The following is a 57671-nucleotide window of genomic DNA, read 5'->3' as shown; positions in this document are numbered from 1 at the left end:
ATTTGATAAAAATAATTCCGTCGCATATTTTTTACTTTTAGATTCCAGTAACACAATGATCAATCAGGTAGTAATTTTAACTGAAACGATTCAATTTTGATGTTATAAATAACAGATAAATCTTAATGTTATTTATGACCGTTTATTTAGGAGACATCGGGCAAGATGAGCCGTCGAGTTGCAACAATTACCTTAAATCCAGCTTATGATTTAGTGGGTTTATGCCCAGATATTGTTAAGGGAAATGTTAACCATGTACAGACGGCAGGGTTTCACGCTGCTGGTAAAGGAAACAATGTTGCGAAGGTACTGCGTGATTTAGGCATTGATGTTACTGTCAGTGGTTTTCTAGGGCGAGAGAATCAAGAAGGGTTTCAGCAGTTTTTTAACGAAAACAGTATAGTAAATCGTTTCCATTTGGTGTCAGGGCGAACGCGCATTAATGTCAAATTGACCGAAAAACAGGGTGAAGTAACGGATTTTAATTTTTCGGGTTTCCATGTAACGGAAGAAGAATGGAATCGATTTGTTAATGATTCTCTCACATGGCTGGGGCAGTTCGATATGGTTGTAGTCAGCGGTAGTTTACCCGAAGGGATTACCGCAGAATCGTTTGCGGATTGGATGATGCAATTACGGCAGTTTTGTCCCTGCGTTATCTTCGACAGTAGTCGTGAAGCTCTTGTAGCGGGCCTTAAGGCATCACCTTGGCTGGTAAAACCCAATCGACATGAGTTGGAAATTTGGGTAGGTAAGCCATTGCCGGATTTGAACAGTGTTATTGATGCAGCCCATGAATTGCGTAATAGAGGGATCGCCCATGTTGTCATTTCTTTGGGAGAGCAGGGAGCATTATGGGTGAATGTCTCTGGCGCATGGTTGGCAAAACCGCCACATTGTGAGGTAGTCAGTACGGTCGGGGCGGGAGACTCTATGGTTGGTGGATTGGTCTATGGTTTGCTGATGAGAGAATCCAGTGAACATACATTGCGTCTGGCAACCGCAGTTTCTGCACTCACGGTTAGCCAGCCTAATGTTGGGATTAAAAGCCGCACGGAACTTGCATTAATGATGTCAAAAATCGAGTTAATATCGGTCAGGTAATTAATTTTGCTGGGATTTTAGCCAGGAAATTTCTTGTTCCCAGATATCTGGATTGATCGTTTCAAGAATTAAGGGAATGCCATTGAAACGGTCATCTTTCATGATATACCTGAAAGGCGTTTTACCGATATTACCTTCACCAAGGCTGTGATGTCGGTCAACACGACTGGAAAATTCGCTCTTAGCATCATTCAGATGCATAGCTTTAAGATACCTGAACCCAACGATTTCATCGAATGCCTTGAAAGTTTCATCGCAATCTTTTTCAGTACGTAAATCATAACCAGCAGCGAAAGCATGGCAAGTATCAATACAAACTCCAACACGGGTTTTGTCTTCGACGCCGTCAATAATTGCCGCTAGTTGTTCGAATTTAAAACCAAGATTGGTGCCTTGTCCGGCAGTGTTTTCGATGACAGCGGTGACACCTTGTGTTTTGTCCAACGTAATATTAATGGATTCCGCAATACGAGCGAGGCATTTATCAATGTCAATTTTGTTGAGATGGCTGCCTGGATGGAAATTCAACAAGTCGATGCCTAACTGTTCACAGCGTTGCATTTCATCAAGGAACGCAGCACGGGATTTTTCCAGATTGTCTGCTTCTGGATGACCAAGATTGATTAGATAACTGTCATGAGGAAGGATTTGTCGGCTGCCATAGCCATAACGTTCACAATTCGCTTTAAATTTATCAATGATATCTGTCGATAACGGCGGAGCATGCCACTGACGCTGATTTTTCGTGAATAAGGCAAATGCTGTTGCGTTTAATTCATGGGCGCGGATCACCGCCTGATAAACACCGCCAGAGGCGCTAACATGGGCTCCAACAAATTTCATATCATTTTCTCCTGTGTTTTCGTCATTATGGCATTGTTCGCCCTGTTGATAAAATTTTGGCAGAAAAAATCAATTTAATTTGGCGTCAGATATATCATCATTCTAAATTAGCGCAATAAATGCTGGACACCTTGATTGACAATTAATCCTCCGGCTACTAGCCAGACAAATAAAATAAGTGCCAATAGAATAGGTTTAATTCCAGCTTGACGAATGGCACTGATATGAGTGGTTAACCCTAAAGAAACCATCGCCATTGCCAGCATGATGGTATCAGTAGCAATAATGTGGTTAACAAGGGACTCAGGTAATAAATGAAAAGAATTAAAACCCGCTGTGGTAATAAAAAATACAGCAAACCATGGAACAGTAATCGGCGATTTTTCTTGGTGGCTATTGCTATTTTTAGCTTCCATGCGGCTGAGATAGCCGGAAAGCAGTAATAGAAAAGGTGCCAATAGCATAATACGGATCATCTTACTGATAACGGCTGCATTTTCTGTATCGCTTCCTATTGTATGTCCAATGGCAACGACTTGAGCTACTTCATGCACAGTTGAGCCAGTAAAGATACCAAATGTCTCTTGAGAGAAATTAAACCATTGGTAATGGGCATTGAGTTGGTAGAACCATGGATAAATAAAGATTGTGAGAGTGCCAAAAATGACTACTGTAGAGACAGCTACGGCAACTTTACTGGCCGGAGCTTTAACAACAGGCTCTGTTGCCATAACCGCAGCGGCTCCGCAAATACTGCTTCCTGCACCAATCAGGATCACAGTTTGGCTATCCAGTCGCAAAAAAGTACGTCCAATCCACAATGCCATAAAAAATGTTGAAGAAAGCATAATGGCATCAATTAATATTCCAGTTGCACCAACATCTGTGATTTGTTGGAAAGTCAGGCGAAATCCATAAAGAATGATACCTGCTCGCAGTAGGTAGTGTTTGGAAAAATGGATGCCACTATCACAGGTGGATTTTAAGAAAGGATACACTGTATTGCCAATAATAATCCCTAACAGAATGGCAAGTGTCAGAACACCCAATCCCATATTTACAAACCAAGGAATATTACCGACATAGATAGCGAGTGCCGTCAGGACTGTGGCTAATATGACACCGGGAATTAATTTTAATGCAGTATGTTGGTAGGTTTTGATAAATTCCTCAACTTGATTTTTAGACCCAGCTTGATTTCCAGACTTACTTTGATTTTCAGGCATAGTGGCAGCTCTATTAACTTATTCATTTTAGGAATAAGAATATAGAAGATTATTAAATCAATAAAATTGATAATTTTTATATGTATGACCATAAAAACAGGTTAATTAAGGGCGACTTTTGTTAAGTTTCATAATACTGTCTAAAATCAAGACTACCTTTCTATTTTTTATTTTGCGTCCTGTGAGGCCATATGCGTATCACTCTGAGACAACTGGAGATTTTTGCAGAAGTTCTGAAAAGTGGTTCAACGACACGGGCTTCTCAGCAGTTGGCGTTATCACAATCTGCGGTCAGTGCTTCACTCACAGATCTTGAAGGACAGTTGGGAGTACAACTGTTTGATAGGGTCGGGAAACGTCTGGTTACCAATGAACATGGGCGTTTACTCTATCCTAAGGCATTAGCGTTACTTGAACAGGCTGGTGAAGTGGAACAGCTTTTCAAACTTGAATTGGGAGCATTACGATTAGCGGCTAGTAGTACGATTGGCAATTATATGCTGCCTGAAATGCTGGCGAGATACCGTCAGGATTACCCTGAGACACCATTGGAACTAAATATCAGTAATACTGAAGATGTAATAAAGGCGGTTGTTGAATTTCGTGTTGATTTGGGATTGATTGAGGGATTGTGTCATGATCCTGAATTGATCACACAATCATGGATGGAAGATGAATTGATTATTTTTTCCTCGCCAGAAAGCCCGTTGCTGCAACGTGAACTGAGCGTGGAGGACTTGATTAAGGCACCTTGGATATTGAGAGAAAAAGGCTCAGGAACAAGGGAGGTTTTGGATCATCTCTTGTTCTCACAAATGCCCAGATTTAATATTGCGATGGAATTGGGTAATTCAGAGGCTATCAAACATGCTGTGCAGTATGGGATGGGGATTAGTTGTCTTTCACGGCGGGTCGTTCAAGAACAACTGAAAAATGGAACATTATCTGAGCTTGTCATCCCTAGGCTTAGTCTTAATCGTACTTTGTACCTGATTTACCATCGTCAGAAACATATGTCCAATGCGTTACAGAAGTTACTGAGTTACTGCAATTAATATTGAGGGCATAATCGTGTAGCTAATAATTGGCTATGCATTATGAAGGTATCTTATAACCACGAATCACCGCTATTCTGGAAACGAAGATTTGTTACAATTCTACATTAAATTTTTTAAATGATATAGGAATAGAATGTCTCGAGAAGAATGTATGCCACCGGATCAGGCCCCAAAAAACCTGCGCCGTGAATTAAAAGCACGGCATATGGCAATGATTGCCATCGGTGGATCAATTGGCACGGGATTATTTGTTGCTTCTGGTGCAACAATTTCTCAGGCTGGTCCTGCGGGTGCCTTACTTTCCTATGCATTAATTGGCTTAATGGTCTACTTCTTGATGACCAGCTTGGGCGAATTAGCAGCATACATGCCAGTTTCGGGATCGTTTTCAACTTATGGTTCCAAATATGTTGATGAAGGTTTTGGCTTCGCATTGGGATGGAACTACTGGTACAACTGGGCGGTGACAATTGCGGTTGACCTTGTAGCCGCGCAATTGGTTATGGGATATTGGTTTAATGATGTTCCTGGCTGGGTATGGAGTGCATTGTTCCTTGGCCTGGTTTTCCTGTTGAACTTTATTTCCGTCAAAGGATTTGGCGAAGCTGAATATTGGTTCTCCTTGATTAAAGTCTCCACGATTGTTGTGTTCATCGTTGTTGGCATTTTAATGATCGTTGGCATCATGAAAGGTGCCGAAGACGCAGGTTGGCATAATTGGGTCATTGCTGACGCGCCGTTTGCGGGTGGTTTTTCAGCTATGATCGGGGTAGCTATGATTGTCGGCTTCTCCTTCCAAGGGACAGAACTAATAGGCATTACCGCGGGAGAATCGAAAGATCCAGCGAAAAATATCCCTCGTGCCGTACGTAAGGTATTCTGGCGTATCTTATTATTTTATGTGCTTGCTATTTTAATCATCAGCCTGATCATTCCTTATACTGATTCTAGTTTGTTACGCAATGACGTGAAAGATATCAGTGTCAGCCCATTCACTCTGGTATTTGAAAATGCCGGTTTATTGTCAGCAGCTGCGATAATGAATGCAGTAATATTGACCGCCGTATTATCTGCGGGAAATTCGGGAATGTATGCTTCTACCCGTATGCTATTCACGTTGGCAAAAGAAGGTAAGGCACCGAAAATTTTTAGCCACCTCTCTAAAGGTGGTGTTCCACGTAATGCACTGTATGCCACGACAGTGGTGGCTGGTTTATGTTTTCTTAGCTCCATGTTTGGCAATCAAACAGTTTATTTGTGGTTATTGAATACTTCAGGCATGACTGGATTTATTGCGTGGCTCGGAATTGCAATCAGTCATTATCGCTTTCGCAAGGGCTATGTTGCCCAAGGTCTTGATGTGAATGCGCTGCCATATCGTTCAGGTTTCTTCCCTATCGGGCCGATTTTTGCCTTTATTTTATGTTTGGTTATCACTTTGGGCCAAAATTATCAGGCGTTTTTGCAAGATAAGATCGATTGGTACGGAGTGACGGCAACTTACATTGGCCTCCCATTATTCCTGCTCATTTGGTTTAGTTTCAAGTTGAAAAAGAAAACTCGTTTTGTTAAGTACCATGAGATGAAATTTCCGGTATTCAAGTATACTGAAAAGGAATAATTTGTTAAAAAATATCAAAAAATTGATACTTTTTGATTAAAATGTTGTTTATTTTTTTACAAAAAGCTGCCTGTTCTGTGATGGAATTGGCAGTTTTTATTTTTCATGGGATTAGGGAAAGAATATGGATGGTAAATTTCGGATATACGACCCAATCGCATTGATAAGTATTCTTATTTGCTTTATTGTTAGCGTCACAATTGTTGTATGAAGAGGCTAACTAAAGTGAAGTTTGTATTTCGAGCAGTCGTGAAAAGTATGAGTATCAGTCTAATGGCAGGTTCTGCCATGATGGCAAGTTTTGCATCTTGGGCTGAAACAGTCACTGATGTTGCTGGGCGTACTGTTGAGGTGCCTGAGAAAGTCAATCGAATCTTATTGGGTGAAGGTCGTCTGTTCCATTCTGTTGCAATATTGGAAGGGGATAAACCTCTGGCTCGTATCGCTGGCTGGCAAGGTGATTTCCGCAAACTAGACCCACAAACTTACGCTATTTATAAAGCTAAATTTCCTGAAATCGATAATATCCCCCTGATTGGTAATACTAGCGCTGATAGTGTCAGCTCTGAAAAAGTGCTTACGCTCAACCCTGATGTTGCTATCTTTGGCTTGTCTGGACATGGCCCCGGAAAAAATAGCGAGTTGGTGAAACAGTTGGAAAAAGCAGGTGTACCTGTTGTTTTTGTCGATTTCCGCAATGATCCTTTGAAAAATACATTACCTAGCATTCGTATGTTGGGCAAAATTCTGCATCGTGAAGAGCAGGCTAATGCTTACGCTGATTTTTACGAGAAAAATCAAAAAATAGTAACCGATATTACGACTCGCATAGCGGATACTGAGAAACCTTCTGTATTTATTGAATTGAAAGCAGGTTCTAGTGAAGATTGCTGTGGTACGGCAGGTAACGGCAATATGGGGAACTTCATTGATTTGGCTGGTGGCAAGAATATTGCCAAAGAAGTGCTGCCTTCCCCATTAGGTACAATGAACCTAGAAAAAGTCATTGCTGAAGATCCTTATATTTACATCGCAAGTGGTGCACAAGATCCAAGTGATAAAAGTGAAGGGATTCAAATGGGAGCACGGACTTCTGCCGATATTGCCCGTGCTGGCCTGAAAACTATTACTGAACGTAAAGGCGTCAATAACCTGACTGCCGTGAAGGAAGGGCGTAGCCATGCTATCTGGCATCACTACTACAACTCTCCTTATAACGTTGTTGTTACTCAGGTTTTTGCTAAATGGTTCTACCCTGAAAAATTTGCCGATTTAGATCCGCAACAAACGTTGAAAGAGCTTCATAATAAATTCTTAGCTATTGAACCGGTAGGAACATATTGGGTCAGTGAGAAATAAGCAGTAATAGGTAATAAAAAATGAGTGTCACTACCGAGCCTATGCCAATGGTGAAACAGCAATTAAGTGATTGCGATATAAAAGCACATTATCGTCATATCCTGCGCCGACGTATTGCATGGATATTATTCATCGTTTTGGTGATTGGCACCTCTGTTGTATTGGATTTTACAATGGGACCATCAGGGTTATCACTACAAACCCTCTGGCAAACACTGGTTTCACCAGAAAGTGTTAACGTAGCAACACGGGTGATTGTTTGGGATATTCGATTACCTTATACCCTGATGGCGGTAGTGATCGGCCTATCGCTTGGATTGGCTGGCGCTGAAATGCAGACAATCCTGAATAACCCACTAGCTAGCCCATTTACGTTAGGGGTTTCCAATGCCGCTTCTTTTGGTGCGGCATTGGCTATTGTGCTTGGAATTGGTATTCCGGGAATACCAGATCAGTGGTTTATTTCTGCAAATGCTTTTCTCTTTGCGTTATTAGCTGCCCTGATGCTTGATGGTGTTACCCGTTGGACAAGAGTTGCAACCTCAGGCGTTGTATTGTTCGGAATTGCGATGGTATTTACATTCAATGCGTTAGTTTCGATGATGCAATTTATCGCTACGGAAGATACCTTACAAGGGTTTGTTTTTTGGACAATGGGTAGCTTAGGTAGAGCGACATGGGAAAAACTGGGCGTTATGATGTTAGTGTTCTCAGTCATTATGCCTATCTCAATGAGTAATTCTTGGAAGTTGACTGCTTTGCGTCTAGGAGAAGATCGCGCGATCAGCTTTGGTATTAATATCAGCCGCCTTCGTTTGGGAACATTGTTGCGTATCAGTATCCTGACGGCATTAGCGGTTGCATTTGTTGGTCCAATTGCTTTTATTGGATTGGTGGCTCCTCATATCGCCAGAATGATGTTTGGTGAAGATCATCGTTTCTTCCTGCCTGCGAGTGCGTTGATTGGTGCATTGGTTTTATCAATGGCTTCCATCGCTTCTAAGAACCTGATCCCGGGCGTTATCATCCCGGTTGGGATCGTAACATCGTTGGTCGGTGTGCCTTTCTTCCTGAGCATCGTTTTACGCCATAGGGGGAATGTATGAGTCAGGGACTAAAAATTAATCGATTGACGACAGGATATCCGAAGTATCCTGTGATTGAACATCTGGATATCAGTTCATTGCCACGTGGTCAAATCACCGTATTGTTGGGGCCGAATGGTTGCGGTAAATCAACACTCCTGCGTTCGCTGGCGGGATTGAATAAAGCCAGTGGTGAACTGCTGTTGGATGGGCAGGATTTGATAAAGATGAATTTTGCCCAACGTGCTCAAAACGTGGTTTATTTGCCTCAATCATTACCGGCAGGTGTGCATCTTCATGTATTGGAATCGGTTATCGTTGCTCAACGGGCATCAGGTGGTGTGAGCAGTAGCCAATGTGAACAAGAAGTCATGGAACTGCTGCGCCAGCTTGGTATTGAGCATTTGGCGCTCAGTTATCTGGACCAACTGTCTGGTGGTCAGAAACAGTTGGTTGGGTTGGCTCAATCATTAATCCGCCGTCCGACATTATTATTATTAGATGAACCATTAAGTGCTTTGGATTTAAATTACCAATATCATGTAATGGATTTAGTTGCACGTGAAACGCGTCGTCGTAATATTATTACGATTGTTGTTGTTCACGATATTAATATCGCATTGCGTCATGGTGACCATGTATTAATGCTAAAGAAAGGTAAATTAATTTCCGAAGGTATACCTGAACAAGTTATTACTTCAGGTAGTTTGGCGGAAGTGTATGGTATTAAAGGCCGAATTGAACGTTGTTCTCAGGGAGTTCCACAAGTATTAATTGATGGTTTAGTGACAGAATTAGTAAGTTAGAATAATAAAAGCTATAAATCAATTTATTAAAATTAAAATATAATTAATTTAATAAATACAACACTGACAGGGATAATTAGTTATCCCTGTTTGGTGGGCACGTGTTGGTTACCCATATTAATTTCAATAATTCTATTCTACCTTTTGGAGAATCGGGAATGGCTGTTTTTGCAAAGAAAAAAATTGTGTTAGGTATTGTTGCTGCTATTTCGTCCAGCACTGTTTTAGCTGCTAATAATAGTGAAGATAAAATTATTGTCACTACAGCGGCGGGGTTCCAGCAAAAGATTGAAGATGCACCAGCTTCTATTTCAGTTGTCAGCCGTGAGCAACTAGAAACTAAAGCCTACCGTGATGTGACAGACGCATTGAAAGATGTGCCGGGAGTGGTTGTTACTGGTGGTGGTAGTAAGAGTGATATTAGTATCCGCGGAATGGCATCAAAATATACTTTGATTTTAATTGATGGAAAACGGATGGATACTCGTACGACTCGACCAAACAGCGATGGTCCAGGTATTGAGCAGGGATGGTTACCTCCATTATCAGCTATTGAACGTATTGAAGTAGTGCGTGGACCGATGTCTGCTCTCTATGGCTCTGATGCTATGGGAGGAGTAATTAATGTTATTACGCGTAAAGTACAAAAAGAATGGAAAGCTAGTTTGCGTGCTGATACAACATTAACCGAAAGTAAAAATTCAGGTAATAGCTATCAAACCAATGTTTATGCAGCAGGTCCTGTAATTGATGGGGTATTGGGATTAAAAGTACATGGTCTGTTTTCTCATCGTAATGAAGATAAATTCTTTGATGGCTTTAGTGAACAAGAAATGCGCAGTGGAACTGCAACTGTATCTCTGACTCCGAATGAGCAAAATACTTTCGATTTCGAAATTGGGAGGTATGAGCAGGATCGCAGTACCACTGAAGGGAAATCGGATAATAGCTCAGATAAAGAAAAGTTTTCTCGCAATAATTATTCCATTACTCACAATGGTACTTATGATTTTGGTACAGTGACTTCCTATATTCAAAAAGATGAATCACGAAACCCGGGTCGTGAAATGAAATATAGTGACATTGTATTTAATAGTCATGCAAACTTTGTATTCGATATTCATACATTAAGTGTAGGTGGACAATATCGTTATGAGACGTTAAAAGACAATGGAAACAAACTAGAATCAAAGAAAGATATAAATAAATTAGACCGTTGGAGCTGGGCTTTGTTCGCCGAAGATGAATGGCAAACGACGAATGATTTCACTTTGACGAGTGGTATTCGTTTGGATAAGGATGAAGAATTTGGCACTCATTGGACTCCTCGTTTATATGGTGTTTGGCACTTAAATGAACAATGGACAGTAAAAGGTGGGGTAGCAACAGGATATCGTTCTCCTGAATTGCGTCAGGTTTCTTCTGATTGGGGGCAAGCTACAGGTGGTGCGTCCAGATTAATTAATGGATTTAGAGAGAAAACAGCAGTTATTGTTGGAAGTTCGGATTTGAAGCCAGAGAAAAGCTTCAATCAAGAAATTAGTATTATTTGGAATAATCAAGAGAACTTAAATATTGGTTTGACTGTGTTTAACACAGATTATAAGGATAAAATCACGGAATTACGCCGTTGTACCGATCCAAGTGGTGGTAAAAATAAAAAATGTACAATTGGTGATACAGCTTACAAATTTATCAGTGATCGTGTGAACGTAGATAAGGCTAATCTTCGAGGTATCGAATCTACAATAAATTGGGATATTGTCGAAGACTTATCATTAGCGGCAAACTATACATATACCGAATCAGAGCAAAAAAGCGGTAAAGAAAAAGGGATAGCTTTAAATAAAGTTCCAAAACATATGGTTAATGCAACATTGAATTGGCAGGCTCTTCCAGAAATGGAGACGTGGGCACGTGTAAACTTTAGAGGTAAATCAACGGAGTATATATATCGTGGTCAGCCAAAAGCAGGCACACCATCCTATACTTTTGTCGATCTTGGTATGGCTTATAATCTGACTAAAAATCTTCGCTTGTCAGGAGGCGTTTATAACCTCTTTGATAAACGTGTTACCCAAGAAACCCACGGAGCAGTCCTAGATGGTCGCCGTTACAATATCGGCGTTAATTATGATTTTTAACTAATATTTCGTTTTTTTATTAATATTAGTCATTATGCATAACATTTAGACATGATATAAAATCATCCCATCATCGATTTTGTGATGATGGGATGATTTTTTTTCTATCAAGATACTCATGATTAATTGGCAAATAGTTTTCCTCTGTGCTAAAAAACAACCAAAGGCCAATCAACGGATATGAAGGCGTTAGTCTTGAGCACAAACTCAGTAAGAGCTTATTTTATAAGGTCTTGTAGTGTCGTAAAAAATAATAAATTTTTAGTGTCGTGGCGCTTGCTATTTCTGGACTTGAAGTGCAAAATGCGTGCACTAAAAATAACTGGTGCGTAAATATGCACCAGTTATTTTTTTTGCTTTGAGTTATTTTTTACAACACCAAGAGGCCGGATTCTGTTCCGGATCGATATTGACCATAAGCAACCATAATTGAAACAGGGTTGCTGTACTGAGGAATGCAAATATGGAGCAACTATTCTCTTTTGCACTTGTGCCAATTGGCGCTCGTTGCTGCAACGATGACTACGGGGCATGGCCCTCTGTCAGTTCACCATCCTCTAATTCTTCTTTCTTTTCTGTCCATAGACAGATGCGAAGTCTACCCAGTAACTATCGATTAAGTAGTTGTATCAGTACCCAGATCGAAGTTATGGGAGGTTTCGCTCATGTCGCATAATTCAATCCCTATCGGCACTAACCAAGCCAGCGCCAGCAATCGCGTTCAATTGAGAAGAACATTGACTCTGTTTCAAGTAGTCATGATGGGTCTTGCGTACATGCAGCCAATGACCATCTTTGATACTTTTGGCATAGTTTCTAAATTGACGGATGGACATGTTGCGACATCTTATGCTATCGCACTGACCGCAATTTTATTTACAGCTTTAAGTTATGGAAAATTAGTAAAACGTTTCCCATCAGCAGGTTCCGCCTACACATACGTACAAAAATCAATGAATCCCCATCTTGGGTTTATGGTAGGTTGGTCGTCTTTACTAGATTATCTGCTTATGCCGATGATCAATATCTTGCTGGCAAAAATTTATCTTCAAGCCATTTTCCCAGGCATTGATCCTTGGATCTTTGTGGCTAGTTTGGCAGTATTGATGACAGTGTTCAACCTGAGTGGTATTAACGTTGTAGCAAACCTTAATGGCCTGATTGTGGTTGTGCAAATTGCTGTCATAGTGGCATTTGTCGGTTTCTTAATGTATGGCGTACATAGCGGGGAAGGTGCTGGCACTTTGTTCAGTATGCGACCGTTTACGTCGGAAGAAGCAAAATTGATTCCAATGATAACCGGAGCGACGATACTTTGTTTCTCTTTCCTCGGGTTTGATGGTATTAGCTCTTTATCTGAAGAAACACCTAATGCAGAAAAGGTTATTCCGAAAGCGATTTTCCTGACTGCATTAATTGGTGGTGTTATCTTCATTGCGGTGTCTTATTTCTTACAGCTCTATTTCCCTGATATTTCTCGGTTTAAAAACCCTGATGAATCTCAACCAGAAATTATGCTGTACGTTGCAGGGGCACTATTTCAATCAATTATTTTGGTGTTTTCCTGTGTAACCGTGATGGCTTCTGGTATGGCAGCACACGCAGGTGTATCTCGTCTACTCTATGTAATGGGGCGTGATGGTGTATTGCCTGAAAAAGTATTTGCTTATGTTCACCCTAAATGGCGTACTCCATCAATCAACGTGATATTGGTTGGCATTATTGCTTTATCCGCAGGTTGGTTGAATCTGGTGACTGCAACGGCTCTGATTAATTTTGGTGCATTGGTTGCATTTACGTTTGTGAACTTATCGGTGATTTCTCAATTCTATATTCGTGAACGTCGCAATAATACATTGAAAGATACCTTGAACTTCTTGATCTTACCACTTCTTGGTGCTGCGACTGTGGGTGTCTTGTGGATGAATTTGGAAGTAAACTCTATGGAATTAGGTTTGGTTTGGGGGAGCATTGGTCTTCTTTACATGTTTTTCCTGACTCGTAGCTTCCGTCAACCAATGCCACAGTTTACTGAATCATAGTCAGAAAGTGGTTTAGTTTATTGCTAAAAACCAGTAAGTTGAATTGAAAATTTGGTTTTAAAACAGCACCATCGGGTGCTGTTTTATTATATATAGAAAACCCCCTGCTAGGCCTGTCTTTTAGTCACATCTTAAATTACGAGCAAATAACCGCAATTTGATAAATATACCCAACTGATTTTAAAGGAAATATTCTCTAATGCTGTCTCGAGGAGTTTAAAATAATTTATATAAAAAACAGCAGGATACAAAGTTGTGTATAAGAGACAGGGCTATGCCGGGGGATACTTATTTTTAGTTTTTTGTGCATCCGTTTGGGGCACAATCAATACTGCCTTCTATGAAGGTAGATTTTTACTTGAAATGAAAAAAGAGTATAAATCATACAGATTTTATCAAAAGACATCATATAATAAATGGTAAATTAGCCATGCCTGATTTCATTGAGAGCTGGTCTGTCTGGCTCTAGTAAGGTAAGAGAATTATGATGAATGATGCTAAAAATCCTCAGAATCAGCAATTAATTGCCACTCTCACGAATATTGTTGGGTCCTCTCATATCCTCATTGAACCTAGAAAAACGGAACGCTACCGAAAAGGTTTTCGTTCTGGACAAGGAAATGCCCTTGCGGTTGTATTTCCGGGTTCATTATTGGAGCAGTGGAAAGTATTCAAAGCCTGTGTTGAGGCTGACAAAATCATTTTGATGCAGGCAGCCAATACTGGGTTAACGGAGGGATCAACACCGAATGGCAATGATTATGACCGTGATATCGTCATTATCAGTACCTTACGAATGGATAAAATTCAGATTCTTCAATCAACGAATCAAGTTATTGCGTTTCCCGGCAGTACATTGTGGCATTTAGAGAAGGAATTGAAACCATTGGGACGTGAACCACATTCAGTTATTGGTTCGTCCTGTATTGGTTCATCCGTTATTGGTGGAATTTGCAATAACTCAGGGGGTTCTTTGGTTCAACGGGGACCCGCTTATACTGAAATGGCACTTTATGGCCGAGTCAATGAAAAGGGGGAGGCTGAACTAATTAACCATTTGGGAATATCCTTGGGTGATCAGCCTGAAGATATTTTGATTTGTCTGGAAGAGCAACGTTATCGAACCGAAGATATTCAGCATGGCGATAGAGTCGCCTCTGATCATGAATATTCACAGCGCATCCGAGATGTAGATGCAGATACGCCATCAAGATTTAATGCTGATGAGCGCAGGTTGTTTGAAGCTTCGGGTTGTGCGGGAAAATTGGTTGTTTTTGCGGTCCGTCTTGATACTTTTCCGGCAGAGCCATCTTCGCAGGTTTTTTATATCGGCACTAACCAACCGGAAGTATTGACAGCATTGCGGCGCCATATTCTATCGAATTTCCAGCACTTACCAGTCGCTGGAGAATATATGCATCGGGATATATTTGATATTGCAGAAATATATGGGAAAGACACCTTTGTTATGATTGATAAACTGGGCACAGATAAAATGCCAATGTTTTTCAACCTGAAAGGACGAGTCGAGGCCACATTAGGCAAAGTGCCATTTTTGCCATCACATCTGACAGATCGTGTCATACAAGGGCTGAGCCGTTTATTACCTTCTCATTTACCCACTCGCCTGAAAGAATATCGAAACCGCTTTGAACATCATTTGATGCTGAAAATGTCGGGTGAAGGCATAAAAGAGGCGAGTGAGTGGTTGGAGAGTTATTTTAAGCAAGCTGATGGAGAGTATTTTGCTTGTTCCCCAGAAGAGGGGGCGAAAGCATTCTTACATCGTTTTGCAGCCGCAGGGGCAGCCATTCGTTATCAAGCTGTTCACAATAATGAAGTAGAAGATATTTTGGCATTAGATATCGCTTTGCGCCGTAATGATCGTGAATGGTTTGAAACTTTGCCCGCTGAAATCAATGAAGTATTAGTTCATCGGCTATATTATGGACATTTTATGTGTCATGTATTCCATCAAGACTACATCGTTAAAAAAGGTACAGATGTTCATGCATTGAAAATAAAAATGCTGGAGATTTTAAATCAACGAGGTGCGGAATATCCTGCCGAGCATAACGTTGGCCACTTGTATAAAGCTAAACCACAGCTTAAGCGCTTCTATCAATTGACGGATCCAACTAATACTTTAAATCCGGGGATTGGTAAAACTTCCAAGCTGAAAAATTGGGGGAGAGGGTGTGGTTGCCAATTTACTGAACATCAAAATGATTAGTTTGCATTCATGATGGAGCAAAAAAAGAAAAAGACCAACATTGATGTTGGTCTTTTTCTTTTTTAAACAAATATTCTCTTTATCGTTCAGGTTACAACTTGAAATCTATTGGGCATAGAATTTATATAGGATTTTATCCAGCTATTTGAATTGCATAATCAACCAGTGTTTTTAACTGGCGGCATTTTTCTTCATCAGATTGATATTCAATAAAAAGCCCTTCAATAGCTGCAAGATATTGGCTGATATTTTCCTGTGTTAGCGTATCTTGGCGATAGCGCAGCCAACGTTGTTGTTCATCATGATCCAGTGTTGCTGGATAATTTCTTGCACGATAGCGAAATAATAGTGGCTTAATGCGTGTATCTTGGAATGTTAGATCCAAGGCTGGTAAGTTTTGGGGGGAGGTTTTTCTGATAATTTCCATAGCAGTTTTGTCAGCATCACTGAAAAAACCGCTGTATAGTTTAGTATCGATATTATCAGATTCAGGAAATTCTTCTGGATGAGAAAACAGTTCAACGACTTTTTCTCTAATTTGTGGGTGATTGCGCAAAATAGCCAAATTTCGCTCACACTGGTTGCGATCTAATCCAACTCGCTCTGCATCTTTTGGGCGCAAGGTATTTTCAGGTGCAATGATTGGACATTTATTAATATGCACTAGTTTAATTGGCACCGGGCTTTGGTCTGGCTGTAATTCATCCCGTCGAGTATACAAACGTTCGCGTAATTCATCTGCGCTGAGTTCCAGAAGTGTAGAAACATCACCTGCCAGATCGCACATGATAACTGCATTGCGGTTACTTGGATGCCATGCCAAAGGGGCAATCAGACTAATATTGCTGCGCAGAGTTCCGAACATGCCCGATACATGAACCAGAGGTTTCATTTGTGGGATATCAATTTGATTGCTGACTTTCTGTTTATTTCTCAATTGGAAAAAATAATCGAACAGTTTAGGCTGGGCTTTTTTCACCAATTTTGCCATTGCAATAGTGGCATAAACATCGGACATAGCATCATGAGCATGAGTATGCTCAACTCCGTTGGCTTTTGTCAGATGTTCCAGTTTGAAGCTAGGCAATCCATCCTCATTTTCAGGCCAGACAATGCCTTCCGGACGCAGGGCATAGCAGGCACGTAATACATCAAGTAAATCCCAGCGGGAGTTGCCTTTTTGCCAGCTATAGGCATAAGGATCGTAAAAATTACGATAGAAGATATTACGGCTGACCTCGTCATCAAAACGAATATTATTATAGCCAAGAATACATGTATTGGGTTTGCTGAATTCTTCATGAATTAGCCGGGCAAATTCAGCTTCGTTGACACCTTTTTTTAATGCCAATTGAGGTGTAATTCCTGTGATCATGACAGCTTCAGGATCGGGAAGATAATCGTCAGCGGGAGCACAATACACCACTAAAGGCTCTTCAATGATATTGAAATCACTGTCGGTGCGAACTCCCGCAAATTGTGCGGGACGATCTAGGGCCGGATGCTTACCAAAAGTTTCATAGTCATGAAAGTAGAAACTTTGATTTTCTTTACTGGTATTCAAGATTGTGTACTCTCCGTTATCACTAATTTTTATTATTACTAATCAATGGATTATACTTCCATTGGTGTCTCATCTATCCAATTCTATCGCTAGGTATATTTCTTGTTTGGTTAAATCCAAATCAAGGATATCCACCAAATTTATATACGAAGTGCGCGTCAAAAACGATGACTCTCAATGACACTAAATCACGTGTTGTACATGGTAAACCATATTATCATGGCAGTGGTAGCTATTGGATTCCAGGTGTGTAGGAAAGAAATTTGATTAGGAATATATCTGGAAAGTAGTTTTCATCAATAAATTGTTGAAACTGACTTGTCTACGCATTGCTTGAAATTGTATTGTGTAGTTAGCATAAAAATTTATCGGTCTGAAATTAAAAAGGTATGAAAAATGGATAACACAAATAAACCAACATTCCACAATGTACTGGAATTTGTGCGTATATTTCGTCGAAAAAACAAATTACAACGCGAAATTGTAGACAATGAGAAAAAAGTTCGAGATAACCAAAAACGTGTACTCCTGCTCGATAATCTGAGCGATTACATAAAACCGGGAATGTCGGTTGAAGATATTCAAGGAATCATTGCTCATATGCGCAGTGATTATGAAGAACGTGTTGATGAATATATCATCAAAAATGCTGAGCTATCTAAAGAACGCCGTGAGTTATCTAAGAAACTCAAAGCGATGGATGGTGGAGTCAAGTAAGTTTTAGTTATTTAAAAAAGAGTAATTCCAATTTGAATTGGTACTTAACCACGCCATTAGGCGTGGTTGCCTTTTGGTGTCAGTAAAACTTAGCTCCAATGAGGCTTGAGTTCTGGATCAATTAAGGCATAAATCTGGTAGTAAGTTTGTTCATCTTCAGACAGTTGCACCAATTGTTTTGCTACATTCTCTCGGTTCACCATGCCATGAACTTCTTCTTGATAAAGTTTGCAATGCCCAGTCCCAGATTGATCCGTAAGGCCACCGAGACGGATGATTGTAAACTATTCGAGTTTATTGGAATCGATGATTGAAAGAAATGAAACTAATTAGTTTTTGCAATGGATAGGATAAAAAAATGGCTCCCTGTGTTGGGAGCCATTTGGATTTACAATCAACCAAAATATCTAATTATTCGAATGGCTGAGGTTTGGACATGGCAGAGGTTGCAATATTTGTTGCAGAATGTCCGCCTGCACCGCCTTTCCCTGCGAATGGATAAGCCGGGCGTTGCCATTCAGTGATAATAACAGGTTTGGTCACCATATCTGGTGCTGGCGCTTTCATCATTGGGGAATAAGCGTGATGATTTTTTTCCATGATAGTCGAAGACTCAACAACTTTTGTCTCTTCCGTTTTAACCTCCTCTGCCTTAGAGTATATTTTCGTTGCGACAGCTGGTTGTTCTTCATGATGTTCCTGTTCGACTATAGACGTCACAATGATAGAATCTGCCGTGTGACGTATTTCTTCAGAATCATGTGATACTAGGATATGCGGTTCTGCATCGCCTAAAAGTTCTGACTGATGTTTTTCATCATGGTTAATGACAGGTTCCACGTTTTCCGGCTCAGAAACTTTAGGTCTTTCTAATTCCGGCTCTACTGGTGTTACGATGGAAGTGTCATTAATAGCAGATTTAGCATTGTCATGATCAGTGCCTTCTTGTTGCTCTGCAACTTTCTGCTCAGTTACTTCAATCTGTGGCACTACTACAGTTGGTGCTGATTCTGCGATTGAAGGCACCAGAATGACTTTTTCCTGCTGCACAGGGGTTGTTTTTTCTTCAACCGTTTCGATAATTACGTTAGCAGAAGTTGAAATTCCAGATTCAGCAATGGCCACAGGTGTAACTGGATAACGAACCCACACTTTGCCTGATGCCAATTCTGGAGATACTACAGCCATTTTCAATGGTACTGGTGATTGAGTCAGATTACGTCCATCACGATAGCGACGACGACGTTGACCACTAACGCGTAAGTGGCGTGGGGAACGGCGGGAACGACGCGGCATTGTGTTGTCTTGCTGATCATTGTTTTGTGGCGCAACAGCTTGTGATTCTGAGTTTTGTGAATCTGCATCTTGTGCAACCGTATTTTGTGATATTTCAGGTTGGTTAGCGGTTTCAGCATTTGAGTCAATAATGGTTGGTACAGACGCTTTTGTCTCTTTTGTCTCTTTGTTGCTGTTTGCTGATACAGGTTCCGGTATCACTGCTGGTAAGGCAGCAACATTAGTTTCTTGTTTCACTTTGTCAGTGATACGTACTTTTTGCTCAAGCTGGCGGCGTTGACGGCGAGGCATGACTGGTTGACACTCTTCAACTTCTTCGACGACATCGGATTGATTTGTTGTCTGCTGAGCTTTTTCTTCCAATTGTTGCTGACGTTTTTCTTCTTGACGACGACGCTGACGTTCAGCTCGTTGTTCACGACGTTGCTGCTGCTGCGCTTCACGAGCTTCATTATCTATCACAATGCTATCTTGAGCATTATTTTTCTGCTGGGCGTTAGCGTTACTACGGCCCTTGCGTTGCTCATCACGCTCACGGTTATTGCGCACATCATTTTCGTTACGTTCGCGACGTTGATTCTGACGGCGTGAGTTGCGACGTTCTGGTGAACGGCGATTATCATTACTAGAAGATTTTTTGCTCTTTTCTTGGGGCTGTTTTTCTTCTTCACCACTGAACATTTTTTTCAGGATACTTAAGAATCGACTGAATAAGCCTGGTTTTTCAGTTTGTTTCTGATTATTGATTACCGCTTTTTTCTCTTTTGTTTTTGCTTTTTCTACTACCGATGATGCAGTTGTCTCTGCGGGCAGATCAAAAGTTGAAATGGCAGGTTGCTCTGGACGTTTGCGTTCATGCTGAACATCATCCTGAACATTTGTCATTTCAGCTTCATGCAGTTGTGGAAGTAAATAGCTCAAGGTTGAAATTTCTTCGCCTTTACGTACACGTAAAACAGAAAAATGCGGAGTCTGCATTTGATCGTTTGGAACAATGACAACTCCAACACCGCCTTGACGATGCTCAATGGCACTGACTGCCTTACGTTTTTCATTCAGTAAGTAGGAAGCAATTTGCACAGGAACAATTGCATGAACCTGATGCGTATTTTCTTTCAGAGCTTCTTCTTCGATTAAGCGAAGAATAGAGAGAGACAGTGATTCGTTATCTCGAATAGTTCCGGTACCGCTGCAACGAGGGCAGACATGATGGCTGGATTCACCAAGAGATGGACTTAAGCGTTGGCGTGACATCTCCAGTAATCCAAAGCGGGAAATTCGGCCGATTTGAATGCGGGCGCGATCTTGGCGTACAGCATCACGCAGTCGGTTCTCAACCTCACGTTGATGGCGCACCGGGGTCATGTCAATGAAATCGATAACAATAAGGCCACCAAGGTCACGCAAACGCAATTGACGTGCAATTTCATCAGCGGCTTCCAAGTTGGTATTAAATGCTGTTTCTTCGATATCACCCCCGCGGGTTGAACGGGATGAGTTGATATCGATAGATATCAAGGCTTCAGTAGTATCGATGACTACTGAACCGCCAGAAGGCAGCCGAACTTCCCGCTGGAAGGCAGATTCGATTTGCGATTCGATTTGATAATGGCTGAACAGTGGGACTTCACCACTGTACAGTTTGATTTTACTGGCAAAATCAGGACGTCCCAATGCTGTGATATGCTGGCGTGCTAAGTCAAGAATTTTAGGGTTATCAATCAATATTTCCCCAATGTCTGGACGAAGATAATCACGGAATGCACGCACGATAACATTACTTTCCTGATGGATCAGGAACGGAGCGGGATGGTTGTCTGCGGCTTTTTTGATAGCTTCCCAATGTTTCAAACGGAAATTCAAGTCCCCCTGCAAAGCGTCGGCAGATTTGCCTACACCTGCGGTACGAACAATAAGCCCCATACCTTCTGGAACTTCAAGGGAAGAAAGCGCTTCTTTTAATTCGATGCGGTCATCTCCCTCAATGCGGCGAGAAATTCCGCCCGCTCTTGGGTTATTTGGCATCAGAACTAGATAGCTACCAGCCAAACTGATAAAGGTTGTTAAAGCGGCGCCTTTGTTACCTCGTTCTTCTTTATCAACTTGGACGATGACTTCCTGACCTTCTTTAAGGATATCCTTAATGTTAGGGCGGCCGTGGGAGTGATAATTACTTGGGAAATATTCGCGAGCAATTTCTTTAATGGGTAGGAAACCATGACGTTCCGCGCCGTAATCAACAAAAGCGGCTTCTAGGCTAGGTTCAATTCGAGTAATTTTACCTTTATATATATTTGCCTTTTTCTGCTCGTGTCCTGGACTTTCAATATCTAAATCATAAAGACGTTGCCCATCAACAAGGGCAACGCGCAACTCTTCCTGCTGGGTTGCGTTGATTAACATTCTTTTCATTCTAACTTACTCATTATTTTACATTAATATAGAGCTGCGAGTAAACGAGGGAGAACTACTGGCTACCGATGACCTCGTGTCTTTTACAAAACCGCCAGCCTCACGGCTATCGTTTGCATAGAGGTGCCTATTTGTCGATGAGTCTGAATTTCATTTAAACACAGTACTCTATTGGGATGCTGCAATAGCATAGGTACAAATTTTTCCCAATCCAGTAAGCTGCCACCCACAGCCCATAAATTGCTTGATCAAACATTACGTCTTATGCATTTGCTGCGTTTTTGTTCGATCAAACAGATAACAAACAATTTCAATCTTGCCATTCATAGTTTAGTAAACTGTGGCCAGAAAGCATTATTCCATTGCTATTGGGGTGATAGCAAGGTGACTTTGTCGCTTTGCGGGTTTTTTATTAGGAAATAGTGATAACTTGTTAATCTTTAGTCTTTATCCTAAGACACTTGAAATAATGAAGTAGAAAAAATGGATGTTATTTAGGCACATTTAAAAATGAGTGGCGCTCTGTTTGTTGGATTATTAGAATCTTGTCCATGAAAACAAATAATCAAATTGTACAATTTGTCACGATTGATGACGATGAGGCTGGTCAGCGAGTTGATAACTTTTTGCTGGCTCGTTTAAAAGGTGTACCTAAGAGCATGATCTATCGGATCTTGCGTAAAGGTGAAGTTCGAGTTAACAAAGGAAGAATCAAGCCTGAATATAAATTGACAGCAGGTGATGTCATCAGGATCCCACCGGTTAGGGTAGCAGAAAGGCAAGAAACCCCTGTATCTGCCAAGCTGGATAAAGTTGCAGCTCTGGCAGAATGTATCTTGTATGAAGATGATCATATTTTAGTCATAAACAAACCGTCGGGAACCGCGGTGCATGGAGGCAGCGGCTTGAGTTTTGGCGTGATAGAAGGACTACGTGCCCTGCGTCCTGAAGCGCGCTTCCTTGAACTGGTACATAGGCTCGATCGTGATACATCGGGTATTCTGTTGATTGCGAAAAAGCGTTCTGCATTGCGGGCATTGCATGAGCAATTACGCTTGAAGCAGATGCAGAAAGACTATCTGGCACTAGTACGCGGGCAATGGCAATCCCATTGTAAAGTAGTAGAAGCACCTTTGTTGAAAAATATCCTGCAAAGCGGGGAAAGGGTGGTTAAAGTCAGTAAAGAAGGCAAACAGTCTGAAACACGTTTCAAAGTTGAAGAGCGATATATGTTTGCGACATTGGTACGAGTGAGTCCAGTAACGGGACGAACCCATCAGATCCGCGTGCACACTTTATATGCCGGTCATCCTATTGCGTTTGATGATCGTTATGGTGATAGAGCATTTGATGCACAGCTTACAGAAACCGGACTTAACCGATTGTTCTTGCATGCCAGCTCATTAAAATTCACCCATCCATCCACGGGGGAAACGCTACGTTTCGAAGCCCCAATGGATGATAGGTTGTGGAAGTGTTTAAGAACACTGCGACACAATAATCACTGAGAATATGCCGTCAGTGGGTTTATCCCCTGACGGATAAGCATTTCTGTTAAAGTTATTAATGGTAAACCGATAAGTGTATTTGGATCTTTACCATCAAGTTTTTCAAATAACGTAATTCCTAAACCTTCACTTTTGAAACTACCAGCACAATTGAAGGGTTTTTCTTTGTTTAAATAATGGATAATTTCTGTTTCTGTAAGCTCTCTGAAATAGACATGGAATAGCTCACAACGAGTATCAACACTTCCTGTTTTGCTATTGAATAATGTAATGCCGGTATAAAAAGTGACACATTTTCCACTGGCTTTTTTCAGCTGTAAGAAAGCATTCTCCAAATTATGTGGCTTGCCTGTAATTTTATCATCTAAAACACAAACTTGATCTGACGCTATAATCAGATGGCTAGAATGTTCCCATTGCAATGTAACGGCTTTTGCGTGTGACAGCCGTATTACCAATTGTTTTGGGCTTTCATTTTCCAGCGGGCTTTCATCAATATTGGGGGAAGCACAAGTAAAAGGTAACCCCAACTTTTCTAATAATAGGCGTCGATATACAGAAGTTGACGATAAAACAATCGGAAGCATCATTTTTCCATAAAATACGTAGAGAAATATTCGTAGGCATTTTAAACTATACGCCGCTTAATAAGCGAATATTTAACGGAAAGGCGCAGATGTGTGGCCTTTTTCTTTGACTATGTCTCATTACAAAGATAATATGCGCGCCTTATGCAAAAGGTAAAATTACCCCTGACCATCGATGCGCTTCGAACAGCCCAGAAGAGATTGGACTACCATGGTAGTTATTCTGCTGGGCAAGTTTCTCGTATTGCGGAATCCGTGGTCAGTGTGGATAGTGATGTAGATAGCTCATTATCATTTGAAATTGATAATCAGCGTCTGGCAGTTGTAAAAGGGCATTCCGATGTGGATGTTACGCTTGCCTGCCAGCGTTGTGGCAGTAATTTCAGTCATCATGTTCACACAACGTATTGTTTTAGCCCGGTCGTCAATGATGAGCAGGCTGAGGCATTACCGGAAGAGTATGAGCCAATAGACGTTAACGAATTTGGCGAAATAGATTTGCTGGCAATGATTGAAGATGAAATAATTCTATCTCTGCCGGTAGTTCCGGTACATGATTCTGAACACTGTGAAGTGTCCGACGCGGATATGGTGTTTGGTGAACTTCCTCCTGAAGCGGAAAAGCCAAACCCATTTGCCGTATTAGCCAGTTTAAAGAAAAGTACTTAAGGAGTAAGGTCAATGGCCGTACAACAGAATAAACCAACTCGTTCTAAACGTGGTATGCGTCGTTCTCATGACGCACTGACTGCAACACATGTCTCTGTAGACAAAACTTCTGGTGAAACTCACCTGCGCCATCACGTGACTGCTGATGGTTATTACCGTGGCCGCAAGGTAATCAACAAGTAATTTCAGCTAATCATTAGCAAGTTGATATCTTGGCTAATCTAACCTTAGCGTTAGATGCTATGGGCGGGGACTTTGGTCCTCGTGTTACGGTGCCTGCTGCATTGCAGGCACTGGCATCTAATCCACAACTGAAGCTATTGTTGGTCGGTAATCCCGAAACTATCTCCCCTTTGCTTGCAAATCAAAATGCTGAGCTGCTCAGCCGCTTGCAAATTGTCCCTGCGGAACATATCGTTTCCAACGATGCAAGGCCATCTCAGGCTATTCGTTCCAGTCACGGTACTTCAATGCGTATAGCATTAAATTTAGTCAAGTCGGGAGAAGCACAGGCTTGTGTCAGTGCGGGGAATACGGGCGCTTTGATGGGATTGGCCAAATTGATGCTGAAATCCATTGAAGGAATTGAACGGCCTGCGTTGATGACCGTGATACCTAATCTAAAACAGCAGAAGACGGTTGTATTGGATTTAGGCGCTAATATTAATTGTAATAGCAACATGTTAGTTCAGTTTGCGATTATGGGCGCCGTCATGGCGGAGTATGTTGCTGGTGTGGATAATCCACGCGTTGCATTACTCAATATCGGGGAAGAGGAATCCAAGGGGCTGGATAATATCCGCGAAGCCGCTATAACTTTACGCAATGCCTCTGCAATTAATTACATTGGGTATGTGGAAGGAAATGAGTTACTGACGGGAAAAACGGATGTGCTCGTATGTGACGGCTTCGCAGGTAATGTTACGCTGAAGACAATGGAAGGTGCGATCAGAATGATTCTATCTCTGATAAAGTCACCGGATGGTCAGCAGAAAAAATCATCTTGGTTGATGAAACTATTCAAGATGAAGGTATTTAAAAAATGGTTACTAAGACAGGTAACTAAACGGTTTGGCCATCTAAACCCTGACCAGTATAACGGAGCAACGTTATTAGGCTTGCGTGGCATCGTCATCAAAAGTCACGGTGCTGCCAATGAACGTGCTTTTAAGGCTGCTATTGATCAAGCTATTCAAGCTATAGAGAAGCAGGTTCCTGACAGAATCGCTGCCCGGCTGGATACAGTATTACCCAAGAGTGAATAAACATAAATGTATACAAAGATCTTAGGTACGGGCAGTTATTTGCCTGCTCAGGTGCGTACTAACGCAGATTTAGAAAAAATGGTAGATACGTCTGACGAGTGGATTGTGACTCGGACAGGCATTCGTGAACGCCGTATTGCAGCTGAAGATGAAAATGTTGCAATTTTGGGGTTTAAAGCCGCTGAAAAGGCCATAGAAATGGCTGGCATCAATAAGGCACAGATTGACTTAATCGTTGTCGCAACAACAAGCTCAACGCACGCCTTCCCAAGTGCGGCGTGCCAAATTCAGCAGTTACTGGGAATTCAAGGAATTGCGGCTTTTGATGTTGCAGCAGCATGTGCTGGCTTTACTTACGCGCTGAGCGTTGTAGATAAATTTATTAAAACTGGTGCTGCTAAACATGCACTGGTAATCGGTTCTGACATTATTTCAAGACTTGTAGATCCTGAAGATCGCAGTACAGTTATTCTTTTCGGAGATGCAGCAGGAGCAATGGTAGTTGGAGCTTCAGAGGAACCAGGCATCTTATCTACGCATCTTCATGCCGATGGTCGTTATGGTGATTTGCTGTCATTACCTCATCAAAGTCGAGTGAAGTGTGATACACCAGAATACGTGACTATGGCTGGAAACGAAGTCTTTAAAGTTGCTGTTCGCGAATTAGCTAATATTGTTGATGAAACATTAGAAGCCAACAATTTGGCTCACTCTCAGCTTGATTGGCTGGTACCTCATCAGGCGAATTTGCGTATCATTTTGGCAACGGCCAAGAAATTAGATATGACAATGGATAAAGTGGTCGTGACTCTGGATCGTCATGGCAATACCTCGGCAGCATCTGTTCCGACCGCGTTCGATGAAGCGGTGCGTGATGGAAGAATCCAGCGCGGCCAACTTGTTTTACTTGAAGCATTCGGCGGTGGCTTTACCTGGGGCTCAGCGCTAGTACGTTTTTAACTCAACAGGACAATAAACATGTCTGATTTTGCAATGGTTTTTCCCGGTCAAGGTTCTCAATCTCTGGGTATGTTGGCAGATTTAGCCTCAGAGTTTCCACTGGTTGAACAGACGTTCGCAGAGGCTTCTGTGGTTTTGGGATATGATTTGTGGACATTAGTTCAGCAAGGGCCTGCAGAAGAACTGAACAAAACTTGGAAAACTCAACCTGCGTTGCTGGCAGCTTCAGTGGCGATTTGGCGAATATGGCAGGAGAAAGGTGGTAAGGTGCCTTCCATGATGGCAGGTCATAGTCTTGGCGAATATTCTGCGCTGGTCTGCGCTGGTGTGATTGAATTCCAACAAGCAATTAAACTCGTTGAATTGCGTGGGAAGCTGATGCAGGAAGCCGTACCAGAAGGGCAAGGGGCAATGTATGCCATTATCGGTTTAGATAATGAGTCTATTGCAAAGGCATGTGAAGAATCAGCACAAGGTCAGGTTGTTTCACCTGTTAATTTCAATTCACCTGGGCAGGTTGTGATCGCAGGTGAAAAAGATGCCGTAGAACGTGCGGGAGCAGCATGTAAGGCTGCGGGTGCAAAACGTGCGTTGCCGTTATCTGTTAGTGTGCCTTCGCATTGTGCACTTATGAAATCCGCAGCCGAGCAACTAGCAGCTGCACTGCAAGAAGTTGAGTTTAACCAGCCACAATTCCCTATCGTGAATAACGTCGATGTAAAAGTAGAAAAAACTGCTGATGTTATTCGAGACGCCTTGGTTCGTCAGCTGTATAATCCTGTACGTTGGGCAGAATCAGTTGAATATATTGCTGAGCAAGGCGTTGAACAATTGTTGGAAATCGGGCCGGGTAAGGTACTCACTGGGTTAACGAAACGTATTGTTGATACTTTAAGTGCTGTAGCAGTAAATGATGTATCATCACTCACAGTTGCTCTGAACAAATGACTGGGGAAAACATGAGCTTTGATGGAAAAATTGCACTGGTCACTGGCGCTAGCCGTGGTATAGGTCGTGCGATTGCAGAATTATTGGTTGAGCGTGGTGCATGTGTTGTTGGCACTGCAACCAGTGAGAAGGGAGCGGAAGCAATCAGTGCCTTCCTTGGTGATAAAGGTAAAGGTTTTGTACTGAATGTCACAGATTCTGAATCCATTGAGAATGCACTATCGAATATTCGTGCTGAATTTGGTGAAATAGACATTTTAGTTAATAATGCAGGCATCACTCGTGATAACTTGTTGATGCGCATGAAAGATGATGAATGGCAAGATATTATTGACACTAATCTTTCTTCGATTTTTCGTCTGTCAAAAGCAGTGATGCGCTCTATGATGAAAAAACGTTATGGACGTATTATTTCCATTGGCTCTGTTGTTGGAACGATGGGAAATGCAGGGCAGGCGAATTACACGGCAGCGAAGGCAGGAGTTGTTGGTTTTAGTAAATCACTGGCTCGTGAAGTCGCTTCTCGTGGCATCACTGTAAATGTTGTTGCACCTGGTTTTATTGAAACTGATATGACCAGAGCGTTGACAGACGAGCAACGAGCAGGTATTTCTGCTGGAATTCCTGCCAATCGCCTCGGTGATGCAAAGGAAATTGCCAGTGCTGTAGCGTTTCTTGCTTCTGACGAGGCCGCTTACATCACAGGTGAGACATTGCATGTCAATGGTGGCATGTACATGATCTAAAAAATGAGCGAACCCTCTGTTTTTGATGTATTTTTTGTACAGAAAATACAGATTGTGGTTCGACCAGCCGGGATTTGGTTGCATCTTTTCCTGTATTTTATAAACTACGAAAACCATCGCAGAAGCGAGTTTTGATAGGAAATTTAATAGTATGAGCACTATCGACGAACGCGTTAAGAAAATCATCGTTGAACAACTGGGTGTTAAAGAGGAAGAAGTTGTGAACACAGCTTCATTTGTTGATGACTTGGGCGCTGATTCTCTTGACACAGTTGAACTGGTAATGGCTCTGGAAGAAGAGTTCGATATCGAGATCCCAGACGAAGAAGCTGAAAAAATCACTACAGTTCAGGCTGCTATTGACTACGTTGAAAACGCAGGTTAACAAGCACACATACCTAGGCGGTCATTCGACCGCCTATGTTTTTCGTCCTAAATTTTTTCCCTCCCTGGAGGATAACCGTGTCTAAGCGTCGAGTAGTCGTGACCGGACTAGGCATGTTATCTCCTGTCGGCAATACAGTAGAGTCTTCTTGGAACGCTGTTTGTGCAGGACAGAGTGGTATCGGCCTTATCGAACATTTTGACACCTCTAACCATGCAACTAAGTTTGCAGGTGTGGTGAAAAATTTTAATCATGAAGATTTCAATATTTCGCGCAAAGAAGCACGGAAGATGGATCTCTTTATTCAGTATGGTATTGCTGCGGGCAAACAGGCTTTTGAAGATGCAGGAATCGAAGTAACAGAAGCCAATGCTAGCCGCTTTGGTGTTGCTATTGGTTCTGGTATTGGTGGTTTGGGTCTGATTGAAGAAAATCACAGTACATTGTTATCGGCAGGGCCTCGCAAGGTCAGCCCATTCTTTGTACCTTCGACCATCATCAATATGGCGGCAGGCCATTTGAGTATCCTGTATGGTCTTCGTGGCCCGAGCATTTCCATTGCAACTGCTTGCACTTCTGGCGTACATAATATTGGCCATGCGGCTCGTATCATTGCTTACAATGATGCTGACATTATGCTGGCAGGTGGCGCAGAAAAAGCTAGCACAGAATTTGGTGTTGCCGGATTTGGTGCTGCACGTGCATTGTCAACCCGTAATGATGATCCTCAAGGCGCAAGCCGTCCTTGGGATAAAGATCGTGATGGTTTTGTTCTGGGCGATGGTGCAGGTGTTGTCGTTCTTGAAGAATATGAACATGCGAAAAAACGTGGTGCAAAAATCTATGCTGAAGTTATTGGCTTTGGCATGAGCAGCGATGCTTTCCACATGACTTCACCTTCTGAAAATGGAGCGGGTGCGGCTTTAGCAATGCAAAACGCTCTAAAAGATGCGGGAGTTTCACCGGAGCAGGTGGGTTACATCAATGCTCATGGTACTTCAACATCAGTTGGTGATATTGCAGAAGCGCGTGCAGTGGAATCTGTTTTTGGTGAAGGCACTAAAGTATTGGTGAGTTCAACCAAATCAATGACAGGCCACTTATTGGGCGCTGCAGGCGCTGTTGAATCTATTTTTACTATTCTTGCTCTGCGTGATCAGATTGTTCCTCCAACGATTAACTTGGAGAATAAGGATGAGAGCTGTCACTTGGATTTAGTTCCAGGTGAAGCACGTAAAGTTGAAGGAATGGAATACGCATTGTGTAACTCTTTTGGTTTTGGTGGCACCAATGGGTCATTGATTTTCCGCAAGATCTAAAATCACTTTGTGTTTATAAAAAGCCTCAACGTTTGTTGAGGCTTTTTATACCTGTTTTTTATGGTTGTTTTTTATAATGGTTTTTATGAACTGCTTTTATGAAATGTCTTTGCCTGGGTTTTTGCACTGTAGAGACTCCTATATTATTATAACGCCCCTTACTAGCTGAGGTTATCACGCTTTTTATCAAAAATAAGAAATTAAAATGACGTATTGGATTAATGGTAATCAGTGCGATCATTTACCTGTTAATGATCGTGCGGTACAATTTGGTGATGGCTGTTTTACCACAATAAGAGTTGAGCAAGGATTACCAGCCTTGTTACCTTTGCACATAAAACGGTTGCAGAAAGGCGTTGAAAAACTATTTATGCCAGCACTGGATTGGTTTCAGCTTGAGACCCAGATTAAACAGGCTGTAAAAGGGTGTGAATCAGGGGTTTTGAAAGTCATTCTTTCCAGAGGTACGGGAGGTCGTGGCTACAGTTTTGATGACACGCTTGAGCCTACACAGATCCTGTCTTTGAGTTCATATCCTGAACAATATATTGCTCAGCGCCAAAAAGGTGCTTCATTAGTTCTTAGTCCCATTCCAATGGGAATTAATCCCTATCTGGCTGGTATTAAACACTTGAACCGTCTGGAGCAGGTTTTAATTAAGCAGTTCATTGAACAATCCAAAGCAGATGAAGCTTTAGTACTTGATAGTGATGGCCTATTGGTTGAATGCTGTACTGCTAATATTTTCTGGCGAAAAGGAAAAAATGTTTATACGCCTGATGTTAGCCAGTGTGGTGTGGAGGGAGTCATGAGGAAAAAGATAATCGAATTGTTGGCAGAAAGTGATTATAACTTATTATGTGTCATGCGTTACCCTGAAGCTTTGGCTCATGCAGATGAGATACTTATCTGCAATTCCTTGATGCCGGTGGTTCCAGTCGACCGAATTCAAGCGCATAAAAACCAACCTGCGTGGAAATATCAATCAAGAGAGTTGCATGAGTATCTATTACCTGAGTGCTTAAGACCTTAGCTATTTCGTACTCATCATTGAAGCACAGATAAAAGTGATTATCGAATGAAACTAAAAAAGCGCATTTTCATTCTGCCCGGATTGATTGTTGTTGCGATCGCTGTGATCGTATTCTTTTCTTTCATGAAGAAAATACAAGACTTTGCTACTCAGGATATTAATCTCAGTCAAGAGATGATATTTACTGTGCCGGCGGGAACTGGGCGCACTGGTATGGAAGCTTTACTAACCCAGCATAAACTTATTGAAGATAATCAGTTACTGCCATGGTTATTCCGATTTAAGCCGGAGCTGGCGAAGTTTAAGGCCGGAACTTATCGTTTGCAAAAAGGGATGTCCTTAAGAGATGTTTTGCAACTGTTTGCCAGTGGTAAAGAAACACAGTTTTCCATTCGTTTTGTTGAAGGCAGTCGTCTTTCTGACTGGTCAAAAATATTGCAGAATGCACCATACTTAAAGCATGAAATAGAAAGTAAAACACCGCAAGAACTGCTTGATGCTTTGGGTATGAAAGAGGGGGAATCACTGGAAGGCTGGTTTTATCCTGATACCTATATGTATACAGCTGGCACGAGTGATGTGGAGTTACTCAAACGAGCCTATAACAAAATGAAAATGGTAGTAGGGCAGGAATGGGAAAACAGAGAAAAGAATCTGCCATATAAAAGCGCTTATGAAATGCTGATCATGGCCTCTATCATTGAAAAAGAGACTGCAATTGAATCTGAGCGCACCAAAGTTGCTTCTGTATTTGTGAATCGTCTACGGTTAAAGATGAGATTACAAACTGATCCGACGGTGATTTATGGATTGGGAGATAAATATACGGGTACAATTTTTCGCAGTAATCTCAATACGTTGACACCGTACAATACTTATATGATTGATGGATTACCACCAACTCCCATCGCTATGCCAGGTTTGGCTTCAATTAAGGCAGCGGCACATCCTGCTGTCACGGAATACTTATATTTTGTTGCGAATGGCGATGGTGGCCACGCATTCACCACCAATCTAATAGAACATAATAAGGCAGTAGGTCTTTATCGCCAAAGGTTAAAGCAGGATAAATGAACAGTAAATTTATTGTAATTGAAGGACTTGAGGGCGCGGGAAAAACAACCGCAATCCAAACAGTGGTTGAAACCTTGAAACAGTATGGTATTTCTGATTTGACTCTTACCCGTGAACCGGGTGGGACACCATTAGCAGAAAAGTTGCGTGAGCTGATTAAGCAAGGAATTGAAGGAGAACCACTGACAGACAAAGCAGAAGTATTGATGTTATATGCTGCCAGAGTTCAATTGGTGGAAAATATTATCAAACCCGCTTTATCACAGGGAACTTGGGTTGTTGGTGATCGCCATGATCTTTCTTCTCAGGCTTACCAGGGTGGAGGCCGGGGGATTGATCAACATTTGATGGAATCACTACGCGAAGCTGCACTGGGTGATTTTTATCCAGATTTAACCCTCTATCTTGATTTACCCCCAGAAGTAGGCTTACAACGTGCTTGCGCGCGTGGTGAACTGGATCGTATTGAAAAAGAATCTTTAGATTTTTTCCACCGTACTCGTACAAGGTATCTCGAACTTGTGACAAAAGATGACAGTATCAAAATGATTGATGCAGCTCAGCCACTGGAAAAAGTGCAGGATAATATCCGCAATATCTTACTTAATTGGTTAAACGAACAGGAAATACAGGCATGAATTGGTACCCGTGGCTCAATCATGCATACCGTCAGTTAGTTGAATTTCATCAACATGGGCGTGGGCATCACGCTATTTTGCTTCATTCTCATGCTGGGATGGGTGCCGATGCATTGTTGTATGGTTTGAGTCGCTGGTTAATGTGTCAGAATAAACAGGGTATTAAAAGCTGTAGCAAATGCCACGGCTGCCACTTAATGTTGGCGGAAACCCATTCTGATTGGCATGTTCTTGCTCCTGAAAAAGGAAAAAATATTGTTGGAGTAGATGCTGTGCGTCAGCTCAGCGAGAGGCTCTATGAATATTCTCAGCAAGGAGGGGCTAAAATTGCTTGGATCCCATCCGCAGAATCCCTAACTGATGCTGCTTCTAACGCCTTGTTGAAAACATTGGAAGAACCGCCTCAAAACACGTATTTCCTATTACAGTGTCAGAATCCTATAAATTTGTTGGCAACACTACGTAGCCGCTGCTTTTACTATTTTATTCCAGTACCTGAACCTTCGACAGGGCTTTATTGGCTGCAAAATCAGCTACCGACTATATCCTCTCTGGATGCTCAAACAGCATTAAAGCTTTCTCAAGGAGCGCCATTGGCAGCGCAGCAATTGCTTCAGACTGAAAAATGGCAACAAAGAAATTCACTTTGTCAGGCGATTGAACAGGCTCTGCATAAATGTGATACCCTGTCACTTTTACCATTGCTGAATCGTGATGATGTGCAGCAATCTTTGCATTGGTTAATCAGCTTATTATCCGATGCAGTGAAATGGCGGCAGCAGGCACAGAATTACTGTATTAACCAAGATCAGCAGGCCTTGATTCATTATCTTGCTTCTTCTCAAAGTGTGAAAACACTATTAAATACAGTTGATGATTGGGTACATTGCCGTCATCAATTATTATCTGTAGTAGGAGTCAATCGGGAATTGTTGCTAACGAAACAATTACTCAATTGGGAAAGACAGTTTTGTCCCGCACAGTAACTTATTTAGATATGAGCATATTATGTTTTTAGTTGATTCGCATTGTCATCTCGATTGCCTTGATTATGAAACACTGCACAAAAGTGTAGATGATGTTGTGGCGAAAGCCGCAGAACGGGATGTGAAATACATGTTGGCAGTAGCAACGACGCTGCCTGGTTTCCAGCAAATGAAGGATTTGATTGGTAAACGAGAAAACGTAGCGTATTCCTGTGGTATTCATCCATTGAATTTGGATGAAGGTTACGATTTCGAAGAACTTGCCCGGTTGGCTGCGGATGAAGATGTTGTCGCAATGGGGGAAACGGGTCTGGATTATTATTATCAGAAAGAAAATGCTGAACTCCAGAGAACTTCATTTCGTGAACATATCCGTATTGGCCGCAAATTAAATAAGCCAGTGATTGTACATACCCGTGAAGCAAGGGACGATACATTGATGGTATTGCGGGAAGAAAAAGTACAAGAGTGTGGTGGTGTACTGCACTGTTTCACGGAAGATAAAGAAACGGCAAAGGCTGTGCTGGATTTGGGTTTTTATATCTCTTTTTCTGGCATTGTTACTTTCCGTAATGCTGAGCAGATCCGTGAGGCAGCAAAATTCGTGCCACTTGATCGCATTCTGGTAGAAACTGACTCACCTTATTTGGCACCTGTTCCTCATCGTGGCAAACAGAATCAGCCTGCTTATGTACGTGATGTTGCTGAATATATGGCAGTATTGAAAGGTGTCAGTATTGATGAATTGGCTGCGGTGACGACAAGAAATTTTTGTGAACTGTTTCATATTGATATTAAAGAAAACTAAGCTAGCCATGACACATTGTGTTTTTAGGTATCAGTATTCGGGTTTAAGGTTTAACATTTAGATTCAGTACCCGCCTTTGATAATTGTTCATCTTTCATGATAATAAAGGAGAAGTAAGATGGCAGAAGAAACTATTTTCAGTAAAATCATTCGCCGAGAAATTCCTGCAGATATTATTTACCAGGATGATTTGGTAACAGCATTCCGTGATATTTCCCCTCAGGCACCAACACATATTCTGATCATACCTAATGTACTGATCCCAACGGTTAACGATGTTACCGCTGATCATGAGCTTGCTTTGGGGCGTCTATTTACAGTAGCGGCGAAAATAGCAAAAGAGGAAGGTATTGCAGAAGATGGTTACCGCTTAATCATGAACTGTAATCGTCATTCAGGACAGGTGGTTTTCCATATTCATATGCATTTGATTGGTGGCCGTCTATTGGGACCGCTATTAGCAAAATAAGAAGCTGGCAGAATAATCCAATTGATGAGTATCGGTACAAGGTAGCGATGTAACTAGGGTAGATTAATGAAAAGAATTCTCTTTGTTATGTTATCAGCAATATTGCTAGCGAGCTGTGTAACCCCAGTAACACAGCAGCCTGCTCCTATTACACCGACGGAGCCAGAGAAAAAACCGGAGCTGCCGGTAGAGCCATCAGAAAAGGTTCCCCAACCTCCTAAGATTCAGTCTATTAATTGGAATAATATTGTTCAGCCATTAGTTGAACAGATGGTTCATGCTAATGGTTTAGAAGCGGGGAAATTACTACTTGTTGATTCTGTCAAGAACAACACTAATGGCTCATTGCGAATCCTGAAAGCCACAGATGCGATCACAGATGCAATCAGTAATAAACAGGTTTTTCAGATTGTACCGAAGTCTCAAGTCCATGTGGCTAGATTGGCTCTGGGATTATCATCGGAAGATAGCTTGGGGTTGCGCAGTAAGTCTATTGGATTGGCACGTTATTTAAATGCCGATTATGTTCTCTATTCCTTTGTCTCTAACAATCATGGTCAGCGTAATCTGGAAATGCAGTTAATGCTGGTTAAAACTGGCGAGATTCTCTGGTCAGGTCGTGGCGACGTTAATTAATGGTCACTCTTTGTTATGGTCATTCTTTGTTAAAAGTGTTGTGGCAGTTATGGCCTGATATTCCGGCAGAATCGTGGGAAATTAGGCCATTAACAGGCCTGACGCAGACAAGTTACTATATTACAAATAGCCTTATCACAAATAGCCTTATGACAAGTGGAGTGCGTCAGATGGTTGGACGTACCCAAACATCGCATAGCGAGGCGCTTGGTGTAGATCGTCAACGAGAAAACCAGATTTTACGTCGGTTATCTTCTACAGGTATTGCGCCTAAAGTGGTGGCTATGCATGGAACCTGGTTATTGCTTGAGTGGCTAACTGGAACACAAATAGAACCTGATACATTGGGACAGCCAGTTTTGCTGAAATCATTGGCTCAAACACTTGCTATTCTTCATAGTCATTCTCCATTGGGCTATCCGCTTCAATTAAAAAAACAAATTGCATCCCAGTGGCAGCAGATTGACAAAAAACGCTTATCTCCTCGTTGGCTGCGCTTACATAAATTTTTTATGGCAACCAAAATGCCTGGAGCTTTAAAGATAGCGCCAGCTCACATGGATATTCACTCTGATAATCTGTTAATGACCGAAGAAGGGTTAAAATTGATTGATTGGGAGTATGCTGCGGATGTCGATATCGGTTTTTCATTGGCTGTACTGTTCAAGGGAAATCAATGGGATGAGATGCAGCAACAAACTTTTTTGGATTATTACTGTACCCAAGCATCCAGATATTCACATCCCCAATTATTGCAGCAACAAATTAAGCGATGGGAGTCGTGGGTCAGCTATATGATGCTGATGTGGTATGAAGTGCGCTGGCAGCAGAAAAAAGAAAAACAATTTTTATTGTTGGCGCATCCTTTGCGCCAAGCTTTTAAACTGTCGTAATGAATTTAAACCAGCATTGTGCGCTGGTGGAACAAATTTTTAATTCAATAAAGAGAAGTGAGGAATGCTATGGGGCCAGTAATGTTAGATGTTGTTGGCTATGAATTGGATAGTGAAGAACGAGAAATTCTACAGAATCCATTAGTGGGCGGTTTAATTTTATTTACCCGCAATTTCCACGATACAAAGCAATTACGTGAATTAGTTCGTCAAATTCGTGCAGCTTCCCACCATCGTCTGGTAGTCGCGGTTGATCAGGAAGGAGGACGTGTTCAGCGTTTTCATGAGGGTTTTACACGTCTACCTGCGGCACAATCTTTTGCTTGTGTACATGATATGCAAATGGGAGCACATCTGGCAGAAGAATCAGGCTGGTTGATGGCATCAGAAATGATCGCAATGGATATTGATATCAGTTTTGCGCCAGTGCTGGATTTGGGGCATAAGTGTACAGTAATTGGTGAACGCTCATTTCACGAAGAGCCTGAACCAGCAATGGTAATGGCAGAAAAATTTATCAAAGGTATGCATTCTGCGGGAATGAAGTCGACGGGGAAACATTTTCCGGGACATGGGGCAGTGACAGCAGACTCCCATAAAGAAACCCCAAGGGATAACCGCTCAATGGATGCCATTAACTGCCATGATATGGTGATTTTCCGTGATTTCATTCAACGTAAATTACTGGATGCCATTATGCCTGCTCACGTTATTTATCCTCAGATAGATCACCGTCCTGCAAGTGGTTCACTCTATTGGTTGAAATCTATACTCCGCGAGCAATTGGGATTTGAAGGTGTCATTTTTTCCGATGATTTGTCCATGAAAGGTGCGGCGGTGATGGGGAGTTATGCTGAACGGGCTAAGGCATCATTGGATGCGGGTTGTGACATGATTTTGGTGTGCAACAATCGAGAAGGAGCAGTCAGTGTATTGGATAACCTTCCGATAATTGACTCGCCTAAAGTCAAACGGTTATATCATCAAGGCAAACAATTTAGCTTGGAAGAATTACATAAATCTGAACGTTGGCAAAAGGCTAATCAGGCATTACATGGTTTGTGTGAAAAATGGTTAAGATATGAATAATTATTCGATTATGTAAATTTTTCTCAATAAAACAGGAATGGGATCATCGTTGATGTTTCTGTTCCTTTTTCGCAATTTATCCCGACTTTCTCCAGTATTTTTCCCTTCAATATTTTCTTAACAGTTTGGTTTAATATACTCAAAAAGTTGTATTCACATAACATTAACATTGTAAATGTTTATTATTCATAAACCTAATTTATATCTAATTAATTGAAAATCAGTGTGTAATTTTTGTGATTGACGTCTAATTAATCAAAAGAATTTGATTAGAGTTATTTTTGGTATGACCAACTGACCTGCCATGATATTCTGGAGATATTTGCAGTATGAAATTTATTTAGCCTAGTGTTATTTAAGAACGTTATTCAAAGTTTTTTTACTAAAAGTAACGAGTTTAGCACCTTACATAACATTAGTTGTATTTTCAGTGGGGTAGTCATGACAACGCCAAAGACAAGAATTGTCATCATTGGTGGGGGCGCTGGTGGTTTAGAGCTGGCAACGCGTTTGGGACATAAATTAGGGCGTAAGGAAAAAGCCGAAATTACTTTGGTAGATCGCAACAACAGCCATTTATGGAAACCATTATTACATGAAGTAGCAACAGGTTCTCTTGATGATGGTGTTGATGCATTGAGTTATTTGGCTCATGCAAGTAATCATTATTTCAATTTCCAGCTAGGTACACTCACGAATATCAATCGTGAGAAGAAGAAAATTACTCTGGCTGAAATCCGTGATGAAGGCAGTGATTTGTTGGTACCAGAGCGTGAGTTGGCTTACGACATTCTTGTCATGGCTCTGGGCAGCCGATCTAATGATTTTGGTACGGCTGGTGTGAAGGAAAACTGTATTTTCCTTGATAACCAACAACAGGCACATCGTTTTCATAACGAGATGTTAAACTTATTCCTGAAATATTCTGCAAATCAATGTGCAGAAGAAAAAGTGAATATCGCGATTGTTGGTGGTGGTGCGACTGGCGTAGAGCTTTCCGCGGAACTATATAATGCGGTTAAGCAATTTAACAGCTATGGCTTTGAAAGTCTGAATTCAGATGCCTTGAATGTGACTTTGGTTGAAGCGGGAGAGCGGATTCTGCCTGCATTGCCAACACGTATTTCCAGTGCGGCCCATCAAGAATTGACTAAACTGGGTGTTAAGGTATTAACCAAGACTATGGTGACCAGTGCTGATGAGCACGGGTTGAACACAAAAGATGGTGAGCAGATTAAAGCTTCTCTGATGGTTTGGGCAGCGGGAATTCAAGCTCCTGACTTTATGAAAGATATTGGTGGGCTGGAAACAAACCGCATAAATCAATTAGTTGTGAAGCTGACTTTGCAAACCACACTGGATGATCGTATTTTCGCCATTGGGGATTGTGCATCATGCCCGAAAAAAGAGGGTGGTTTCGTTCCTCCTCGTGCTCAGTCTGCACACCAGATGGCAAGCCGTTGCTATGATAATATTCTGGCATTGTTGAATGAAAAACCATTGAAAGAGTATGTTTACAAAGATCATGGCTCATTGGTTTCATTATCGAAGTTCAGTACTGTTGGTAGCCTGATGGGGAACTTGATGCGTGGTTCAATGATGGTTGAAGGCCGTATTGCTCGTATTGTTTATATCTCTTTGTATCGTATGCATCAGGTAGCTTTGCATGGATATATTAAAACAGGCTTGATGATGTTGGTTGGAGGAATTAACCGCGTCATTCGTCCACGATTGAAATTGCATTAATCAGCTAGAAAATGGCTCGTCTTAAAGTAATTAATTGAGATGAGCTATTTATCTCTCTATTATATTAATTGTTATACATATCATAATTATTCTTCCCTAAATTTATCTCAGTCATTTATTATAACGATTGAGACTGTATTTAAATTAAATACAGATTTCGCTTAAGTTAACTCATTATTGTTATATGTGATAAATTATTAAATAATGAGTTGTAATTATATTGATCTAGTATCCAATATATGCTTAATTGACTTAGCTATTCATGCCTAATTAATCGATAACTTAATAATTTATCATTAGATTTATTTAATCGTTGCAATAAAGTGGGTTTTAGTGAGATTACTGTAGTATCAGAACTCATCCCAGTCTGTAATATTAAAAATGGTGTATATCTTTTATTTTTGTATTTCCACTATGTTAGCTGTATTTGTTCACTTTTTATTTACCATTTTTGTTCTGGATTATATGTAAACAGAAGCAATGGGCTTGAAGGTACATTTTTATTTGGCAATTTGCATGTGGACAAATGACTAATAATTTTATTATATTAATGGAATGGGATTTTTCTTAAATAATGAATTTGGCACATTTTTAGCTCCCTTTAAATATTTGGAAAATATTTTTCCGCTCAAATTGTATGGGAAATTATAATATATCAAGGTGCTATGTGGTTAAACGAAATAAAAGACTGTACATAATTGGTTCTATAATTACTATTTTTGCCATCATTGGGGCAACCGTATCGTTTTATTTTGAATCTCCACGCCCTAGCGTTGCGCAAGTATTATCTTCGAATCCTATCAAATCAACGATTGTTGTTCGTCAATCTTATTGTCATATTGCGGTGCTTCCTATCCCTGCCACAGTAAAAGATATTTCAGGAAATAGTTCGATTGAATATGAATATCGTATTTTAACTCTTCTTGACCATTTGAAAGTAGAGAGAGAATATCCTGCTTTAACCCATTCAGCATTAAAAAACTGCACAGAATTTAGTTTTAAGAAACCACGTGTTGTCGCATATGACGTAAATTATGTCATTGGAGAAGTGCCAGGAAAAGTCAGGATAGAGTACAAACCTGATGATACTATCCCTTTAAATGAGAAAGGTCAGTTAATTCTGAAATCATACTCACAACAATGATCTTGTTTTGCCTCTTAGCAGTATGTGGAGCAAAAAGTAGTGTGTAGAGTAAAAAGTAGAAGTTCACTTGCTTTTAATCATTGCATTATCATAGAAATCTGAAATTTTAGCATCCGGGAGAAGCTGAATACGTTTTATAGAGTGTGTGCTCCAGAATCCCAGATTTTTCAGTTCCCAGGTGTGGTCATAATGAAAGCATGGGGATTCTATTATTTTCAGAAACCCCATTGAGAATGGCTGTCAGCTAAAAAGGTTAAAAACAGCAATACCAAAACTACCAAGACCGACTAATAGAACCATTAAATTAGAAAAAGAACGATAGGGTCGTAGTGGTTTAACCAAGTACGTTGATAGAGACGGTAAAATAAACAAAATAAGCGCAATCATAGGTCCAGTGATGCCTGCGATAACGTTCAGAGTATTCGGATTCCAGATAGTAATCATTAAAGTAAGGGAAAAAATGATAGCCATGCCGATCAACTTATCACGTACTTTATTTTCTTTATGATGGAGAATTTTACTCTCCAATGCTCCGACTAATCCTCTGACTCCCTCCAATGCCCCAAAATAAGTTCCTAAGAATGATTTTGTCATAGCAATGATAGCAACAGGGGTTGCCGTTATTGCTATCCAATAAAAGCCCTCTTTCTGCGCGATCGCGCTGAGAATGGTAATATTGTTGTCTTTAGTTGCCTGTATTTCCTGAGGTGTTAACGTTAAAACACAACTAAATACAAAGAATAAAATGACTATGCAGATTAGCGCATAAGTGGGTTTCACAATCTGTTTAATGTGGTATTCCGCATCTGTTGTATAGGCTCGTTTACAGTAGTTAGAAAAAGTAGACATGATCGGGGTGTGGCTGAAAGAGAATACCATGACTGGCATTAGTAACCAAAGTGCTCTCATTGAATCCAGGTCAGTATGAATATTGCTGATAAGATGTTTAATCTTTGCACTATCCCATTGAAATACAAGCGTTACAGATAATGTCAGTAGATAAAGAATGAGTGGAAGAACTAACACGCCCATGAATTTTAGTGTGATTTTTTTACCCAATAAGAAAATTAGGTGTAACCCTAGAACGACCATAAACGCTGTCAGTATTCGTGGAAACTGAATCTGCCAAAATTGCTGCAACAAAATGGTAACGGAATTGGTGATAGATATTGCATAAACAAAAATAATAAGCAGGAAAGTTAGTGCGTAAAAAAAGTTTATGATACGAGCTATCCTGATCCCATAATATTGTTTGGTTGCACTGAGTAATGTGGGGGAATGGGAATCGCTGGTAATGATATAACGTGCAAGACCTAGGTGAGAGTAATAGGTAAATGGGAATGCTATCAATAGCATAACCAACATAGCAAGTGGTCCGGATAGTCCTAATTGTATAGGGAGAAACAGGGTTCCTGCACCTACTGCCGTTCCGAATAATGCATAAAACCAAATATTGTATTCATGAATCCACTTTTGTTCCGTCTTCAAGTGCGTCTCCTACTAAGTTTATAGTTTTTTATGTTTTCCTAAACCAGGATAAAGATAAATCTTTTCAGAAAAAACAGTGTGCTAACCACCGCTACTACACCCACTGTAAGCCATGCAATAAATCGGTATTGTAGTCGGCTGTTAACGTTTCCCAGTCTGTCACAAGCTGCCTTTAGTCTTTTATCCAGTGCATCAAAAGATGCTTCTGCTATCTTCAGCCGTTGAGGTAGTTTTTTGCCAAAGTTTCATTGAGCTTATCAAGGCTGTTCTGTATACCTTTGATAACTTCATCCCGCGCCCCTATTTTGAGTTTTGCGTTCCGGGCGCTGTGCACGTTCAAGATGCTATTCTGCCAGTACTCGTGAAGTTGTATCAGATGTGCTTTACGGGTTTCAATGTCAGTCCGGAATAGACTTTCTGACAGCCACCGTGTTCGGGCTTTTTTGGGGTTATGACGTCGAAAATACTGTTCAGAGTCACTGCGAATAGCATCATTGATGCGGTCAGAAAACATCAGGTGACAGTGTGGCTGCTCCTGCAGTCTGTGGCGGTGGAAACATGAATAGATTAAGGCTTCAAACCCCAGTAAGCGCGCTTTCTGCATTATTGCACTTTGCGGAAGGATAACCCATTATCAGCAATACTGGAAGTTCTGTTAAATTATCAGGCTTTTAGTGGAGAAAAATAGCTGTTCATGCCTTAGTTAATCTTGACGATCGATTAGTACGGTTTATGACTTAATAGGTCGGATTTTAAGTAAATCTCAGTCTGCTTTGTGACTTAAATTATGACATGTACTCAGTGCTTACTAAGCGCAGTAATTACAACGAGTCTAAGTTATTTCCATAATATATGTCATAATTATCACCAAGGTTAAGTTGTAGATTAAATAAAAAAGGTTGCACTATTTTGCGTGCTGTTCGCATGAACATGGCGTTGTATACTGGCGAACTGTATTGACCAAAATTGTATTGTCAAAATAGTGCAACCGTGACATCACTTTTTAAACCCTATCAGGCATCGCTCTTGTGTTGATCGACGTTTTCTAATAATTGCTGGATAAAAGATAAACGGGTAGCTTTCTCAGTTAAGTCCGTAATAAATTTCAATTTAAATGGCCCATCCAATCGGTAAACATTGGACTGCGTTTGTAATAATCTGATCAGATAATTAGGATCGACTTTATTGTTACTGCTAAATTCAATGAAACCACCTTTTTCATGTGCTTCAATTCGTTTGATACCGAGTTGTTGAGAAATCAGGCGAATGGACGCAGACTGCAACAGCTGGCGTCCTGGATCGGGCAGAAGACCAAATCGATCAATAAGTTCGACTTTCAGCTCATCCAATTCAGCATTATCTTGTGCGCTAGCGACGCGCTTATAGAAAGACAAGCGTATGTTGACATCCGGAATATAATCATCAGGTAAGAGCACAGGCATACGCAATTCGATCTCAGTCTGATTATTAGTGAGATCTTCAAGTGAAGGCTCCCGCCCATTCTTGAGGGCATCAACGGCACTTTCCAATAATTCCATATAGAGAGTGAAACCAATGCTGGTCATCTGTCCACTTTGGTCTTCCCCCAGTAATTCGCCGGCTCCCCTTATTTCCAAATCGTGAGTAGCCAGCGCAAAACCAGCTCCCAAATCTTCGAGAGATGCAATGGCTTCCAGACGTTTTTGCGCATCGCCAGTCATAGCTTTTGGATGTGGAGTCAGTAAATAAGCATAAGCCTGATGATGGGAACGTCCGACACGTCCACGCAATTGGTGTAACTGAGCTAAACCAAAATGATCCGCACGTTCAATGATGATGGTATTGGCACTGGGAATATCAATCCCTGTTTCAATAATAGTGGTACATACCAGCACATTAAAACGTTGGTGATGGAAATCTGTCATAACGCGTTCCAAATCACGCTCACGCATTTGCCCATGCCCTACAACGATTCTGGCTTCAGGAACCAATTCTTCCAGTCGAGCTTTTGCCTTTTCAATGTTTTCAACATCGTTATACAAATAGTAAACCTGCCCACCACGCAAAATTTCGCGCAGGATAGATTCACGTACCACGAGGCTATCATATTCGCGCACAAAAGTTTTTACCGCCAAACGACGGGCAGGGGGAGTGGCGATAATGGACAGATCGCGCATACCACTCATTGCCATATTGAGTGTACGAGGAATCGGTGTTGCGGTAAGTGTCAGCACGTCGACATCTGCCCGAATAGCTTTAATGCGCTCTTTATGGCGAACTCCGAAGCGATGTTCTTCATCAACGATCAACAAACCGAGATCTTTCCAGCACAGATCACTTTGTAGAAGTTTATGGGTGCCAATAATGATATCTACTTTTCCTTCCGCGGCCATATCAATGACCTGCTGTTGTTCTTTTGCACTACGAAAGCGTGACATAACTTCGATGTGTACAGGCCAATTAGCAAAGCGATCGCGGAAATTATCATAATGTTGCTGTGCCAATAAGGTTGTTGGCACAAGAACTGCGACTTGTTTATTGTTGGTGATGGACAGGAATGCAGCGCGCATTGCTACTTCTGTTTTCCCAAAACCGACATCGCCACACACCAGCCTATCCATAGCAATGGGCTGACACATATCATCAAACACCGCGTTGATAGTCTGTTCTTGATCAGGCGTTGTATCAAACGGAAAACTTTGGCAGAACAGTTGGTATTGTTCACTATCTTGCTTGAAGGCAAAACCCGGTTTAACGGCGCGCTGTGCGTAAACATCCAATAATTCGGCGGCAACATCACGTACTTTTTCGGCTGCTTTCTGGCGAGCCTTGTTCCATGTTTCTCCACCCAGCTTATGCAGCGGAGCACTTTCTTCTGCACCACCAGCATAATGGCTTATGAGATGAAGCGAGGAGACTGGCACATACAGTTTGTCTTCTCCTGCATAGAGAAGGATAAGATATTCTGCCTTGATGCCGCCTGCTTCCAGTGTTGTTAGCCCCTGATAACGCCCAACACCATGTTCAAGGTGCACGACAGGTTGACCGTGTCGTAGTTCCGCGAGATTGCGGATTAGCGTATCGGTATTGATAGTGCGCCGATTATCCTGGCGACGGCGGCTGACCCGCACTCCAAGCATGTCACTTTCACAAATAAGCGCGAGTTTATTGTCCTCATCAATAAAACCGTGCTCTGATGCCCCAATCATTAAGAAATGACCGGGTTTATCTGCATCTGTTAGTTGGCTTATTTTTATTGGGTTGATTTTGATTCGTGATAACAATTCTTGCACAGATTCACGACGTCCCTCACTTTCCACCGAGAATACAATTTTACCGTTAAACTGTTCCATAAAACGGCGTAATTTATCCAAAGGAGCTTTTTGCTGTGTAGAAACCGATAGATCAGGTAAAACTTGGTAAGCAAAATTGGTATTTCCTGCTTTTTGGGGGAGTGCTTCGCTATTAACTTGAACACGAGGCCAGTTTTTTAATTCTGAGAATAAGTTATTGACTGGCAACCAGATCCGCTCAGGAGAAAGTAGCGGGCGCATGGGATCAACTCTGCGACTTTCAAATCGCAGTTTTGTATCCTGCCAAAAACGCTCCGCAGCACTGATGAAATCCTGCGTGATTAGCAGCGTATTTTCGGGCAGATAATCAAAGAGGGTAGGCAAGGGTTGTTTAAAGAATAATGGTTGCCAATATTCTATGCCAGCTGGTAACACTTTTTTACTGACTTGCTGATAAATATGTTCAGCATCACGACGGACTTCAAACTGTTCACGCCATTGGCTGCGAAATAGTTCAATCGCATCTTGGTCAATGGGAAATTCATGGGCAGGCAATAAACTGATTTTTTCCACTTCTGCTAGCGTTCGTTGGGTATCTACATCAAAGGTACGCAGGCTATCGATCTCATCATCAAAAAAATCAATTCGATAAGGATATTCACTTCCCATCGGAAATAGATCAAACAAAGCTCCACGCGTTGCAAACTCACCATGTTCAAGCACCTGTTCAACGCTGCGATAACCGGCGTGTTCTAATTCTGCACGCAATTTACCACGGGAAAGGAGTTGTCCTTTGTGCATGACCAAAGCGTGCTTCTTGAGATACTCATGTGGGCAGACTCGTTGCATCAATGTATTGACGGGGAGGATTAACGCTCCTTTCGTCATAAATGGTAAGTGATACAGCGTGGACAGGCGGTTGGAGATGATTTCTTGATGGGGAGAGAAACTATCATAAGGTAAAGTTTCCCAATCTGACATCATATTTATCGGTGCGTGAGTGAATTGTTGGATTTCATCACGCAATCGAAGGGCATTCTGCATATCTTTTGTCACCAGCAGTATTGGCCCTGAGTGATGTTCAATGATTGCGGCGCATTCAACAGCACAGGCAGCACCGGTCAAATGGCCTAATTGGCGGATATCACCGCGACGTTCAGGAAGTTGATAACGATATTTTGCTGACATAAGTGTTTGACGTGTTCTCTAAGATTCAGTTCATTCCCAACACACTTTTGACCCAGTAGCCTTGTAAAAATAAGCTGGCAGGTTGAGGGAAAGTAAAAAAACAGAACCGGGATGTGCATGGCTCCATAAAGTACAACTCTCCTTTATTATCCTCCTACACTTTGCTTTGGCAACAGGAGAGTAGCAGATTTTATACAATATGTTAGGTCAATAAAAAAGTACGCTGAGGCCATTAATCCAGCTCTACCTGCGTATGCATATCTTTGTGCACCGTTTTTTCTATTTTCGCAATCTCTGATTCGTAAATCAAAAATCTGGATTGCAGTTTGTTCAGCTCTGTTAATTTCTCTTCTGAAGATAGGAAAGAGTATCGGATGCTATTAAATACGGTTTTTTTGATATCTGCATATGATGGCTTGTAGTTTGCGGCAAAAATTACAAATTCATGAGTTAAATCAATACGAGAAACGCCCGGATCATCGCTTGATATCACGAAAGGTACTCCATAACGTTGATAAAGTTTTATCGGATGTTCATTCCCGCTGACGCCAAGAATGAAGTTATTACTAGTCAGATTAATTTCGACAGGAATTTCCTTTTCTTTCAGTAAATGGAGTAATGCTAGTGCGTTCACTTCATTGGGAATATCAACACCGTGGCCTATCCGATTTGCCCCTGCGATCTCTACAGCATATCGAATGTGGTTTTCTAGCCTCTCTGGCGGAACCATTCCGTTAGCTAACTCGCCTGCATGCAGAGATAAATGAACATCGGGGAAAAGTGTTTTTAGATATTTGAACATCAGCATGTGCAACTTATAGTCACGAATTGAGATATAACTGTTTTCTGGTCCAACAATATTTACACCGACAATCTTTTTGCTGGCATGCGCCGCCGAGAATGCCGAATATAAACTTGAGAATACATTAGCACGTGGTGCGCCACGAGAGGCATAGGATTGGAGCCGAATACGAAATTCATCATCGTCCATCCCTGAGATCGCTACTTCTTCAGTTTGGATATAATCAGATATTCCTTTCGTAACAAGTGGATCATTAGCCATGAAGTCCGCATAGGGTGTTAGCGCTGAGAAAACGATATTTTCATCGGCATCTGGATCTAACTCATCAAGCGCTTTAGCAAGATCTGGATATTCAAAAGAAGGCGCCTTTTTTAACATTATTTCCAGATACTGAACATTTTCATGTTTAGCCCGAATTTTTAATTTATCAAGCCCTGCTGCTAAATTCTGATTCGATAACTGGCCGAAATAACTGAAGGTGTCAAAAAATTGCTGATCCGGAGCTTCCTCGGTGTGATAATAATTATGGAAATCTCTGTCTGACCACACCTCCAACAATTTTCGGTAGAAAATATTGTTTGCGATGACCCCATTCTTATCAAGACAGAATTTCTGGTTCTCCCACGGGAGCTGATTCTTTGGACGCATTTCTATGCGATAAGCTTCGATTTTAAGTTTCGGGTCAGACCGATCATAAATGCAATATCCTTTATCACCAACCCAATCAAGATAGGTCTCTGCGTATATTGCGCCAGAATAGTGAATATGAATATCTGCGCCTTTAGGCATCATTTTCATTGCCATAGTTAGCTCTGCAATATCCGGATCATTGGTTTCAAGCAGATTACTGAAGAAACGTGCAGTTGCTGTTTCATTTTCCTTAGCTAAATCGCCAGCACTGACCAGACAAGGAAATAACATCAATAAAATGATTATAATGGTTGAGGCATTCATAACTTTTTCCTAGTTTTGATGTTTGTGAATGCTTTATAGATGCCAGTTACCGAAATAATTGGTACTTGCAGTGAAGTGTTCGTTAATTTTTTGTAACGTTTTTTGTGGTCATTTTAAATTTCTCCTCATGTTACGTTTTAAATTGTTTATTATTGATGCTGATGTCATACATCATGCCTTTGCCAATAACCTATTCAATATCAAAATACGTAACCATTAATTAATAATTAGAAACCAAAATAAGAAACCATAGGTAGCAAGTTGGAATTGAACGGTGTTTTTATCTTCAAATTGAAAGGGGAGTAAGCAAAACTTGGTAAAACGGTGATAGTATGTAGCCAGCAGTGAAGTCAACTAAGATAGGTTTTAGTTTATACATAACGTACGTTCATAATACATTCGTAAATAGAGATAGAAGATGGAATTTTTCATTAATCTATTGTTTCTAAATAAATTTCTTTGATACGGCGGATTTCATGTTCCAATCTGTCTCATTATTTATAGGATTGCGCTATATGCGCGGGCGAGCGGTCGATAAATTTGGCCGTTTTGTTTCATGGCTGTCAGCTATCGGTATTACGTTGGGAGTGGCAGCATTGATTACGGTATTGTCAGTGATGAACGGCTTTGAACGTTCATTGGAAAGTAGCATCTTAGGTTTTATGCCACAGGCTGTCATTACGTCGGGAAAAGACTCTATCAATCCGGTTGAGCATCCGAGTAGTCAGCTTGCAGGTCTAAATGGTGTTAATCGCATTACTTCCATCGTGCAAGGGGATGTGGTACTACAGAGTCCCCACAATGTTGGCGTTGGCATCATGTTGGGCATTAACCAAGATGAATATGCGCCATTGGCGGAACATCTTGTCAATGTTGATCGAAGCCAGCTACAACCTGGACGTTATTTTGTCATTCTGGGAGAAAAATTGGCGGTAAAATTGGGGGTAAAACGTGGTGATCAGATCCGCATCATCGTGCCGAGTGCCAGCCAGTTAACGCCGATGGGCAGAATTCCCAGCCAGCGTTTATTCACCGTAGCGGGCACATTTTTTGCTAACAGTGAAGTCGATGGTACGGAAATGCTGGTTAATCAACAGGATGCAGCCAGATTGTTACGCTATCCCGTTGGTAATATTACAGGCTGGCGTTTATACCTCAATCAACCATTATCAGTTGATAAACTAAGCCAGCAGTCTCTTCCTGAAGGGCTGATATGGAAAGATTGGCGCGAACGCAAAGGGGAATTCTTTCAGGCAGTTCGCATGGAAAAAAATATGATGGGGTTATTGCTGAGCCTGATTATTGCCGTAGCTGCTTTTAACATTATTACTTCTCTCTCTTTGCTGGTGATGGAAAAACAGGGTGAAATTGCTATCTTGCAGACGCAAGGGCTGACTCGCCGTCAGGTAATGACAATCTTTATGATCCAAGGTGCAGGAGCAGGCATCATCGGTGCTTTACTGGGGACTGGATTGGGCGTGCTGCTTTCCAGCCAGCTAAATAATTTCATGCCGATTATCGGCCTGCTGGCTGAGGGCATTCAATTACCTGTTGCGATTGATACTATGCAAGTGATGATGATCGCTATCAGTGCCATGCTGATCTCTTTAATATCGACTTTATATCCTTCCTGGCGTGCGGCTGCCATCCAACCTGCTGAGACTTTACGTTATGAGTAATCACTCTTTATTGCTGTGTCATCACCTATGTAAAAAATATCAGGAAGGAAAAGTTTCTACAGAAGTGTTGAAGAATGTCACTTTCTCCATGAAACAAAGAGAAATAATGGCAATTGTCGGCAGTTCAGGTTCTGGTAAAAGTACGCTTTTGCACTTGCTTGGTGGTTTGGATTCACCGACGACAGGTGAAGTCTTTTTCAAGGGACAATCACTTAACCAAATGTCTTCGTCTGCGCGGGCAGAACTACGTAACAGAGAAATTGGTTTTATTTATCAGTTTCATCATTTATTGCCTGATTTTACTGCATTGGAAAATGTTGCGATGCCACTTCTGATTGGGGGACAAAAACGCCACGCTCAACAAAAAGCACTGGGTATGCTGGCGGCAGTTGGGTTGGAAAATCGGGCGCATCATCGGCCATCTGAATTGTCAGGGGGAGAACGTCAACGTGTCGCGATTGCGCGGGCACTGGTAAACGAACCTTCATTGGTATTGGCGGATGAACCAACCGGTAATCTTGATCAACGGAATGCAGACAGTGTATTTGAACTTTTGCAAGAATTGAATCAACAGCAAGGTACAGCATTTCTGGTTGTAACCCATGATCTGAAATTAGCCAGACAACTGGCACGTCAGGTAGAAATGCGTGATGGATATTTACAGGATGAATTAACTCTAACGGGGGGGATGTAATGGTAAATCTGCCTCTTGCATTATTTACCGCGTTACGATTTAGCCGGGGCCGACGTCGTTCAGGCATAGTTTCCCTAATCTCTGTTATTTCAATGCTGGGCATCATGCTGGGTGTCGCGGTGCTGATTATTGGTCTGAGTGCCATGAACGGTTTTGAACGGGAACTGAAAAACCGGGTGCTTTCCGTCGTTCCACACGGGCAAATTTACGCGGTGGAGCAACCTTTTCAGGATTGGCAAACTGCACTTAAACGGGTAAAACAGACATCGGGTATTGTCGGGGCTTCTCCCTATGTTGAGTTTACAGGCCTGATGGAGCGTGGAGAAAAACTCACGGCTGTACAGGTGCGTGGTGTAGATCTGGATACCGAAACGAATGTTAGTACCTTACCTCAGTTTGTGCGTAATAAGGCATGGAAAACGTTTAGGGCAGATAAAAATCAGGTGATTTTAGGGCAGGGTTTGGCTAATTCATTGCACGTGAAACAAGGTGATTGGCTGACTGTCATGATTCCCAATAATAACCCTAGCCTGAAACTTTTGCAGCCTAAACGCATCCGTTTACAAGTTGCGGGTATTTTCCAGCTTAGTGGGATGTTAGATCACAGCTTGGCCCTTGTTCCTTTATCCGATGCCCAGAATTATCTGGATTACGGTGACGCAATCACCGGTATTGCTATTAAGGCGGATAATGTTTTTGCAGCAGAAAAACGTGTATGGGACGCAGGTAATGCCACGGGAAAATATGTGTATATCAGCACATGGATAAAAGATTACGGTTATATGTACAACGATATCCAGATGATACGTGGCATCATGTACTTAGCTATGGTTCTGGTTATTGGTGTTGCTTGCTTTAATATTATTTCAACGCTGATTATGGCAGTGAAGGATAAAAGCAGCGACATCGCTATCTTACGTACGCTGGGTGCCAAAGATAACCATATCAGGAGGATTTTTTTATGGTATGGACTACTGACAGGCATGATAGGCAGCATAATTGGGGTAGTAGCCGGGGTTTTTATATCATTAAATCTGACGACTATCATTAAAGGGTTAGAAAAGCTGCTTGGACACCAACTTCTCTCAGGAGATATCTATTTTATCGATTTTCTGCCGTCAGAATTACATCTTATTGATGTTGTTTATGTTCTGTTTACGGCATTGGTATTAAGTTTATTAGCTAGTTGGTATCCTGCTCGTCGGGCCAGTAAACTTGATCCAGCGCGAATTCTGAGTGGTCAATGATTCTGAGTAGTCAATGGTTTTGAGTGATCAATAGTTTTGAATGATCAATAGTATGTCAAAGTATCAAAGCGTGTTTAAGCACGCTATGGTATAGAGGGTTTTTTACTGCCGCAGTGAGTTTTATCGGTTCAGGCTTTCAGGCTATTACAGCGTCAGCGATTACATAGACAAAACTTTTACAGGGATATCCGATTGGCAAATAAAATAGAAAAACCTTATGTCGTGGTGCTGACGGGAGCAGGAATTTCTGCTGAGTCAGGCATTCGAACATTTCGCTCTTCCGATGGCTTATGGGAAGAGCATCGCGTCGAAGATGTTGCGACTCCGGAAGGTTTCAAGCGTGATCCTGAAATTGTTCAGGCATTTTACAATGCGCGTCGAGAGCAGCTCCAACAACCGGAAATCCAACCCAATACTGCACATGATGCTCTGGTGAAACTCGAGCATCAGCTTGGTGACCATTTTCTGTTGGTGACACAGAATATTGATGATCTGCATGAGCGTGCAGGAAGTCATCGGGTTCTGCATATGCACGGTGAACTACTGAAAGTTCGGTGTTGTCAGTCTGGACAGGTGATTGAGTGGACAACGGAGCTAACCATAGAAGATCGTTGCCATTGTTGCCAATTCCCTTCGCCCCTGCGTCCTCATATAGTGTGGTTTGGGGAAATGCCATTGGGTATGGAGCAGATTTATTCTGCTTTAGCTGATGCCGATATTTTTATTGCTATCGGAACATCGGGCCACGTTTACCCCGCTGCTGGTTTTGTGCATGAAGCTAAATTGTCTGGAGCACATACTGTTGAGTTGAATCTTGAACCCAGCCAAGTCGAAAATTTATTCGATGAAAAGCATTATGGCCATGCCAGTAAAATTGTCCCTCAATATGTTGAATCTTTAATTCAGCAGATGAAGCCAGATAAAAGCTGATTTGACGCAATAATTACTCTATCCATCTTCTTCATAATAAATCCATATTATTTAGGGGGAGAATATGGATAGATTATTAGATCGTTTTTTAAAATATATTGCATTTAATACTCAATCAAAACCATCCGCTAAAACTATTCCCAGTAGTAACGGTCAATTGGATCTTGCCAAGGCATTATATGAGGAACTAATCCAACTTGGCTTTGCTGATACTACGCTCAATGAACGGGGATGTGTTATGGCAACATTGCCATCAAATATTGTAAGACCAGTTCCAATCATTGGTTTTATTGCACACCTCGATACCTCACCGGATTTTTCTGGTAAGCATGTTAATCCTCAAATTGTGGAAAACTACCGTGGTGGTGATATTGCATTAGGGATAGGAGATGAAGAGTTGTCGCCAGTTATATTTCCTGTATTACATAGTTTATTGGGAAAAACATTAATTACAACTGATGGAAAAACACTGTTAGGTGCTGATGATAAAGCTGGGATCGCTGAAATCATTACTGCCATGGTACGTTTAAAACAGAAAGATATTCCACATGGTGATATTCGGATTGCGTTCACACCGGATAAAGAAATTGACAGAGGGGCGCATTATTTTGATATAGAGGCTTTCGGTGCAGAATGGGCCTATACCATTGATGGAGGTGGTGTAGGCGCATTGGAATTTGAAAATTTCAATGCTGCATCAGTGACAATCAAAATTGTGGGTAACATGGTTCATCCGGGAAGTGCCAAGGGAATAATGGTTAATGCGTTGGCACTTGCAATGAGAATCCATCACGCTCTGCCTCCTGAAGAAACGCCTGAACAAACGGAAGGCCATGAAGGTTTTTATCATTTGCAGAGTATGAAAGGCACCGTCGAATGTACAGAGATGCACTACATCATCCGAGATTTTGACAATGCCAATTTTGAAAAGCGCAAAAAAAACATCCTTACTATTGCGGAAAATGTAGGAAAAGGATTGCATTCAGATTGCTATATTGAATTAGCGATTGATGACAATTATTACAACATGTGTAGCGAGGTGCGGAAATATCCACATGTTATTGCCATTGCTAAGCAAGCGATGCTGGATTGTAATATTGAGCCTATAATCCAGCCGATTCGTGGTGGTACTGATGGCGCGCAGTTATCTTATCGTGGCCTACCTTGCCCGAATATTTTTACAGGCGGATATAATTATCACAGTAAGCACGAATTTATATCACTGGAAGGCATGGAGCAGGCGGTTGATGTTATTATGCGAGTTGCTGAACTGACGGCAAGTCACGAAAACAATATGTTTCCTGAGTAATTGCAAAGGTATATTTAATAATTTAAATCAATAAATTATGGTTTATATTGCATCATATTGTCTCCCTACTTAAAACAGATTCAAGGGAAAAACAAAGGGACAATTTTGCCCCTTTGTTCAGATTAATCATTAAAATACCAATAACCGCTATTGACCAAAGCGGTAAGCAGGCTGACAAATCGAATATCATCAATAGCATCACCCAGAAGTTCAGCATTGACTTTATTATATTGGCAAAGAGCATCAGCGGCATGGATATGAGGAGTATCCATCAATTCTCCATTGACGAAGCATTGATCGCCAACACGCAGGACGCGCAGACCACACAATCGATTTAATTCTTCGCCTTGTTTCAGCAAATCATAAATTTCGTCGCTTTCATAAGGTGGTTCAGGTGGTGCCAGATCCAGCTCATGGCGCGATTGAGAGACGAATTCACCAAACCAGGTTTGGAAAGTTTCTGGTTGTTCCAACAGCCCACGCATCATTGAACGTAGTGTATCCAGCTCGTTTGTTTGGATCAGCGCCGGGTTATCACGGAATGTCAGTTCAGGATCACTGTAGCGATGACTTCCTAGTTCGTTTGCCAGAATATAATCAGCAAACCCACTGAATAATTCACGGGCATTGGGGGCTCGGAATCCCACTGAATAGTTCAGTGAATCTTCAATAGCATAGCCTTCATGTGGGAAACCCGGTGGAATATAGAGTATATCGCCCGGTAGCATCTCTTCATCAATAATTGCCTCAAAGGGATCAACCTGTAATAAATCAGGATGAGGACAATGTTGTTTCATGGGTATTTTTTCACCTACACGCCAGCGTCTACGGCCTTGTCCTTGAATGATAAAAACATCATATTGGTCAAGATGGGGGCCAACACCACCGCCGGGTACCGAGAAAGAGATCATCAAGTCATCCGTACGCCAATCAGACAGTACGCGGAATGGCTTCATGAGTGCAGAAGAAGGGAGATGCCAATGGTCAACCGCTTGTACAAGCAAAGACCAGTCTTTTTCGCCTAAATGGTCGTAAGTTTCAAATGGTCCATGGGAAACTTCCCAGCGCCCATTTTTCTGACTAACCAAACGGCTATCGATTTCATTTTCCATCGCCAGTCCCGCCAGTTCATCGGCAGAAAGGGGATCAATAAATTGATGGAAACCCTGTTTAATCAGTAATGGTCGTTTTTGCCAATGGTTTTGCAAAAACGCCTGCCAGTCCAGATTCAGCTGATAATCCATGGTGACATCCTGAGTGAGAAGTGAATTTCGCGCTATTATAACGAATAGTCAATGACGATATCAGCTTTGGTTGAAATATTTCGGGATTGAGCCAGCAATCATCTAATCATTATTGTTGTTATTATTGTTTTGTAACCGAAATATTGCGCTAACTCTCGTGCCACCAAGTGGACTGTCATCAATATTGATCTCACCTTCATATTTCTCGATAGTTTCAGAGGCCATCGACAAACCGAGACCTTGGCCTGATCGTAATGTATCCGCTCGTAAACCACGTTGAAAAATCATTTCTCGCTTATCAGGGGGAACAGCCAATCCATCATTATCGACAACAATGGTGACTGAGTTGTCTCCCATTGTGGCGGTGATTTTGACAAGTCTCTCGCAATACTTACAAGCATTATCCAGAATGTTTCCTATTATTTGCCAAAGATCGTCTCTTACTCCCAGCCATGTCACTTCTGGGGGGACATCTAGCGTAATTAAGATGCTTTTATATTCATATATCTTTTTTAGACCACTTACTAGTTCATTCAGGAATGTTGGGATTGAAACAATTTTCTTCAGAAAAAAACTATTGTCATTGTGCAGGTTGGCTCTGTGCAGATAGTAGCTAATTTGTCGAGATATCAGATCAATCTGTTCAAGCATAATGGGTTCGATTTGTTCAATGTGTAGTTTTTGAGAAGAATGTAGAGAGCGTAAGCTTGTTTGCAGTACTGCTAACGATGTTTTCAGGCTATGTGCTAAATCTGAAAGTGTTGTTTTAAATTTTGTATAGCGTTCACGTTCACTGGATAGTAAGGTGTTTAAATTTCTGACCAGCGGTTTTAATTCAATGGGAGGATTATCGTCCAGTTTATCCCTTTTTCCCTTTTCTAATGAATTGAGCTGTCTAATTAAGGACTTAATTGGCCTAAGGCTCCAGTCAGCAGCAAGCCAGATTAATGGAATGACCAGAAGTAAGTTAGCGATTAAAACATATCCAAACCATTTCCATATTTTTTCTGATGCTTGTATATCTTGTGGGAGGGCATCAATAATAACAATAGTCATTTTAGGCAGTTTGTTAGTGGCAGGATAAATACTTACGGCAATAAAGTAGGTTAATGACACATGTTTATCATTTTTTGTCTTAGCTTTATATAAACAGTTCTTTTTCCCGTTATCGTTTGCTTTTAGTTCAAATGTATAAAACCCATTTTTTTGCAGCCAACCCATTTTAATTTCATTTTCCAATTCAGGCACATTATTCTCGCGCCAAAGAAGATTTCCCTTATTATCATAGATTAGTGCTAACGAGTTGCAATTCATAGTATAATCTTTGGGAGCAATAATTTCTAGTTTGCTGTTTTTCCACTTGGCTAATGTGTAAAGTAAATTACTTTGGCTGCGAAGTATGGCATAGCTCGTTTTATCAAAATGCATTAAGTATCCAGCAATAGCAACAATTCCATATGATAGCGTCAGTGCCAGAATAATGACTGCCGTAGCCATGAGAAACCTGGTTCTTAAAGAAATATATTTTTTAGAGAACTTAAACATCATGAGATTTCACATCAAAGATATATCCTTGACCACGAATAGTGAAAATTATTTCTTCGGGCCATTTACTCAATATCTTTTTCCTTAGACGCCCCATTAATACATCAATTGTATGACTTCCTCGTGGTTCATCTACATCTTTTGTGTACAGTTCACGCATTATCATCTCTTTACTGACAACTCTGCCATTATTGCGCATTAAGGTTTCGATAATAGTAAATTCAAAGGAGGTCAATTTGATATTAGTATCATTGACAGAAAATTCTCTTCTCAAAAGATTAAGTAAAAATGGTGAAATTTTAATTAATTGCGATGTCAATCCACTCTTGCGTCGCATTAAGGCCTGTATGCGAGCATTAAGTTCTTCATGGTGAATAGGCTTAATAACATAATCATCTGCACCGGCATTGAGCACAGCGACTTTTTCTTGCAAGGTGTTACTAACAGTGACAATAAGAATAGGTAAATTAATTTGCTTATTGCGCCAGCGTTGTAACATGCTAAGCCCGCCTTCTCCCGGGAGCCCCAAATCAACGATAGCAAGATCAGGATGGAATTCTTTAAGATAATAATCTGCTTCTTCTGCATCCTTTGCACTATTAACGGCATATCCCAGATGCCGTAATCCTTCGGTATAATAATGGCGAAGAGGGTAATTATCTTCAACAATTAATATTCGCATAATGACTCCTTATGCCAGTCAGTAAGGCTTGTAAAATAAATTGAAAATGTTTTATTAATGAATTTCTTTAATAAATAAAAATAAGAATATGTTTTATAGTAAGATAGGTGTAAGATCGTTTATATATTTCTTGGATTCACATATTAAGCGCAACACCGTAATGAACGAAGTAAATGAGTGGGTATTCCTTTAAATAACTCATTCGGTGTTTTGTAATCTCGTGT

Annotated in this window: 48 protein-coding genes; 36 read left to right on the top strand and 12 right to left on the bottom strand. The window is 41.3% G+C overall.

Features of this window, described 5'->3' with window-relative positions:
- Window positions 1-165 precede the first annotated feature (165 nt).
- Window positions 166-1104, top strand: coding sequence for a 1-phosphofructokinase (fruK, locus tag BM135_RS10350; RefSeq protein WP_092519664.1), 939 nt, complete (start codon window positions 166-168; stop codon window positions 1102-1104).
- Here fruK and nfo read toward each other — a convergent pair whose 3' ends face one another.
- Together nfo and BM135_RS10340 are read right to left on the bottom strand one after the other, a co-directional pair.
- Window positions 1105-1947: a deoxyribonuclease IV gene (gene nfo, locus BM135_RS10345; RefSeq protein ID WP_092519663.1), complete on the bottom strand. Its 843-nt coding sequence runs from the start codon at window positions 1945-1947 to the stop codon at window positions 1105-1107. It abuts the gene before it with no gap.
- Between the two features lie 107 nt (window positions 1948-2054).
- Window positions 2055-3173, bottom strand: a complete 1119-nt coding sequence (locus tag BM135_RS10340; RefSeq protein ID WP_092519662.1) for a YeiH family protein — start codon at window positions 3171-3173, stop codon at window positions 2055-2057.
- A gap of 191 nt (window positions 3174-3364) precedes the next feature.
- On the opposite strand from BM135_RS10340, the gene yieE reads away from it, so the two are divergent.
- The 9 genes from yieE to dld all read left to right on the top strand — a co-directional run bounded on the left by yieE (window position 3365) and on the right by dld (window position 15521).
- Window positions 3365-4228, top strand: coding sequence for a DNA-binding transcriptional regulator YeiE (gene yieE / locus BM135_RS10335; protein WP_092519661.1), 864 nt, complete (start codon window positions 3365-3367; stop codon window positions 4226-4228).
- A 136-nt stretch (window positions 4229-4364) separates the two neighbouring features.
- Window positions 4365-5852, top strand: a complete 1488-nt coding sequence (locus BM135_RS10330; RefSeq protein WP_092519660.1) for an amino acid permease — start codon at window positions 4365-4367, stop codon at window positions 5850-5852.
- A gap of 258 nt (window positions 5853-6110) precedes the next feature.
- Window positions 6111-7211 carry an ABC transporter substrate-binding protein gene (locus BM135_RS10325; protein ID WP_422646147.1) on the top strand — a complete coding sequence of 367 codons (1101 nt, stop codon included), beginning with the start codon at window positions 6111-6113 and terminating at the stop codon, window positions 7209-7211.
- A gap of 20 nt (window positions 7212-7231) precedes the next feature.
- The gene (locus BM135_RS10320) at window positions 7232-8317 is read left to right on the top strand and encodes a FecCD family ABC transporter permease (RefSeq protein ID WP_092519658.1); all 1086 of its coding nucleotides are present in this window, start codon (window positions 7232-7234) and stop codon (window positions 8315-8317) included.
- Window positions 8314-9102 (top strand): ABC transporter ATP-binding protein, encoded by a 789-nt coding sequence (locus BM135_RS10315; protein ID WP_092519657.1) that lies wholly within the window; start codon window positions 8314-8316, stop codon window positions 9100-9102. The genes BM135_RS10320 and BM135_RS10315 overlap by 4 nt, the downstream gene beginning before the upstream one ends.
- 158 nt (window positions 9103-9260) lie before the next feature.
- On the top strand, window positions 9261-11246 hold the full coding sequence (locus tag BM135_RS10310) for a ligand-gated channel protein (protein ID WP_092519656.1): 1986 nt from the start codon (window positions 9261-9263) through the stop codon (window positions 11244-11246).
- A 463-nt stretch (window positions 11247-11709) separates the two neighbouring features.
- Entirely contained in the window at window positions 11710-11922 is a 213-nt protein-coding gene (locus tag BM135_RS10305; protein WP_092519655.1) for a hypothetical protein, read from the top strand.
- Window positions 11912-13288, top strand: a complete 1377-nt coding sequence (locus BM135_RS10300) for an APC family permease (RefSeq protein ID WP_092519654.1) — start codon at window positions 11912-11914, stop codon at window positions 13286-13288. The genes BM135_RS10305 and BM135_RS10300 overlap by 11 nt, the downstream gene beginning before the upstream one ends.
- A 487-nt stretch (window positions 13289-13775) precedes the next feature.
- Window positions 13776-15521, top strand: a complete 1746-nt coding sequence (gene dld / locus BM135_RS10295) for a D-lactate dehydrogenase (protein ID WP_092519653.1) — start codon at window positions 13776-13778, stop codon at window positions 15519-15521.
- 133 nt (window positions 15522-15654) lie between these two features.
- On the opposite strand, the gene sbcB is transcribed toward dld, so the two are convergent.
- Window positions 15655-17085, bottom strand: a complete 1431-nt coding sequence (gene sbcB / locus BM135_RS10290) for an exodeoxyribonuclease I (protein ID WP_092519652.1) — start codon at window positions 17083-17085, stop codon at window positions 15655-15657.
- Between the two features lie 396 nt (window positions 17086-17481).
- Between sbcB and tmaR the strand changes: the two genes are divergently transcribed.
- The gene (gene tmaR, locus BM135_RS10285; RefSeq protein ID WP_069316200.1) at window positions 17482-17802 is read left to right on the top strand and encodes a PTS system regulator TmaR; all 321 of its coding nucleotides are present in this window, start codon (window positions 17482-17484) and stop codon (window positions 17800-17802) included.
- Window positions 17803-18213: 411 nt separating this feature from the next.
- Here tmaR and rne read toward each other — a convergent pair whose 3' ends face one another.
- Complete coding sequence (gene rne, locus BM135_RS10275; protein ID WP_092519651.1) at window positions 18214-21510, bottom strand: ribonuclease E; 3297 nt, start codon at window positions 21508-21510, stop codon at window positions 18214-18216.
- Between the two features lie 551 nt (window positions 21511-22061).
- Between rne and rluC the strand changes: the two genes are divergently transcribed.
- Window positions 22062-23018, top strand: coding sequence for a 23S rRNA pseudouridine(955/2504/2580) synthase RluC (gene rluC / locus BM135_RS10270; protein WP_092519650.1), 957 nt, complete (start codon window positions 22062-22064; stop codon window positions 23016-23018).
- Here the strand turns inward: rluC and BM135_RS10265 are convergent.
- On the bottom strand, window positions 23012-23605 hold the full coding sequence (locus BM135_RS10265) for a Maf family protein (protein WP_092519649.1): 594 nt from the start codon (window positions 23603-23605) through the stop codon (window positions 23012-23014). The two genes, rluC and BM135_RS10265, sit on opposite strands and share 7 nt — an antisense overlap.
- Window positions 23606-23749: 144 nt before the next feature.
- Here BM135_RS10265 and yceD point away from each other — a divergent pair, with 144 nt between their 5' ends.
- The 19 genes from yceD (at window position 23750) to umoD (ending at window position 40413) form a co-directional block, all read left to right on the top strand.
- A complete protein-coding gene (gene yceD, locus BM135_RS10260; protein WP_092519648.1) occupies window positions 23750-24274 on the top strand; it encodes a 23S rRNA accumulation protein YceD in 525 nt (174 codons plus the stop codon).
- Between the two features lie 12 nt (window positions 24275-24286).
- The gene (rpmF, locus tag BM135_RS10255) at window positions 24287-24457 is read left to right on the top strand and encodes a 50S ribosomal protein L32 (protein ID WP_004247080.1); all 171 of its coding nucleotides are present in this window, start codon (window positions 24287-24289) and stop codon (window positions 24455-24457) included.
- Window positions 24458-24486: 29 nt separating this feature from the next.
- The gene (plsX, locus tag BM135_RS10250) at window positions 24487-25539 is read left to right on the top strand and encodes a phosphate acyltransferase PlsX (RefSeq protein ID WP_092519647.1); all 1053 of its coding nucleotides are present in this window, start codon (window positions 24487-24489) and stop codon (window positions 25537-25539) included.
- A gap of 6 nt (window positions 25540-25545) precedes the next feature.
- Entirely contained in the window at window positions 25546-26499 is a 954-nt protein-coding gene (locus BM135_RS10245) for a beta-ketoacyl-ACP synthase III (RefSeq protein ID WP_092519646.1), read from the top strand.
- Window positions 26500-26517: 18 nt separating this feature from the next.
- Window positions 26518-27447: an ACP S-malonyltransferase gene (fabD, locus tag BM135_RS10240; RefSeq protein WP_092519645.1), complete on the top strand. Its 930-nt coding sequence runs from the start codon at window positions 26518-26520 to the stop codon at window positions 27445-27447.
- A gap of 11 nt (window positions 27448-27458) precedes the next feature.
- Complete coding sequence (fabG, locus tag BM135_RS10235) at window positions 27459-28193, top strand: 3-oxoacyl-ACP reductase FabG (RefSeq protein WP_092519644.1); 735 nt, start codon at window positions 27459-27461, stop codon at window positions 28191-28193.
- A gap of 151 nt (window positions 28194-28344) precedes the next feature.
- Window positions 28345-28578, top strand: a complete 234-nt coding sequence (acpP, locus tag BM135_RS10230; RefSeq protein ID WP_092519643.1) for an acyl carrier protein — start codon at window positions 28345-28347, stop codon at window positions 28576-28578.
- Window positions 28579-28655: 77 nt separating this feature from the next.
- A complete protein-coding gene (fabF, locus tag BM135_RS10225) occupies window positions 28656-29897 on the top strand; it encodes a beta-ketoacyl-ACP synthase II (RefSeq protein ID WP_092519642.1) in 1242 nt (413 codons plus the stop codon).
- A 205-nt stretch (window positions 29898-30102) separates the two neighbouring features.
- Complete coding sequence (gene pabC, locus BM135_RS10220; RefSeq protein ID WP_092519641.1) at window positions 30103-30930, top strand: aminodeoxychorismate lyase; 828 nt, start codon at window positions 30103-30105, stop codon at window positions 30928-30930.
- 45 nt (window positions 30931-30975) lie between these two features.
- A complete protein-coding gene (gene mltG, locus BM135_RS10215; RefSeq protein ID WP_092519640.1) occupies window positions 30976-32004 on the top strand; it encodes an endolytic transglycosylase MltG in 1029 nt (342 codons plus the stop codon).
- Window positions 32001-32642 carry a dTMP kinase gene (gene tmk, locus BM135_RS10210; protein ID WP_092519639.1) on the top strand — a complete coding sequence of 214 codons (642 nt, stop codon included), beginning with the start codon at window positions 32001-32003 and terminating at the stop codon, window positions 32640-32642. Before mltG ends, tmk begins: the two co-directional genes overlap by 4 nt.
- The gene (gene holB, locus BM135_RS10205; RefSeq protein WP_092519638.1) at window positions 32639-33628 is read left to right on the top strand and encodes a DNA polymerase III subunit delta'; all 990 of its coding nucleotides are present in this window, start codon (window positions 32639-32641) and stop codon (window positions 33626-33628) included. The genes tmk and holB overlap by 4 nt, the downstream gene beginning before the upstream one ends.
- Before the next feature lie 22 nt (window positions 33629-33650).
- Entirely contained in the window at window positions 33651-34436 is a 786-nt protein-coding gene (locus BM135_RS10200; protein ID WP_092519637.1) for a metal-dependent hydrolase, read from the top strand.
- A gap of 118 nt (window positions 34437-34554) precedes the next feature.
- Complete coding sequence (gene hinT / locus BM135_RS10195) at window positions 34555-34905, top strand: purine nucleoside phosphoramidase (protein ID WP_092519636.1); 351 nt, start codon at window positions 34555-34557, stop codon at window positions 34903-34905.
- 66 nt (window positions 34906-34971) lie between these two features.
- Window positions 34972-35541 carry a penicillin-binding protein activator LpoB gene (gene lpoB / locus BM135_RS10190; protein ID WP_092519635.1) on the top strand — a complete coding sequence of 190 codons (570 nt, stop codon included), beginning with the start codon at window positions 34972-34974 and terminating at the stop codon, window positions 35539-35541.
- The gene (locus tag BM135_RS10185) at window positions 35541-36434 is read left to right on the top strand and encodes a phosphotransferase (protein ID WP_092519634.1); all 894 of its coding nucleotides are present in this window, start codon (window positions 35541-35543) and stop codon (window positions 36432-36434) included. The genes lpoB and BM135_RS10185 overlap by 1 nt, the downstream gene beginning before the upstream one ends.
- Before the next feature lie 69 nt (window positions 36435-36503).
- A complete protein-coding gene (nagZ, locus tag BM135_RS10180; protein ID WP_092519633.1) occupies window positions 36504-37523 on the top strand; it encodes a beta-N-acetylhexosaminidase in 1020 nt (339 codons plus the stop codon).
- 441 nt (window positions 37524-37964) lie between these two features.
- On the top strand, window positions 37965-39269 hold the full coding sequence (locus BM135_RS10175) for an NAD(P)/FAD-dependent oxidoreductase (protein WP_092519632.1): 1305 nt from the start codon (window positions 37965-37967) through the stop codon (window positions 39267-39269).
- Between the two features lie 667 nt (window positions 39270-39936).
- Complete coding sequence (umoD, locus tag BM135_RS10170) at window positions 39937-40413, top strand: UmoD family flagellar biogenesis regulator (RefSeq protein WP_092519631.1); 477 nt, start codon at window positions 39937-39939, stop codon at window positions 40411-40413.
- 240 nt (window positions 40414-40653) lie between these two features.
- On the opposite strand, the gene BM135_RS10165 is transcribed toward umoD, so the two are convergent.
- The 4 genes from BM135_RS10165 to BM135_RS10150 form a co-directional block, all read right to left on the bottom strand.
- Entirely contained in the window at window positions 40654-41901 is a 1248-nt protein-coding gene (locus BM135_RS10165) for an amino acid permease (RefSeq protein WP_092519630.1), read from the bottom strand.
- A gap of 214 nt (window positions 41902-42115) precedes the next feature.
- A complete protein-coding gene (locus BM135_RS17700; protein WP_092519629.1) occupies window positions 42116-42505 on the bottom strand; it encodes a hypothetical protein in 390 nt (129 codons plus the stop codon).
- A gap of 409 nt (window positions 42506-42914) precedes the next feature.
- On the bottom strand, window positions 42915-46361 hold the full coding sequence (mfd, locus tag BM135_RS10155) for a transcription-repair coupling factor (RefSeq protein WP_092519628.1): 3447 nt from the start codon (window positions 46359-46361) through the stop codon (window positions 42915-42917).
- Between the two features lie 232 nt (window positions 46362-46593).
- A complete protein-coding gene (locus BM135_RS10150; protein ID WP_092519627.1) occupies window positions 46594-48117 on the bottom strand; it encodes an amidohydrolase family protein in 1524 nt (507 codons plus the stop codon).
- 476 nt (window positions 48118-48593) lie between these two features.
- Here BM135_RS10150 and lolC point away from each other — a divergent pair, with 476 nt between their 5' ends.
- The 5 genes from lolC (at window position 48594) to pepT (ending at window position 53976) form a co-directional block, all read left to right on the top strand.
- On the top strand, window positions 48594-49796 hold the full coding sequence (gene lolC, locus BM135_RS10145) for a lipoprotein-releasing ABC transporter permease subunit LolC (RefSeq protein WP_092519626.1): 1203 nt from the start codon (window positions 48594-48596) through the stop codon (window positions 49794-49796).
- A complete protein-coding gene (gene lolD, locus BM135_RS10140; protein WP_092519625.1) occupies window positions 49789-50490 on the top strand; it encodes a lipoprotein-releasing ABC transporter ATP-binding protein LolD in 702 nt (233 codons plus the stop codon). The genes lolC and lolD overlap by 8 nt, the downstream gene beginning before the upstream one ends.
- Window positions 50490-51737 (top strand): lipoprotein-releasing ABC transporter permease subunit LolE, encoded by a 1248-nt coding sequence (gene lolE / locus BM135_RS10135; RefSeq protein ID WP_092519624.1) that lies wholly within the window; start codon window positions 50490-50492, stop codon window positions 51735-51737. The genes lolD and lolE overlap by 1 nt, the downstream gene beginning before the upstream one ends.
- 186 nt (window positions 51738-51923) lie before the next feature.
- Entirely contained in the window at window positions 51924-52667 is a 744-nt protein-coding gene (cobB, locus tag BM135_RS10130) for a Sir2 family NAD+-dependent deacetylase (protein WP_092519623.1), read from the top strand.
- A gap of 64 nt (window positions 52668-52731) precedes the next feature.
- Window positions 52732-53976, top strand: coding sequence for a peptidase T (gene pepT, locus BM135_RS10125; protein ID WP_092519622.1), 1245 nt, complete (start codon window positions 52732-52734; stop codon window positions 53974-53976).
- A 122-nt stretch (window positions 53977-54098) separates the two neighbouring features.
- Here the strand turns inward: pepT and BM135_RS10120 are convergent, their stop codons facing one another.
- The 3 genes from BM135_RS10120 to BM135_RS10110 form a co-directional block, all read right to left on the bottom strand.
- Window positions 54099-55220: a ribosomal protein uL16 3-hydroxylase gene (locus tag BM135_RS10120; protein WP_092519621.1), complete on the bottom strand. Its 1122-nt coding sequence runs from the start codon at window positions 55218-55220 to the stop codon at window positions 54099-54101.
- Between the two features lie 102 nt (window positions 55221-55322).
- Window positions 55323-56765 (bottom strand): two-component system sensor histidine kinase PhoQ, encoded by a 1443-nt coding sequence (gene phoQ / locus BM135_RS10115; RefSeq protein ID WP_092519667.1) that lies wholly within the window; start codon window positions 56763-56765, stop codon window positions 55323-55325.
- Window positions 56758-57447, bottom strand: a complete 690-nt coding sequence (locus tag BM135_RS10110) for a response regulator (RefSeq protein WP_092519620.1) — start codon at window positions 57445-57447, stop codon at window positions 56758-56760. The genes phoQ and BM135_RS10110 overlap by 8 nt, the downstream gene beginning before the upstream one ends.
- Window positions 57448-57671 lie beyond the last annotated feature (224 nt).

Origin of the sequence: Xenorhabdus japonica (genome assembly GCF_900115195.1) — a bacterium.
Taxonomy (GTDB): domain Bacteria; phylum Pseudomonadota; class Gammaproteobacteria; order Enterobacterales; family Enterobacteriaceae; genus Xenorhabdus; species Xenorhabdus japonica.
The sequence above is the reverse complement of the archived record's forward strand: the minus strand, read 5'-3'. Positions and strand labels throughout refer to the sequence as shown.

Bases quoted from the DNA above. Each gene is read 5' to 3' on its own strand.
- dld (WP_092519653.1), top strand. From the start codon at position 13,776: ATGAATGATGCTAAAAATCCTCAGAATCAGCAATTAATTGCCACTCTC.
- tmk (WP_092519639.1), top strand. From the start codon at position 32,001: ATGAACAGTAAATTTATTGTAATTGAAGGACTTGAGGGCGCGGGAAAA.
- pabC (WP_092519641.1), top strand. From the start codon at position 30,103: ATGACGTATTGGATTAATGGTAATCAGTGCGATCATTTACCTGTTAAT.
- mfd (WP_092519628.1), bottom strand. From the start codon at position 46,361: ATGTCAGCAAAATATCGTTATCAACTTCCTGAACGTCGCGGTGATATC.
- BM135_RS10300 (WP_092519654.1), top strand. From the start codon at position 11,912: ATGTCGCATAATTCAATCCCTATCGGCACTAACCAAGCCAGCGCCAGC.
- mltG (WP_092519640.1), top strand. From the start codon at position 30,976: ATGAAACTAAAAAAGCGCATTTTCATTCTGCCCGGATTGATTGTTGTT.
- lolD (WP_092519625.1), top strand. From the start codon at position 49,789: ATGAGTAATCACTCTTTATTGCTGTGTCATCACCTATGTAAAAAATAT.
- fabD (WP_092519645.1), top strand. From the start codon at position 26,518: ATGTCTGATTTTGCAATGGTTTTTCCCGGTCAAGGTTCTCAATCTCTG.
- BM135_RS10340 (WP_092519662.1), bottom strand. From the start codon at position 3,173: ATGCCTGAAAATCAAAGTAAGTCTGGAAATCAAGCTGGGTCTAAAAAT.
- yieE (WP_092519661.1), top strand. From the start codon at position 3,365: ATGCGTATCACTCTGAGACAACTGGAGATTTTTGCAGAAGTTCTGAAA.
- BM135_RS10325 (WP_422646147.1), top strand. From the start codon at position 6,111: ATGAGTATCAGTCTAATGGCAGGTTCTGCCATGATGGCAAGTTTTGCA.
- rluC (WP_092519650.1), top strand. From the start codon at position 22,062: ATGAAAACAAATAATCAAATTGTACAATTTGTCACGATTGATGACGAT.
- rne (WP_092519651.1), bottom strand. From the start codon at position 21,510: ATGAAAAGAATGTTAATCAACGCAACCCAGCAGGAAGAGTTGCGCGTT.
- BM135_RS10265 (WP_092519649.1), bottom strand. From the start codon at position 23,605: ATGCTTCCGATTGTTTTATCGTCAACTTCTGTATATCGACGCCTATTA.
- pepT (WP_092519622.1), top strand. From the start codon at position 52,732: ATGGATAGATTATTAGATCGTTTTTTAAAATATATTGCATTTAATACT.
- rpmF (WP_004247080.1), top strand. From the start codon at position 24,287: ATGGCCGTACAACAGAATAAACCAACTCGTTCTAAACGTGGTATGCGT.
- yceD (WP_092519648.1), top strand. From the start codon at position 23,750: ATGCAAAAGGTAAAATTACCCCTGACCATCGATGCGCTTCGAACAGCC.
- BM135_RS10150 (WP_092519627.1), bottom strand. From the start codon at position 48,117: ATGAATGCCTCAACCATTATAATCATTTTATTGATGTTATTTCCTTGT.
- BM135_RS10175 (WP_092519632.1), top strand. From the start codon at position 37,965: ATGACAACGCCAAAGACAAGAATTGTCATCATTGGTGGGGGCGCTGGT.
- phoQ (WP_092519667.1), bottom strand. From the start codon at position 56,765: ATGTTTAAGTTCTCTAAAAAATATATTTCTTTAAGAACCAGGTTTCTC.
- BM135_RS10315 (WP_092519657.1), top strand. From the start codon at position 8,314: ATGAGTCAGGGACTAAAAATTAATCGATTGACGACAGGATATCCGAAG.
- nagZ (WP_092519633.1), top strand. From the start codon at position 36,504: ATGGGGCCAGTAATGTTAGATGTTGTTGGCTATGAATTGGATAGTGAA.
- BM135_RS10330 (WP_092519660.1), top strand. From the start codon at position 4,365: ATGTCTCGAGAAGAATGTATGCCACCGGATCAGGCCCCAAAAAACCTG.
- hinT (WP_092519636.1), top strand. From the start codon at position 34,555: ATGGCAGAAGAAACTATTTTCAGTAAAATCATTCGCCGAGAAATTCCT.
- BM135_RS10320 (WP_092519658.1), top strand. From the start codon at position 7,232: ATGAGTGTCACTACCGAGCCTATGCCAATGGTGAAACAGCAATTAAGT.
- fruK (WP_092519664.1), top strand. From the start codon at position 166: ATGAGCCGTCGAGTTGCAACAATTACCTTAAATCCAGCTTATGATTTA.
- acpP (WP_092519643.1), top strand. From the start codon at position 28,345: ATGAGCACTATCGACGAACGCGTTAAGAAAATCATCGTTGAACAACTG.
- lolC (WP_092519626.1), top strand. From the start codon at position 48,594: ATGTTCCAATCTGTCTCATTATTTATAGGATTGCGCTATATGCGCGGG.
- tmaR (WP_069316200.1), top strand. From the start codon at position 17,482: ATGGATAACACAAATAAACCAACATTCCACAATGTACTGGAATTTGTG.
- BM135_RS10200 (WP_092519637.1), top strand. From the start codon at position 33,651: ATGTTTTTAGTTGATTCGCATTGTCATCTCGATTGCCTTGATTATGAA.
- BM135_RS10305 (WP_092519655.1), top strand. From the start codon at position 11,710: ATGGAGCAACTATTCTCTTTTGCACTTGTGCCAATTGGCGCTCGTTGC.
- lolE (WP_092519624.1), top strand. From the start codon at position 50,490: ATGGTAAATCTGCCTCTTGCATTATTTACCGCGTTACGATTTAGCCGG.
- BM135_RS17700 (WP_092519629.1), bottom strand. From the start codon at position 42,505: ATGCAGAAAGCGCGCTTACTGGGGTTTGAAGCCTTAATCTATTCATGT.
- lpoB (WP_092519635.1), top strand. From the start codon at position 34,972: ATGAAAAGAATTCTCTTTGTTATGTTATCAGCAATATTGCTAGCGAGC.
- holB (WP_092519638.1), top strand. From the start codon at position 32,639: ATGAATTGGTACCCGTGGCTCAATCATGCATACCGTCAGTTAGTTGAA.
- BM135_RS10185 (WP_092519634.1), top strand. From the start codon at position 35,541: ATGGTCACTCTTTGTTATGGTCATTCTTTGTTAAAAGTGTTGTGGCAG.
- BM135_RS10120 (WP_092519621.1), bottom strand. From the start codon at position 55,220: ATGGATTATCAGCTGAATCTGGACTGGCAGGCGTTTTTGCAAAACCAT.
- BM135_RS10310 (WP_092519656.1), top strand. From the start codon at position 9,261: ATGGCTGTTTTTGCAAAGAAAAAAATTGTGTTAGGTATTGTTGCTGCT.
- nfo (WP_092519663.1), bottom strand. From the start codon at position 1,947: ATGAAATTTGTTGGAGCCCATGTTAGCGCCTCTGGCGGTGTTTATCAG.
- BM135_RS10245 (WP_092519646.1), top strand. From the start codon at position 25,546: ATGTATACAAAGATCTTAGGTACGGGCAGTTATTTGCCTGCTCAGGTG.
- BM135_RS10110 (WP_092519620.1), bottom strand. From the start codon at position 57,447: ATGCGAATATTAATTGTTGAAGATAATTACCCTCTTCGCCATTATTAT.
- fabG (WP_092519644.1), top strand. From the start codon at position 27,459: ATGAGCTTTGATGGAAAAATTGCACTGGTCACTGGCGCTAGCCGTGGT.